The following is a 43495-nucleotide window of genomic DNA, read 5'->3' on the forward strand; positions in this document are numbered from 1 at the left end:
ATCTCAACATCTTGGCATCGACCAGACCGCCCGGGTGTGCCTATCGACCGCGAACCCAGGCGTGTCGGTCAGACGGGTATAGTCCGCGATGATCTGCGCTTCGGAGCGGGCTATCTTAGCGTCCGTCTCCCCCTGGTGCCAGATGATGACGCGCGGCGTGAAGCCCGCAGCCGTGGCGTCGGCCACCCTGTCTCGCAGCGCAGCGTAGTAGACGGAGCGGTCGTTCATCCAGTCGGCGGCCTGCGTGCCCCCGACGGCCCCGTGGATGAACAGCACATCACGGTCCAGGGTGTCGGTCAGCCGCGCGCCGAAGGCCGTCCACAGGCTGTTCAGACCCAGACCCTTGGAGGCCCCGAGGACGGGAGCCTCGGCCTGGAAACACTGGCCGTCGAAGAAGGTATAGACCCGTCCCAGGCGCTCGGCCGGGGTGGCCTCGCCGGAGATGTTGTTGGCCGCGTTCGACTGGCCCCCGGTCACGGTGGTCACGGTCCCGGCCGGATCGGGGCAGGCCACCGCCGAGCAGGCCAGCCACTAGACCGACCGCGCCGAGAACGGCGCCGACGCGCAGGCAGGACAGGATACGGCCGCTCATGGCATCACCTCGTGGAGACTGGGTGGGCGGATCGGGCGGGAGGCTTCCGCTGGGTTTCCCTTGGGGGCTTCCCCTGGGGACGGACGCCCAGCCCTATCACAAGGGCTGCACGTATTCGATCATGATGCCGCGTGTCGCCACGGGATGCACGAAATTGCACAGGAAGGTCCCGGCGCCTTTGACCGGCTCGTCCTCCAGCATGCGCACGCCTTGCTCGGCCAGGGTAGCCTGCACCGCCCGGATATCCGGGGTCTCGTAGGCGTAGTGATGTACGCCGCCGGAGCCCTTGTTGAAGCGGGCCAGAGAACCCCCGGTAGGCACGACCAACTCAACCTGAGCCGAGCCCTCCGGCGCGGCGCAGAACACGCACCAGCACTGAAACCGATCGACGTAGCCCCGGTAGTCTTCCGTATGGCCCATCATGGTCAGGAATCCCGCGACGTCGTCCATGTCGGGCAGGATGATCCCGACGTGATGCAGTCGCAGGGCGGATCCGAGAGCGGTGGTCATGAGTCGGTTCCCAGGGTGGCCAGGATGCGGTCGACAAGCCAGTCCGTCAGCAGTTCGGCGCCCCGGTACGAGGCATGGCCCGAATCAATGAAGTTCTCGGGATCGCCCTGGTAAACGGTGCCGAGCCAGAGATCGCCGAGCCCGCGCAGATAGTCTGCATCCAGTGGGGCGTCAAAGCCCTTGTAAAACGGCAGATACAGAAACACCAAGCGGACCCCGTGGCGGTCGGCGAGGTCGGCCAGCCGCTCGATGTAGGTGCGCGGCACCCCGAACTCGATCCAGGCCAGGGATTCCGGAAGGATGGCCTTGGTCAGTTCGCGATACCGGCGCGCGCTCTGCCGGTCCAGCATCGCAGCGTGTTCCGGGTCCGCCAGTTCGGCGTCCTCACCCGCGCGGCTCCAGTCCGGATCGTTGAATGTCCGCAGGTCGGGCGTGGAGCCGAGATAGGCGGCCGGGTCGAACGCGGCCCGGCGGCCGAACGCCTCCGGCACCACACTTGCCAGCCCAAGCGACGCCTGCCGGAAGGGCAGCCGGGTCAGGTTCGCCGGCAGGTTCCGGTTCAACAGCCACGGACTCGTCAGAACCTCGCGCGCGGTGGCGATCTCGACGAACGCTTGGTGCCCGTCACGCGGCATCTGCTCCGTGACGCCGAACACGATCAGTTTGATCTCGGGCCGGGCTTTCAGCGCCTCGCGGATGGTGGTCAGGCGGATGTCGAAGCCGGTGGCCGGCATGGAGATGTTGGCGACCCCCAGAGGCTGACCGCGCGCAGCCAGCTTGTCCTCCAGAATGGAGGCGGTCACGCCGCGCCCGACCCGCGAGGAGCCCACGAACAGCACGTCGATCGGGGCCGGATCGTCGTGGATCCGCTCGAAGATCCAGGTCGCGCGGCCGAAAATCGTATCGTTCAGCGACTGATAGCGGACGTAGGGGCTGTTCGGAATCGCCAGCGTCGCCGCGGTGAGACCGCAGAACAGAACCACCACAAGCCCGAGCCACAGTTTCAGGGACAGGGGTCGCGCCATCGGGACCTCCTAGAAATTGAAATAGATGAACTCGGACTGGCGATTGCCGATGGCCATGATCCCCAGATACAGCACGGTGCCGGTGAACAGCGCGCCCGCCACGGTCGGCCGCCACTGGAACGACACCAGGGGCCGCGCCTCATGCTTCCAGCGGTCCCAGTCGATGGCCGGGCGGTAGCGGCCCATGATCTGCTGGGTGTTCGGGAACACGAAGATCAGCAGGCAGGCCAGCAGGGCGAACACCAGCGGCTTTGCGATCACATCGGCCGCGCTCACCGGGATCAGGGCGGCGAGGCTGCCCAGGGTGGAAACGTCCACCATTCCGGCCCAGATCGCCACGGCGTCCCCTACGCTCTCCGCGCGGAACATGACGTTGGCCAGGATGACGCACAGCAGGGTCAGGCCGTGGTAGGCCGCGATCGACCCCACGCCGGGCGGGTCCTTTCGCCGCGCCTTGCGCCGATAGGTGCGCCAGAACTCGTTGACGGCCAGATAGGTGCCATGCATCAGGCCGAACACGACGAAGGTCCAGCCGGCGCCGTGCCACAAGCCGATGACGACGAAGATCGTCACCGTCGGCAACCCCGTAACCACCCAGAACGTGGACCACTTGCCCATCTCCATCTCCGCGACCCGGCGGGTCAGGGCGACGGCGAGCGGCTGGTACATGTAGGCGACGATGAACTGCTGCAGGGTCATATGCCAGCGGCGCCAGTACTCGATGATGCTGACGGCGCGCAGCGGGGAATGGAAGTTCAACGGCAGCCGGATCCCGAACATGCGGGCGAGGCCGATGGCCATGTCCGAATAGCCCGAGAAGTCGAAATAGAGCTGGATGGTGTAGCAGATCGCCGCCGTCCAGGCCTGGGCGAAGCCGATCTCGTTGCCGGCTGCCGCGCTGTCGAACACCGGCGAGGCATACAGGGCGGCGCTGTCCGCGATGACCGTCTTCTTGAACAGGCCGATGGCGAAGATGGTCAGCCCGACCGACAGATGGGCCAGACCGAAGCGCCCGAGATGCCGGCCGAAGAACTGCGGCACCATGTCCTTGTAGTGGACGATCGGGCCGGCGATGAGCTGCGGAAAGAAGATGACGAACGTGGTGTAGCGCCAGAGGCTGGCGCGTTCGACCCGGTCGCGGCTGACGTCGATCAGGTAGGCGATCTGCTGGAACGTGTAGAACGAGATCGCCAGCGGCAGGATGATATGGGGCAGGTCCAGCGTCTGGCCCGACAGCGCCTCATAATTCTCGGCGAAGAAGTTCGCGTACTTGTAGTAGCCGAGCAGTCCCAGATTGAACACCACCCCCGCTGTCAGCGGTAGCCATGCCGAACGCTCCCGCGATCGGGCCGCCCGTATGAGGCGGCCGAACCCGAAATTGACGAGCACCGAGGCGATCAGAAGCAGCACATAGATCGGGTTCCAGGCCCCGTAAAACACCAGCGATGTGCAGACAAGGTAGATGAACAGGAACCGCCGTTGCTTCAGATAGATGAGAAGGTAGTAACCAATTAAGACGATTGGCAGATACAGGCCAACGAACTGATATGAATTGAACAGCATGGGATCAATCCCCAGCGACCGCGATGACGCAGACCGAGACCGATATCTTTTGCCGCAGGGCGCGTTTCAATTCCTTGCCCTGGCTGGCGAAGGCGCCGTGCGATACGACGCGGAAACCGGCCGTTTCGACCAGGGCCAGCACGTCCTCGACCGTTTCCAGCAGGTAGATGTGGTCCGGCGACGGGCTGTTGATGGGCACGTTGACGAACAGATACGCCCCAACGGCCATCACGTTCCGGATGCTGGTCAGGGCCCGCCGCGGGTCCTCCAGATGCTCCAGCACCTCGCTCATCACCACCAGATCGAAGGCCGCCGCCCCTGGAGCCAACTGCATGATGTCCTGGACGGCGAAGGTCGCGCCGGATGCCCCCAGCCGCTCCAACGCCCGCCGGCTCTGGTCCACCGAAACGGGCGAAATATCCCAGGCCGTCGCCCCCGCCAGACCGAACGTCTTCAGGGACAGATACAGCATCAGGCCGTGGCCGGGTCCGATCTCCAGCAGGCGAGCGGAGTCCTTCAGGACCTTCGGGACCTCGCGGAAATAGAAATTGCAGGACTCCACATGGTTCGACCAGAACACCTGACTGAGCAGCAGGCCGTCGATATAGCGTTCCATGTAGGCGTCGTCGGAATAGACCTCGGCGTTTGCGGCCTCGAAGGTCGTCAGCCGATAGGACCCATGCCGGTGGAAGTGCAGTTCTTCCTCTCGCAGGCGGTCGCAGGTCCATCGGTAGTTTTCGGCGATGGTGTGCAGGCGATCCCCGCCCAGGATCACGGCCGCCTCGGCCAGCCACTCCGTCATCTCCAGCACCGGCGCATCGCGCACGGACAGGCTCTTGGTCAGATAGGCCTCATGCTCCGGCCAGACCTTCAGAACGGCGTCCGCCAGCGTGGTCGTGGCCGGACGGCCGGTAAGGAGTTCGCTCAAGGTGGGGGTCATGCGGCCTCTCGCCATGCCGACTGAAGGGACGGTGCCAGGGTCAGGGTCATCGGCAGATCCGGCCGGACGTGGCGGTCCAGATCCAGCACATAGCGGGTGCCGTCGTCCTCGATCGGCCCGACCGGCGCGAAACCGAGGGACGGCAGCAACTCCCGGACCAGGCCGTTCTTGGCGGTCGGGCGATAGTCCGCGTACAGGCGCGCGACACCCTTTTCCTTCAGGGCGGCGACCGCCACCGCCAGAACCGCCTGCTCAACCCGCCGTTCCAGCACCCGGCAGCTCATCAGCCACGTATCGCACAGATACGCATCCTCGAACGGGCGCAGGATCAGGACGGCGATCATGCCGTTGTCGCCGAAGGTGTCCTTCAGCCGCACCTGGAAGGTCAGGGTGTCCGGGTCCTGCTCCATCCGCGTGACCTCGGCCTCGGTGTAGCGCCGGGTCGTCAGATTGAACTGGTTGGTCTTGTTGATGAGCTGGGTGATGCGCGCCCGCCCGGTCTCGTCGAACGGGGCCACCGCGCACTCCATCGCGAGGGAGCGCAGATAGGCGTCGTAGTCCCCGATGGTCTCCAGGGCCGCCGCCCGCGCCGCGTTGGCGCGGTACTGGTCGGCGCGCTGCATGTCGTCGGCGGTCAGGGTGAGCGTCTCGAAATAGCCCGACCCAGCCAGCAGCGGCACATAGTCCGCCGGGTCGTCCGCCAGTTCGACGACATTGACCGCGGGCAGCATCTGGCGCACCCGCGCCCGTTCGGCCGGGTTGTCGTCGACGAAGACCAGCGCATCGACCCCAATGTTCAAGGTGGTCGCGATGCGTTGCAGGTTGGTGGCCTTGTCGGTCCAGTTGGCGACGAACACCGCGATGTCGTCCAGTCGCAGCGCCATGTCGGGCAGGTGTTCGAACGGCTGGCGGGCGATGGCCTCGTCGTTCTTGGAGCACACGGCCAGAACGATGCCGCGCTGCTTCAGGTGCAGGGCGTAGGTCTGCAGGGCGAGATGGGCCTCTCCCTCCGCGCTGCCCTGGCCGATGCGGATGCCGTTCAGGCCGTCGTCGCCGACGACGCCGCCCCAGCAGGTGTTGTCCAGGTCCAGCACCAGACACTTCGCAGACAGCCCGCGCACGGCCCGCAGCAGACGGGCGACGTGATCGGCGTAGAGCGGCAGATAGGTCAGGTTGAACGGCACCTTGGCGCGGTAGGTCAGCCTGGGATCGTACCAGCGGTCCAGGCCGACCCGCCCCGCCAGCGCCGCCACGTCGAACAGCACCGCCTGATGCGAGGCCGCCAAGTCCGCCAGCCGGCCGTTGAGCCGCTGGATCATCGCCGCCGGCGCCCCCGGCAAGCGGGCGTCCGCATGACCGGACCAGCCGGCCAAGGGTGGCGGCAGGGTTTGCAGCAAAACCGTGCCCACGCCCGCCGCCTGCAGCCGCTCCACCAGCGCGGCAACCGACTGGGCGGCGCGCTCCACCGCGGCATCGGCCTCGCCCGGATCCACGATGGGCGCGGCCAGACCCAGGCCGGCGGCGGTCTCTGCCAGCAATACGCCATCGGCCTGGAAGGCATGCAGACCGCTGTTGGGATTGAGCACTTCGGCGGCGGTCTGCCCGTACCCCGGCAGATAGGTCTCCAACCGCACCCCGTGGCGGAACGCGGCTACACGCAGGGCTGGAACCGTAAAGTCAAAAGTTCCTGTGGCCAGGATAGCCAGACGAAAGCGTGCAAGTGGCCTTGCGGCGTCCTGCAGGGCCCTTAGCCGGGTATCGACCTTCGCGATATGGTTGCTGTCCAGGTCTGTTCGCGTCAAGGCCGCTAGCGCGTCGAGTTGACCATCAGCTGACAGATCTGACAAGCCGCGAATTATGGCTCGCACTGTTTCTGGCTGAGGAGGAAGCCATGGTAAATAGCCTTCTGATATCGTGCGCATCATCACTACCCTAAGGGAGGGGGCCAAATTTGATGCAGATCGCCCATCAAGTCTCCAAAACATAAAATCAACATAACTCTCCCGTCAGGCATTAGTTTTTCTGGCAACAGCAGTCACCAGATCGCCAAACTTCCTCAGGCTTTCGATTTCAGCATCTGAAAACTTTATGGCGTACTTTTTTTCTACAGCCACTATAAGGCGCACGTGGCTAAGGCTGTCCCACTCTTCAACATCGTCGGCCGTAGTCTCATTCGTGATCTCAATATCTTCCACATCCATCACATCTTTGAAGATTTTAACTATAGCAACATGCAATTCTGAAGTGCTCTTAGCCATCAAAACAACCCTTCCCATTAGCATGTCGAAGATTTAGGGCAGTGCGGCATGATTAACACAATGTGGGAACCTCGAACAACCGCCTGTTTGGCCGGGTCGGCGGTGTCGGCGGAAGCCTGAAAGCCGCTTTGGGCGTGTTTCACGCCATCGTGATCGCCATGTCCGCTATGTTTCTCATTTTGCCCTCCGTTTGGACACACGCCTGCCCTAACCAGCCATCACGCCGGTCAGTTAACCCGCCCGATTCATGTTGTAGGCACAGCCGTCGAACTGCGCAAACAGATCCTCCACCTGCTCGTCGGACAATTGTCAATCGGCGTCCAAAATTGCCCCGGGATCGGCTTGCAAAACAGCCCCACACTGGCGGTTGAGTAGGGCTGTCCAGGCAGTCCACGGGAAGGACCCGGCCGGGCGCCGCCGCGCCCGTCAGGGGGCCGGCGGCGGGGCCCGGCGGGGAGGGGCCTGTGGACCCGCCTGGGCAGCGCTTACGAGCGATTGCGGAACCGCCAGCTCTCGTTGCCGGTCTCGAGGATGTCGCAGTGGTGGGTGAGCCGGTCGAGCAGCGCGGTGGTCATCTTGGCGTCGCCGAAGACGGACGCCCACTCGGCGAAGCCAAGGTTCGTCGTCACGATCACCGACGTGGTCTCGTACAGGCGGCTGATCAGGTGGAACAGCAGCTGACCACCGGTCTGGGCGAAGGGCAGATAGCCCAGTTCGTCCAGCACCACCAGGTCGACCCGGCGCAGCTGGTCGGCCAGGCGGCCGGCCTTTCCGGCCCGGGCCTCCGCCTCCAGCCGGTTGACCAGGTCGATGGCCGTGAAGAACCGACCGCGCGCCCCCTGGCGGATGCAGTGGGCGGCGATGGCCGTCGCCAGATGGGTTTTGCCCGTGCCGGTGCCACCCACCAGCACCACGTTGCGCTGGGTGGCCAGGAAGTCTCCGTCGTGCAGGGTCCGGACCACCGCTTCGTTGACCGCGCTGGCCGCCGAGAAGTCGAACTCCTCCAACGTCTTGGTCACCGGGAACCGGGCGGCGGCGAGCTGATAGCGGATCGATCGGGCCCGTTTCTCCGCGATCTCGGCACGCAGCAGGTCGCCGAGAATCTCCTGGGGTCGGCGGTTCCGGTTCAGACCGTCGCGCAACACCTCGTCCGGGCGCGGCTCGCACCACGTCGGGTCCCCCAGGGAACGCGATGTGGTGCGTGAATCCGCGCCCAGGTCATGACTCTGCAGCCGATTCACGCATGAAGCTGGACCGCGAACGGTCCAGCTTCATGCGATCGGCTGCGAGCGGCCCGCATGCCCGCCAGCTTCAACGCGCGCATCATCTCCAGGATCTCAGGACGCTCCATCATACCAGTCCTGTCAGGCTTGCCCTCCCGCTCCCCCACCCGGCCACCCAACGATAGGATACTTGTGTGGGTGGCCGGGTGGGGGAGCGGGGCGGTCAGGTCACAGCGAAGCTGATCAGCCGCCATCGTTGGCCGCGCGCAGGGCATCGTAGCGGGCACAGTCCGCCCGCGGCGGCACCGCCAGGGTCAGGTGGGTGGGGATGGCGATGGGCGGCGCCGGCGATCCGTCCCGTCGTCGGTGCAGGATGTTCAGAACGACGTCGGGACGGCAGGTGTTCTGCGCCAGCGCCTCCCGGCAGGCCGCGTCCACGGCCTCGACACCATGCTCCGGGATGGCCGCCAGGATGCGGACGAACTGCCGATCCGCCTCGTCGGACCGCCCCAGGCGGCGCTGAACCTGGGCCAGGCCGGCCGGCATCTGCCAGTCCCGGAACGGCGCGCCGTTCCTCAGCGCGCCCGGCTTGCGCGCCAGGATCGGGATGTAATGGACCGGATCGTAGGACACCTCGCCGCGCCCGAAGCGCCGCGCGTGGGCGCCGATCACCACACCGTCCTTCATGATGACGATCCGATCGGCGTACACCCGAACCTGGACCGGGCCATTGGCCGCGTGAGCCGCCACGCTGTACTGGTTCCGCTCATGGCGAACCAGGCAGGTCCGCGAGGCGGTCGTCTCCACCTCCCGGTATCCGTCGAACGCTACCGGGGCCGCGCGCAACGCCGCCCGCTCGGCCTCGAAGACCTCCCAGACCGTCCGTTCCGGCTGCTCGGGATGCCGTGCCCCTTGCGCCCACGACCGGCAGGACTCCTCAAGCCAGCGATTCAGCTCCTCCAGGCTGGAGACCCGGGGCCGGGGCCGGAAGAACCGACCGCGCATCGTCCCCACCTGGTTCTCCACCTGACCCTTCTCCCACCCCGCCGCCGGCGTGCACGCCACGGGCTCGACCAGATAGTGCGAGCACATCACCTCGAAGCGCCGGTTGAAGCGCCGCTCCTTGCCGGAGAGCACCACGTCCACCGCCGTCTTCATGTTGTCGTAAATGCCGCGTGCGCAGGCTCCGCCGAAGACTGCAAACGCCCGCACATGGGCATCCAGCACCATCTCCAGCGTCTGGCGCAGGTACACCCAGACGAACGGCATCCGGCTGTGGCACAGACGCATGTGCGCCACCTGCACCTTCGTCGTCGTCCCGTTCAGGACGATCCACTCCTCCGACCAGTCGAACTGGGTGGCCTCGCCCGGCGCGAACGCCAGGGGAACGAAAGCACCCGTCACCCCATCGCCCGCCCGGCGGCGTCCCTCCCGCCAGCGCGCCGCATACCGACGCACCGCGTCGTAGCTGCCGGCGTACCCCTGGACCACCAGGGCCTCGTAAATCTGACGACGGTTCAACCGATCCCGGACCGGCCGCGTTTCGTTCTCCTCCAGATGTCCTTCGAGGACTGCGATGTACGGCCCAAGCTGGGGCAGCGGCTGGCGGGTCCGCTCGTAAACCGCCTCCGTCTGCCCTGATCGCAGGTACTTCCGCACCGTGTGATGCGACATCCGATGATCCCGGGCAATCGCCCGGATGCTCTTCCCGCCCGCATGTGCCCGCCGTATCCGCGCATTCGTCTCCACCCGCAGCATCCCTCTCCACTCCACCCCGGTCGCGACCTCAGGTGGAAGATAGGCAGAACGGGGTGGGGCACTTTTCGGCGCCGATCACCCCTCAAGGTGGGGCACTTTTGCACGCCGATGCACAGCCGGATTCTCGCCTTCTCGCCATCCTCTGGCCTTCGCGCAATCCAGGATCGCTTTGATCCGCCCGCGCACGCGAGAAGCGGTCTCGGTCTTCTCATTCCAAATGGGTGTCAGCACCGACAGGACATGCTCTGTCGTCACTGCGTCAACGGGCAGATCGCCAATGACCGGATCAGCGTAGGTCTTCAAGGTTGCGCCCCATTGTGCCGCGTGTTTGTCGTTCTTCCATTCGGCCCGCTTCGCCTCGATGAATTGCCGCGCCGCCTCGCTGAACGTCACCACTTGCCGCTCGCTGGCGTTGGCCTTGCGCTTTTCTGTCCCAGGATCAATCCCTTTGGCGAGCAAGCGCCGGGCATCAATGGCTTTGTCGCGAGCCTCTGCCAGCGTGACCGCAGAGCCCCATCATGGTGCGCTTGCCTGCCAGTTGATACCGGAAGACCCAGTTCTTGGCGCCCGAAGGCAGCACCCGGAGATAAACCCCATCCCCGGCGGCATGGAGGCCAGGTTCCTTGATGGTCTGAACTTCTCTGGCCGTCAGACCGCGTGTTGTCTTCGGCATCGCAGCGTCCCCATTGTGGGCGACCGGGCGATGGTATACGCGACCAAACCGCCCCCGCCCTGTCTACCACTGCGTATACCATTGCGCAGCGGTTTGGGGCGATCAAGGGCGAACAGATACGAAAAATCCGGAGCCCGAAAGCCCCGGATTTCCTTGATTTTCTGGTCGTTCACGAACAGCGGTGAACAGGCATCTGGCGGAGGGAGAGGGATTCGAACCCTCGATACCCGGTTAGGGTATACACACTTTCCAGGCGTGCGCCTTCGACCGCTCGGCCATCCCTCCACCGGCCCGGCGATGCCCCGCCGGGAGCGCCGGACCATATCGGACCGGCCGGCCGGATGCAACGCCCTTACCGCCTCCGGCAGCAGGTCTCAGGATGGCATGGCCCGGCCGCGCTTGACCATGCGCACCCTGTGTCGATCGTGTCCCCATGCCAGGGACACGAAGGCATCGCCAGCGGAACCCGCCGCCCTCAGGCGGTGCCGCCGTCGCCGCCGCTGTTGCCGCCGCCGGCCGGGGCGCCCTGTTGCGCCTGCTGAGCGGCTTGCACGCGCTGGCGGAACAGGGCCACGAAGTCGATGGGTTGCAGGACCACGGGCGGAAACCCGCCATCGCGCGTCAGGTCCGCCAGGATGTTGCGCGCGAACGGGAACATGTGGCGCGGCGCCTCGACCAGCAGCAGCGGGTAGGTGTGGTCCTCGGGCGCGTTGACGGTCACCGCCGCGCCGTAGTCCAGTTCGGCGATGAAGGCGACCTTGTCGCCGACCTTGCCCTCGGCGCCCAGCTTCAGGCGCACCTCGTAAAGATTCCGCGACTCGTCGAGCTTGTGGGCCTGCACGTCGACGTTGACCGAAATCTCCGGCGACGAGCGCATCTCGCCGAAAATGGCGGGCGCGTTCGGCGCCTCGAAGGAGACATCGCGGGCGTACTGGAAATTGATGAGCAGGGGCGGGCGTTCCTGGCCGCTGCCGGTTGGGGTGTCTTGTTCGGTCATCGGGGCTGTCTCCACTGCGACGGGTCAGGATGGGGAGGCGCGCCAGCGCCGGGGCCTCGGTTGGCGGTGGCGTAGCATGAAGCGATCACACCTGACAACCGAGCGGCTGGCGCCGCAGCCGCCCCTTCTCGCCGCCGGTGACCACGCCGCGACGGAACCTAGTCAAGGGTCTTGACCGTTTCCCGGTAGTCACCAACGGCGTCCCAGATATCCCAGGCCGCGAAGAGCACGGGAATCGCCTTGGCCGCGCGGGCCGCGTTCGCGGCGGTGCGCCCATAGCCGGCGATGGCGGCCTTTTCCGACGCCACCCGCGCGGTCCTGGTGGTCACGATGTTCGAAGCCTTGCGTTGCGCGCTCTTTTTCAGGCCCTCCTGCGCAAGGCGCTGGGAATACTTGCGGATCTCGCCCTCGCAGGACTTGATGATCTGCCGCGACCGGGCCGTTCCCTGCAGGGCGTTTTGGAGCGTCCTGTCGGCGATCGCGCCGCCGATTTCGCTCGCGGTCGCCTTGCCGCCCTCCGTGGCGATGCCCGCCACCTGGGCGGTGGTCCCGGCTTCCCAGGTCTTGATCACCGAGTGCGTCACCGAGTGCGCAGTGCCGGCGACGGCGAACGCGGTGCCGCTGGCGCCCGCTTCAAGCCCGAGGATGGTCAGACTGGCCCCGGCCGTCCCGCCCCCGGCGGCGGCGGCGACGAAGCCGACCCCGGCGACGGCGCCAATGACGGCCACGCCGATTTGCGCCCCCAGTTTGACCTGGGCCAGCCGCTTGATCGCCTCGTTGGTCTGGCCGACCACCTCCATGTTGATGTTGGTGGCACTCCGGAAGGTGTCCTGAACCGCTGCGTAGGATGTTGCGCGCACCTTCTGCATTCGCGTCACATAGGCATGGGCGGCCGGGGGACCCTGGACATGCAGGGTATGCAGCCAGTGCATCAGAAAATCCTGATGCAGCTTATCGGTCAGGCGTTCGATCTCCGCCCGCGTGGCTGTCTTGACCGTGGCGAACCCGGGCGGCTCCTTCCAGAACATCACGGTATATACCGCGTTGAGGACGGAATCGTCCTTGTAGGTTTCCCAATGGAGATGGGTGGTCTGTTGCGTGGCGATCGCCAGGGCACAGGATCGGAAAAACCGGCTGATTGCAGGAAGATCATAACATACGACCTGGACTCGTTTCGGGTTCGCCATCGGACCCTCCTTCTCCGGCCTGACTGTTATTTGAAGGGCCATCGTCCGGACCGCGCCGCGTGCGCGCCAGCCACGTCCCCGGCAAAAGCCCGGCCCGCGCGCCGAGCACACTGGCACCGCCCCTGCCCCCGCTCGCACGCGGCGGCAGGCTTCGTTGCGTGACGCGGCGTTTCCGCCGTGATGTTGGCGAGACCCGACATGCCCCGAACGCGCCCCAATCCCCGACCGATGGTACGCCAAAAGCCCCCGACCCGGAACCGGGAACCGCGCCGCTGCCCACCCTGATATGCCGGATATCATGTCTCGGCCGCCCCTTGGTCCCAGGACCGGTCGTCACGAGCGGGCGGCTCCCTCTGCGGGGCGCCGCCCCGATTGACGGGCCTCGGCCCGCGCCTTTCCCTTGCCTTCCCCGACCGTCCTGATAAGGTCGCGCCGTCCGTCGAGCGCGCGGAACGGGCGACGCGGGGCCTGCGCCGCGTACGTCGGGTGGCCCGGTATTGGGCCTGACGCCAAGGGCGCGCCACCGGGGCAGTTCGGCGCGGACGTGCGCGACGGCCAGTGGCTGGTGATGGAGGCCGACCCCGATCCGGTGTTCGCGCCCGTTTCGGTCCCCCCCGAATTCAGACACCAAGGCTGATCTGGTCCGCCTGGACATCGACCCGCCGCGGCTGTCCGGCGAGGGCGGGCACGCGTGAGGGGCGTGAGATGGAGGGCCTTCTCGGTGCTGCCGCGACGGTCCCAAGCGGCCGGAGAACAGATCCTGGAGCGGCCGTTGCTGCCGGCCGCATGGCTGAATGCTATGGATGTGGGAATGCCGACTGTATTGCGTGAGGGCGGGTACCGCTTCTTCTTCTACAGCGATGAAGGGCATCCGCGAGAGCCACCTCATGTTCACGTCGTGTCCGCTGAGAAGACCGCGAAATTCTGGCTGAACCCGGTTGAGTTGGCCACGAGCCGAAGAATGCACGCTGTAGAACTTGGGGCGCTTCATGCTATCGTAAGGCGGAACAACACAAGATTTCTGGAGCAGTGGTATGCGCACTTTGACCCTTGAGACCGAACCACGGGCCGTCGACGTCAGCGTCTCCGGGAGCGCGCTCCATGTCGTGCTGGAGGACGGCCGTGAGCTGTCCGTCCCTCTGGCTTGGTTTCCGCGCCTGCTTGAGGCAACACCGGCCGGCCGCGAGCGCTGGGAGTTGATTGGCGGCGGCGAAGGGATCCATTGGCCCGATGTGGACGAGGACATCTCCGTTGCCGGCCTGCTCGCCGGACACCGCGACCGCACCCGCCGGCCCGCCGCCTGACCCGCCAAGACTCCCCGACTCGGACTTATCCCTTGCGATCCGGAGCCGTCCTGATAAGGTCGCGCCGTCCGTCGCCGGGTCGGCGTCGCGCCTGTGCGCGCCCCGAACCGGCACACCGCCCGGACCCCGTCCATGGCCCTGGGGGCGCACCCCCACGGACACGCGCCGTTCCGCAGCCGGGAGTGACTCCCGCCGCTGCCGGCGCCCTTCGGTTCAATCCGTGAGCGGCCCGACCGCGCGACCGGCCTGTGTGTCGGCGGTGCCAGCATCGGCTCGGGCCGGCCAGCCAAGGGGACCCCACCATGACGAAGATCAAGGTCAAGAACCCGATCGTCGAACTCGACGGCGACGAGATGACGCGCATCATCTGGGCCTTCATCAAGGACAAGCTGATCCGGCCCTACCTGGATGTCGACCTGCTGTATTACGACCTCTCGATCCAGAAGCGCGACGAGACCGACGACCAGATCACCGTCGACGCCGCCCACGCCATCCAGACGCACCGCGTCGGCGTCAAGTGCGCCACCATCACCCCGGACGAGGCGCGGGTCGAGGAGTTCGGCCTGAAGAAGATGTGGCGCTCGCCCAACGGCACCATCCGCAACATCCTGGGCGGCACCGTCTTTCGCGAGCCGATCATCTGCGACAACGTGCCGCGCTATGTGCCGACCTGGACCCAGCCCATCGTCATCGGCCGTCACGCCTTCGGCGACCAGTACCGGGCGACCGACTTCCTGGTGCCGGGCAAGGGCAAGCTGACCGTCACCTTCACCCCCGACGACGGCGGCGCCCCGATCACGCATGAGGTGTTCGACTTCCCCGGGTCCGGCATCGCCATGACCATGTACAACCTGGACGAGTCGATTCGCGGCTTCGCCCGGGCCTGCATGAACTACGGCCTGACGCGCGGCTATCCGGTCTACATGTCGACCAAGAACACGATCCTGAAAGCCTACGACGGCCGCTTCAAGGACCTGTTCCAGGAGGTGTTCGACACCGAGTTCAAGGACAAGTTCGACGCCGCCGGCCTGACCTACGAACACCGCCTGATCGACGACATGGTCGCCTGCGCCATGAAGTGGGAGGGCGGCTATGTCTGGGCCTGCAAGAACTACGACGGCGACGTGCAGTCCGACACCGTGGCCCAGGGCTTCGGCTCGCTGGGGCTGATGACCTCGGTGCTGATGACCCCGGACGGCGACGTGGTCGAGGCCGAGGCCGCCCACGGCACCGTCACCCGCCACTTCCGCCAGCATCAGAAGGGGCAGGAGACCTCGACCAACCCGATCGCGTCCATCTTCGCCTGGACCCGGGGCCTGAAGTTCAGGGGCGAGTTCGACGGCACGCCGGAGGTGGTGCGCTTCGCCGAAACGCTGGAACGCGTGTGCATCGAAACCGTCGAGGCCGGCCAGATGACCAAGGACCTCGCCCTGCTGATCGGCAAGGACCAGCCGTTCCTGACCACCACCCAGTTCCTGGATGCCCTGGACGCGGGGCTGAAGAAGGCGATGGGGTGAGGGGGATGCCGCCGCATCGTCTTGCCGGGGATGATCCCGGCGCGTAGATCTAAGGGGTCCGTCGGGTGCATCCGGCGGACCCTTTTGCGTTCGGCCCCGGGATCGCCCCCATGTTCATCACGCACGTCAAGGTCAAGAACTGGCGCAATTTCCGCAAGGCCGAGTTCGACCTGACGCAGCCGGTATCCTACCTCATAGGCCCCAACGCCTCGGGCAAATCCAACCTGATCGACGTGTTCCGGTTTCTTCGAGACATCGCGAAACCGAGGGGTGGTGGTCTGCAACAGGCTGTGGCCGAGCGAGGGGGCTTGGCGTCTTTGCGGTGTGGGTATGTCAAGCAAGACTCCGACGTCCGGATTGAAATCACCTTATCTGATGCCCTCCATGGACCGCACGAAATCTGGCGCTACGGGCTCGGATTCCGGGCTGTTGGTGGCGCGGCCATCGATAGGGTCTTGGTCACGTTCGAATTGGTCCAGCAAGGTGACAACCCTCCGTTCGTTTCACGACCAGACCAAGAAGACGAAAATGATCCACCGCTGCTGACGGAAACGCATCTCGAACAGACGCGAGCAAACGCAAAATTCCGTTCGATTGCAGATACGTTTGCCAATGTCGGCTACCTCCATGTTGTCCCGCAATTGATCAAGCATGGGGAGGACATTGGCGGGAATCGACTGGAGGGAGATCCATTTGGGCAAGGTTTGGTGGATCGAATCGCGAATACGCCCCGTGAGAGACGAGAAATTTACTTGGGCAGCATCAGTGACGCCCTGAGGATTGCGGCCCCTGGCCTTGGGCGCTTGACATTCCGCTTCGATCCTGCCGGTCGGCAGCACATTTATGCCGTTGGAGAGAACGGACGAGTTCGAAAGACATGGCAGTCGGAGGAGGGGTTCTCTGACGGAACTTTGCGGCTCATTGGCATTCTCTGGTCTCTTCTCGAAGGCAAAGGCCTTCTCTTGATCGAGGAACCCGAACTCTCCCTGCACAACGCCGTCGTCGAGCAGTTGCCCGCCCTCATCGCCCGCGCCCAGCGGGATGCCAAGCACAAACGACAGGTCATCATCAGCACCCACAGCGAAGCGATGTTGAGCAACCCCGGCATTGATGCCGGCGCGGTCATCCGGCTGGTGCCGAGCAAGGAGGGGTCAGAGCTCGTGCCCCCCACCGACGCCGAGGTCGCTGCCCTAAAGGCTGGATTTTCAGTGGCCGAGGCGGTCTTGCCGAACACGCGCCCCAAAGGGGTCGAGCAACTGAGTCTGTGGCAATGACCAGCGTATGGCTGGCCACCGAGGATTCGTTAAGTGAGGCTGTCGCGGAACGCTTGTTAACCGAGGCCACTCCGGGTGTTGAAATTGCTCTTCGGTTCGGTGGCCGGGGGTGTGGATATTTGAAGACATCCCTTCCCAAGTTCATCAACATGGCACACCGAGTGCCTGGCCTCGTGCTCACCGATCTGGACCAAACGGATTGCCCACACACATTGATCGCCGCTTGGTTCAAGGGGCGCCCGATCCCCGAGGGCATCCTGTTTCGCATCGCTGTTCGGGAAGTCGAAGCATGGTTGATGGCGGACAAAGACGGCTTCGCGGCCTTCAGTGGGATTCCGAAAGTGAAACTGCCGCAGGATGTCGAGGGCGTTCGGGATCCGAAAGAACATCTTCTTGGTTTGGTCCGGCGGCATGCGCCGAAGAACGTGAAGATGGACCTGTTGCCCCTCGACCCGAGTCAAACAGCCCGCACAGGCATGAATTATAATGATCGCCTGATCGACTTCGTGCGCCGTTCTGATGGCTGGAACCCCGCTCGCGCCGCCGCAAACGCCGACAGCCTGCGCCGCGCCCGAGAGCGGCTGGCGGCCCTGCGGGTCCCTTAGAGCAGATCGTTGGGGCGGATTCACGCGTCCCGTTTGCCCTGCCGAGCGGGACAAATGGGACGCGATCCGCCCTAGGCGCCGGCAAGCCTCCTCTTGGCGCGCGCGCCCGCTGCCCTTATGGCCCGGTCGCGGCTTATAGGGGGCATCGCGTGATGACAAGAAAAAGGTGCGTGGCGCCCGGCCGCTCGATTATTCCATAGGCGCATCGACCGGCAAGCCGGTGACCCGCACCATCACCACGTCGCCCTCGACCGTGCCGAACACCAGTCGGTCGGGATCGGCGGTCGGAGTGACGAACGGACGCGCCCGGAACGGCAGCTTCGGTGCCCCCACCTCGCGGCCGTTGGCGCGATCCAGCACATGCACCCGGTGGCCCATGTCCAGCACCCACAGCCAGGGACCGGAGGCCCGCACCTCGGCCATGATCGGGTCCCAGTCGGTGCCGCCGTCGGAGCCGAAGCGGTGCGTGCGGGTGCGCCAGCGGCGCTCACCTGTGCGGGCGTCCAGGCCGATCACCCACCCCGTGGGGGACCAGAAATAGACGCCGCCGTCATGGACAAGCTGGCTGTTGATGAAGTTGCCGGCCTCGAAGCGCCACAGAATGGCGCCGTCGCCCGGATCCAGGCCATAGACGGCGTCGTCGTAGCCGCCGGCGACCAGCACGCCGCCGTCGCCCGTGAACGCCAGTTGTCGCAGGTACTGCCATCGCCCGGATCGGTCGACGGACCACAGCACCGCGCCGCTGTCGGCATCCAGCGCCGTCAGGTGACCGTCGCCGGCGCCCAGGAACACCGTGTTGTCGCGCGCGGCGGGGGCATAGAAGATTCCGGCGGTGCCGTGGACGGTGTAGCGCCACAGGGGTGCGCCGTCCGCCATGGCGAAGGCGGCCAGATCGGAGCCATCGCCGACCAGCAGGCGGTCCCCATGCACCAGCGGCGCGCCGAAGGCCTCGGTCGGGGTCGCCCGCCATGCGATGCGTCCGTCGGCCACATCCAGCACGGACAGCCCCTTGCGCCCGGCGATCACGACGCGCTCCGACGCCGGACGCGGCGCGAAGTTCGCGGCCGTGGCCAGGGGCGATGTCCAGACCCGGGCGCCATCCAGGGTCCAGGCCTCGGCCGTCGCCTCACCCGCGACAATGATCCGATCCCCCTGGATCGCAGCCGGCGCCAACGTCCTGTTTCCGGTGCTTCCACGCCACGCCACCGTGATCGCGGGCGCCGCGCCGGCCGCCCACGCGGCGGCACGACAGGCAAGGCCGGTTCCCCCGAGGGCCACGAGGCCCCCGAGCACGGCACGGCGAGAGGGGCGGCTCGCGCCGCCCCTCTGCACGCACATCCCGGCGGGGGTCACTCGCACTTCGCCCCCTGGTCGATCCACTGCATCAGGATCTGGATGTTCGGGTGATCGCGGTTCTCGCTGGGTTCGATGCCGGCCGGCATCCGGTTTTCGACCAAACGCTGGTACAGGGCCGAGCCCTCGGCGTCGCCCGGATGAACGATGATTTCCGGCTCCTTGCCCTCGGCGGCGTTGGCGATCGGATCGGCGCCCAGCATGATCCCCTCGTAGGTGGTCAGGTCCAGTTCATGGAAGCTGGGCGGCTCCTGGTTCGACATGTGGCAGTCCGTACAGGCCTGGAAGCCGCCGAAGGCCCTTGGGTTGTTCATCAGGGGCAGAACCTCGGTGCGGAACACCTCGTCGTTCTTGGCCCCGTCGTTGATCCAGGCCTTGATGGTGCGGATGTTCTCGGTGTCGCGCGGCGCGTCGAACGGCACGCCGTACGGCATCCTGTTGTTGCGCAGATAGCGCCGCAGGACGCTTTCCTCGGCGTGACCGGGCTCGAACAGCGCCCGCGCCGGTTCCTCCGTGGCGCCGGTCTTGATGCCCTCGCAGGTCGTCAGGTCGAGACCCCGATAGCTGTGCTCCGGATCGGTGGACGAATGGCACAGCACGCAGGCCGCGCCCTCGCCGAAGGCGTTGGGGATGCGCATCAGCGTGGCGATGTAGTCGTAGGGAACGTTGATTTCGCGGCCCCGGACCAGCTTGGCCACCGCCTCCTCGTGGCTGCTGGCGTAGCCGGGCTCGGTCTCCAGCCGCTCGTAGTATTCCCGCAGGCCGTCGTGGATCTCGCCATGATCGTCGTCGTCATCGTCGGCGAGGGCGGGCGAGACGCCGGCCGCGCCGAACCCCAGGGCGCCGGCCATCGCCAGCGCCAGCAGGACGCGCCTTAGCGGGGACTGATCCGTGTCAGGAAAGAGGTGCGTCATTGATCGTGTCCTCCCGGTTCGTGTTTGTCGTCGTCACGGCCAGGGAGAACCGATCACCCGCGCCGCGTGCGGCGGGATGCCCAATCGTCCGTCCTGCAAAACGGTGGAAGGCCGAAGCCCCCATCCCCCCTGGACTCGTTACGCGCGTATATCACGCTTTTATTATGAACCCCTCCGTTGCGAGGGGACTATGTACCCTGACACACCAATCCGGACGGCACAAAGGGAAATTCGTTTCGATCAGGGAAAAGCGGTGGTTTCACTCCGGCCGGCGTTTCCTCAGGCCGATCCGGTCCTCGGGGGATGCTGATGTCGGATGTCACGCCGGAAGGATGGCACAGGATCGACAGCCTGTTGGGGCATTGCTGAAGAAAAATGCGGCCGGCATTCGCATGGCCTTCCATCGCGAATACGTGTAGGCTAGAAACGACAGACACCATGCGGCGCACCCCGGGCCTGCCACGGCGGGGATTTGCGCCTGTCGCGTGCAGACAAACCCTGGGAGCATGACGGTTACGTGTTGATCCTTTTTGTGCGGGCCAGATACACCGGACCCGGTGGGGTCCGGCCGCCCGGCGACGCGGCCACCCATTCGGTCGGGCGGTTTTACAACGACCCGCCTAGAACCCCTTTCGTCGACGGCACCATGTCGGCCTTGCGCGGGTCGATCTCCACCGCGCGGCGCAGGGCGCGGGCCAGGGCCTTGAAGCAGCTTTCGGCCACATGATGGCTGTTCGTGCCATAGTGCGTTTCAATATGCAGCGTCACCCCGGCGGTCTGCGAAAACGCCTGGAACCATTCGCGGAACAACTCGGTGTCGAAGTCGCCAAGCTTGGCGGTCGGAAAGTCGACCCGCCAGACCAGATAGGGTCTGTTGGACAGGTCCAGGGCCACGCGGGTCAGGGTTTCGTCCATCGGAACAAGCGCTTCTCCATAGCGCTGAATGCCCGTGCGGTCGCCAAGGGCACGCGTGATCGCCTCGCCCAAGGCGAGCGCGCTGTCCTCGGTGGTATGATGAAAGTCGATATGCGTATCCCCTTCGGCCTGCAAGTCGACGTCAATCAAACTGTGGCGCGAGAGTTGCTCCAGCATGTGGTCGAGAAATCCGACGCCGGTCGCGATTCGGTACTGACCCGAACCATCGAGGTTGACCGCCACCGCGATCCGGGTTTCTTTCGTCGTGCGGTCTACGTTTGCTTGGCGCATCCTGATAACCCACCCACCTGTCCGCTTGATGGCTAAATGTGTAGCAGAGACAGACACCGCTCACCAGCCACATCCCGGCGCGAATGGGTAGCGCGCCACCCTTGGTCAGACTAATATACCCCAAGATCAGGCGCAGGCGACTGCCTCTCATGGAAGCAAGGCGAAAGTAATGCGATCTCAACGGGTCCGGCGTGTCGATGCTCCTGTTGAGGACTCTCGAAACCAGAGGACAAAGCCGTGAACACGCAAAGTTTTGATGACCAGGGTAGCCGCCGGTCGCATCCGGATCCCGTCGACGTCTATGTCGGCAAGCGTTTGCGCAAGCAGCGTCTCCTGATGCGGTTGAGTCAGGAACAGTTGGCCCGTGCCGTTGGCGTCACATTCCAGCAGATCCAGAAGTATGAGCGTGGGACCAACCGGATCAGCGCCAGCCGCCTGTTCGATATCGCCAAGGTGATGGGCGTGCCCATCAACTTCTTCTTTGAGCATATCGATGCCGAAATCGAGGGCCGCGACGGACCCGGGATGCTCGGCGAGGGACCCGCGCTGCCGCCCACGCCGCCCGATGCCCTCGTCAACACGGTTCTTGAATCGCTTCCGCCCCAGGTTCGTCATCTGCTGACGCACAATGACACGATCGACCTGATCACCTCGTACTGGCGTTTGCCCAGCGACGACATCCGCCGCAAGTCGCTGACCCTGCTGCGATCGATGTCGGGCCTGAAGGAGAAAAAGGGCGAACCCATTCCGGACGAGGACTGATCCCACACCCCCCTTTACCCTAACCCGTCACCTGCGACCACCGACGCGATCCCGCCCCCAGGACCAAGGCGCGGGCAGGGCGTGACGCGGGTGCGGTTGGGGCGTGCGTGCCATAGGACTTCGCCACGGCCTTGCCGATGGTCATAGAATAGTGTCAGGACATTTTTCGTATAATAGTTGGCGCCACCATTTATTTTGACGCCAAACTGCCCCCGGGTCACAGAACACTTGCGTCCGGCAAACCGCCTCGCCGATACTTGTGATGGGCGTTATCAGACCGCGTATGCCTGAGTGTCCTGGCCGGATCGGCCTCTGTTTGGACGGCACAGGGTGTCGAGACATCCCCACCAATTCCCGCGTGACCGCCCGCAGGTAAGGCCGACCCGGGACAAAAAAAGGCCCTGTCAGGCAGACATACGCACAAACGACAGCGGCCGCGTCACGAGAGGGAGGTTATGTCCCTGATTGAAAGCTCGCTGCTCAGGCGGCTCCCGATTCCGGCGTTCGTGATCGACGCGACGCATCGCGTGCGCCACTGGAACGACGCCTGCGCGGCGCTGACCGGCCAGCCGGCGGAGGCCATGGTCGGCACGCGCGATCAGTGGAAGCCCTTCTACCCGCAGGCGCGGCCGCTGGTCGCCGACCTGGTCATCTCCGGGGCCTCGGACGAGCACATCACCTCCCTGTTTGGCGACGACTGGACCCGCTGCCGGGCCGACGGCGCCATCCGGGTCACGGCCTTCTGCGCCGCGTTGCCGGGCGGCGGCCGCTGGCTGTTGGCCATGGCCACGCCGCTTCTGGGAGACGACGGGGCCATCCTCGGCGCCATCCAGATTTGTCTCGACGTCACCGAACGCAAGCGGGCGGACACCGACCGCCTGTCTGTTCAACGCCTGCTGACGGAGATCATCCAGGGCAACCCGGTGCCCACCTTCGTCATCGACGCCGATCATCGCGTCACCCACTGGAACCGCGCGTGCGAGGTCATCCTGGGCGTGCCGGCCGAGTCGATGATCGGCACGCGAGACCAATGGACGGCGTTCTATCCGGAAAAGCGGCCCGTCATGGCCGACCTGATCCTCGATCAGGCCAAGCTCAGCGAGTACGAACGATACTATGGCGTCTACAAACCATCGGCGTTCATCGACGGAGCCTATGAGGCGGAATCCTTCTTCCCCCATTTCCCCGGCGGCGGCCGGTGGCTGTTCTTCACGGCCGCGCCGCTGCACGGGCTGGACGGCGAGATCATCGGCGCCATCGAAACGCTTCAGGACACCACCGAGCGCAAGCGGGCGGAGATGGCGTATGCCGAAAGCCAGCGCCAGGTCGCGGAGGAAAAGTACAAGACCCTGTTCAATGAAATGGTCAACGCGTTGGCGTTGAGCGAGGTCGTCGTGAACGAGGCCGGGGATCCGGTCGATTTCCGGTACCTGACCGTCAATCCGGCCTTCGAACAGATGACGCGTCTCAAGGCCAGCGACATCGTCGGCGAATTGTTCACGCAGGTGAACCCACCCTACATTGTCTCGCGTCTGCTCAACCGGATGGTACGGGTGGCCACGACTGGCGAGCCGGATTCATTCGAGGTCGACATTCCCGAAATCGGCCGCCACTTCGACATCCGCGCGTTCCGTCCCGCCGCCGGGCAACTGGCGGTCACGTTCCAGGATGTCACCGACCGCAAACAGGCCGAGGTCCGCCTGCAGATGCTGGCCAGTGTGTTCGAGAACACCCAGGAAGGCATCGTCATCACTGACCCGCACAGTACGATCCTCGAAGTCAACGATTCCTTCGTCCGCATCACCGGCTATTCCCGCGAGGAGCTGATCGGCGACACGCCCCGTATCCTGCAATCCGGTCAGCACGGGCCGGAGTTCTATGACGCCATGTGGATGGCCCTGCTGGAAGAGGGTCTGTGGCGCGGCGAGATCTGGAACCGCCGCAAGAACGGCGAACTCTACCCGGAACACCTCACCATCTCGGCGGTTCTCGACAAGCACGGGCACCCCTCGCACTACGTCGGCGTCGTGGTGGATATCACCGCCATCAAGCGGCACGAGGCGGAACTCGACCGCATCGCGCACTACGATTCCCTGACCGGCCTGCCGAACCGCGTGCTGCTGAACGACCGCCTCAAGCTGGCCATCGCCAAGGCCCGGCGGGAACACACCCTGCTGGCCGTGTGTTTCCTCGACGTCGACGGGTTCAAGCCGGTGAACGACACGCACGGCCACGGCGCCGGCGATCACCTGCTGATCGAGTTGGCGGAACGGTTCCAGGTCGAACTGCGCGGCAACGATACCGTCGCACGGCTCGGCGGCGACGAGTTCATCATCCTGCTGGCCGATCTGGAGGACCAGACGGCCTGCATCCACACCCTGCAACGCATCCTGGCCACGGTCAGCCGGCCCTTCTCGATCAGCGGGCAGATGGTTTCGGTGACGGCCAGCATCGGCGTGACCCTGTACCCGACGCAGGCACACGACACCGACACCCTGATGCGCCAGGCGGATCAGGCGATGTACAAGTCGAAACAGCTGGGCAAGAACACCTACTACTTCTACGACGACGACCAGGACGTGGTCGAAATCCAGCACCAGAAACTGATCAAGCGCATCCGGCAGGCGCTGTCAGACCACGAACTGGTGCTGCACTACCAGCCAAAGGTGAACATGCGCACGGGCCAGGTCGTCGGCGCCGAGGCCCTGGTCCGCTGGCACCACCCTGAGCGTGGCCTGCTACCGCCGGGCGATTTCCTGCCGGCGATCGAGCACAACGAATTGATCGTGGCGCTGGGCGACTGGGTGCTTCAAGAGGCGTTGCGGCAGGTGCGGGTCTGGTGGGACGCGGGCCTGGACGTTTCGGTCAGCGTCAACATTTCGGCGCGCCACCTGCAGGCCCCGAACTTCGCCAACCGCCTGGAAGAGCTGTTGCGACAGAGCGGGTGCCTGAACCGCGAATGCCTGGAGATAGAAATCACCGAGACGGCCGCCATCAACGACCTGAAGCGCATCACCAAGCTGATCGAATCCTGCCGCGCGCTGGGCGTGCATTCGGCGCTGGATGACTTCGGCACCGGCTATTCGTCGCTGACCTACCTCAAGCTGCTGCCGGTGCACACGTTGAAGATCGACAAGTCGTTCATCCTCGACATGGCGCGGGACGCCGAGGATCACGCCATCGTGTCGGGCGTCGTCGGGCTGGCCAAGGCCTTTGACCTGACGGTGATCGCCGAAGGGGTGGAGACGACCCAGCACGGCCTGCTGCTGCTGGGGCTCGGCTGCGACCTTGCGCAGGGCTACGGCATCGCCCCGCCCATGCCGCCGGAACGGTTCCTGGACTGGGCGCGGCACTGGGTGCCGGAACCGGCCTGGACGGACGCCCCGGTGATCCATCGTGGGCCTACCGTCGGTCCGGACTCCCTTCTCAACCTGGATGAACCGTTGCGGACATCGTGACGCCTACAGGTACGCGTCCCGCAGTGATGCCAGCCGTTCGGCCGAGTCCGCGAAGTCCTCGGTGGCGGCGCGGGCGGCGGCCGGCACGCCGCCGATCTCGATGGTGTCCAAAACGACGGTGTCCGAGGCGTTCAGGTAGCGCACCGTCCACACCCGGCGGAGGGCGGTGGCATCGATCTCGCAGGCGCCGTACTCCTGGCCGCGCAGGCCGAGCCCGCCCCGGCCGAGCGTCTGCCGCACATGCTCCCGATCGCAAGGCGACAGCGGCAGCAGGGTCAGGTTGATCACGTGGTTGGGCCGGTCCGGGGCGCCATGCGCGGCGTGCCAGGCGATTTCCGTCAGCACCGGCATCACCAGGGGCGAGGCGTCGGCCGGGACGGCGCACTCCAGGCTGGCGGCGTCCTTCGGTGCCGTGTACGCCGCGACGACGGTCGGGATGGCGGCGACCTCGATCCAGCGGGCCACGGTTTCGCCCGCCGCGTTCTGGCGGTGCAGGCGCCAGACCCCGGTGAGCACGGATTCCTGGACCGTCACGGTCGTCCCGTCCGGGCCGTCGAGCCGCCCGGCGATCTCCCCGCGCCCGAGAACCTGATCCAGCAGACGCAGTCCGTCCGGCGTGATGTCGTCCAGGGCGAACACTTGCGCGGGGGTCTCGGCGGTCTGGGTCCGCAGCGCCGCCAGCATGGCCTCGATCAGGGTCAGCGCCTCCGGGGCGCGGGCGGCCAGCGCCTCGGCCTCGATCAGCGCGGCGGCCGGGGAAAGGCGGTCTCGGGTCATGGGTGTCTCACGGGTCCGGGCGCAGGTGTGGCGGCAATTCGGGCGCGCGCTCGATCAGGTCGGCGAACAGGTGGTCGACCGAGCCACCGGCCAGCGCCGTGTCGATGGCGTCCAGCGCCCGGTCGATGGCGCGGGCCTCGTCCTCGGTCAGGACTTGGCGAGCGGTGTCCAGGTGCACCAGCACCCAGGCGCCCACCGGCGGCGGATCGATCAGCACCAGCGAAACCGTTCGGGCCTCGCCGCGCCCCTCGCAGCGCGCCGACAGGCCGTCCACCTCCAGAACCTGCATGGGAATGCCCAGGCACATGCCAGCGTCGCCCTTTCTCAGAACCCGGCGGCCGAACAGCCGTCCGTCCGTTCATAGGCGGCGCGGTCGAGGCCGTGGCGCAGCAGGCCGTCCTCGCCCGCCTCCAGCGGCACGGGCCGGGGCGTGGCGGTAATCCCCCACGCCGCCAGTTCCGCGACGGCCAGGGCGACGGCCTCGTCAAGGCACGCCGCCACCTCCGGCGTCAGCGGCCCGCCCCAGGTCTCCAGGTCGCCCGCCTGAACGCCGATCAGCGTCAGCCGGGTCGGGTAGCCGCCCAGCAGGTCGGCGGCCGACAGCACCTCTTGGAAGCCGGTCTGGTGCAGGCTCATCTTCTTGGCGCCGGTGAAGCGGGGCACCTCGTCGCCGCGCACCACCATCAGGTCGCCCGGCGTCCGGCCATAGTCCACGGCGTCGAACACCAGCAGATTGTCGGCGGCCTGAACGTGCTGCACCAGGTACAAGCCCTGCGTCCCGCCGTCCATCACCTCGACCGTCTCCGGCAGGGCATGGCGGCGGTACAGCGCCTCGGCCGCGCGCACGCCGAACGCCTCGTCCGCCCACAGCAGGTTGCCGATGCCCAGGACCAGGGTGCGGCCGCCCGGATCGCCCGCGCCCTCAATCATCCCGGTTGTCCTTGAACATGCGCTCGCCGGAAATCATGGTCGAGATCATCGACTGGCGCGACATGATGTCCTCGCGCACGGCGGCGTAGATGTGGAGGATGATGTAGCAGACGAACGCCCACATCCCCAGGTGGTGCCACGTATGCACCGACTGGCTGTTGGGGAAGATGTCGAACACCCAGCCGAACAGCGCGTACTGCCAGCTATCCAGGCCGGCGCCCTCGGCATAGAGCGCGAAGCCGGTGATGATCATGAAGAACATGCCCAGCGTGAACACAATGAACATCACGAACTGGGCCAATGGGTTGTGGCCGACGTACTTCTTCGGCCAGCGGCGGTAGAAGAAGTACCAGCTCGCCTCCCACACCACGCCGTCCCAGTAGTCCTTGCGCCAGAACGGAAACGTGAACAACTGGCGGCTATGGTGGTTGCCGACGAAGGCCCAGTAGATGCGCACCAGCCAGCCGATGGCCAGCACGTACCCGGCCGTGAAGTGGATGAAGCGGATGTAGCCCATCACGTACCAGTCGCTGGCCTCGCCGCCAACGCTCGGCAGGGGGCTGGCGATCAGATAGCCGGTCACCGCCAGGGTGGTGATGGCCAAGGCGGTGACCCAGTGCCAGACGCGCACGGGGCCTTCGTAGACGCGGATGGAGGTGCGCTCGGTCGAGGCCGAGGCGTCCTCGGCGGTGGCGTCCGCCGCGTGGACATCGCTTCCGGGGGGAGGAGGGGTCATGGTGGTCACTCCGTCATATCGGGGCCGTTGCGGCGAGAGACGATCGTCGCGCGCCGCTCAGCGCACCACGACGGCGCTCTTTTCCTGGCCGTCCGGGCTCATGACGTGGGTCGAGCACGCCAGGCATGGATCGAAGGAGTGGATCGTCCGCAGAATCTCCAGCGGCTTTTCCGGATCGTGCAGCGGGGTGTCCAGCAGCGCCGCCTCGTAGGCCCCGATGTTGCCGGCCGGATCACGCGGCGAGCCGTTCCAGGTGGTCGGCACCACGCACTGGTAGCTCTTGATCTTGCCGGCCTCGATCTCCACCCAGTGACCCAGGGCGCCGCGCGGGGCCTCGGTAAACCCGGCGCCGCGCGAGCTGTGCGCCCACTGCCGGGGCTCCCACTTGTCGGTGTTGGCGGTGCTCAGGTCGCCGGCCTTCAGGTTGGCCATCAGGGCGTCGAAGCTTTCCTTCAGGCGGTGCGCCGCCCATTGGCATTCCAGCCCGCGCGCCGCCGTGCGGCCCAGGGTGGAGAACAGGGCGGTGATGGGCACATCCAGCTTGCGCAGGGTGGCGTCCACCGGCTCCTTGAAGTCCGGCCGGCCCATGGCGTAGCCGATGACGAAGCGGGCCAGCGGTCCTACCTCCATTGCGTGGCCGCGCCAGCGCGGCGCCTTCAGGTAGGAGTACTTGGCGGCCTCGTCCAGCGCCTCGATGCGGGTCGACGGATCGCCCTTGGTGTTCGGCCCCAGCACGAAGTTGGGGTCGGTCACACCGTCGAACGGGTGCAGGCCCTGGCTCTCGTCGTCGTACGTGTACCAGGAGTGGGACACGAACTCCTGGATCTGCTCGGGGTCCTTCAGGTCCACCTCGTGCACCGTCGACAGGTCGCCGCCGATGATGGCGCCGCGCGGCAACATCAGGCTGTCGTTGGTGTGAGTGTTGGCCAGCGCCGGCATGTCGCCATAGGACAGCAGGTTGGTGGACGACAGCCCGCCGCCGTGCATCCAGTCCTTGTAGAACGAGGCGATGGCCAGCAGGTCCGGGATATAAACCTGTTCGATGAAGGCCAGCGACTGGTCGATGATGGAGCTGACCATATTCAGCCGCTCCATGTTGACCGCGCCGACCGATCCGGTGCCGTCCAGGTTGATGGCGCACGGCACGCCGCCCACCAGCCAGTTGGGGTGCGGGTTCTTGCCGCCGAAGATGGTGTGGATCTTGACGATCTCCTTCTGGAAGTCGAGCGCCTCCAGATAGTGCGCCACGGCCATCAGGTTGGCTTCGGGCGGCAGACGGTAGGCCGGATGCCCCCAGTAGGCGTTGCGGAACGGTCCGAGTTGGCCGGACTCGACGAACCGCTTCAGGCGGGTCTGCACGTCGCGGAAGTAGCCGGGCGAGGACATCGGCCAGCTTGAGATCGACTGCGCCAGCGACGAGGTGGCCTTGGGGTCGGCGTTCAAGGCGGAAACCACGTCCACCCAGTCCAGGGCGTGCAGGTGATAGAAGTGAACCAGATGGTCCTGCACATACAGCGTCTGCTGCATGATGTTGCGGATATGGTTGGCGTTCTTGGGGATCTCGATGCCCAGCGAGTCCTCGACCGCGCGCACCGAGGTCAGCGCGTGGGTGCCGGTGCACACCCCGCAGATGCGCTGGGTGAAGGCCCAGGCGTCGCGCGGGTCGCGGCCCTTGAGGATCAGTTCCAGGCCGCGCCACATGGTGCCGGTGGAGACCGCGTTGCGGATCACGTTGTCGTCGTCGACATTCACTTCCAGGCGCAGGTGACCCTCGATGCGGGTCACCGGATCGACCACCACGCGGCGGCCGGAGTTGTCCAGGGAAAAGCCGTTGGGCGTGCTCATCGTCGTCATCAGTCAGGTATCCTTCCTTCCATTCCCTGGACTCAGCCGTTGGTCTTGTCGGCCTGGGCCTGCCGTTCGTTCTTCATGTCGCGTTTGTCGGCGGCGTGCTTGACCACGCTGGCGGCCGCGTGGGCCACAACGGCGCCGCCCGCCACGGCGGCCACGGTGCCGCCGATGGCGTCGGCGTTGCCCTCGATCGGGAAGGGCTGCACCGTCGACAGGCGCGAATAGAACGGTCCGTTGTCCCAGAAGTCCTTTTCGGAACAGCCGATGCAGCCGTGTCCGGACTGGATGGGGAAGGACACGCCCTCGTTCCAGCGCACGGTGGAACAGGCGTTGTAGGTGGTCGGGCCCTTGCAGCCGACCTTGTAGAGGCAATAGCCCTTGCGCGCGCCCTCGTCGTCCCACTCTTCCACGAACTGGCCGGCGTCGAAGTGCGGCCGGCGGTAGCACTTGTCGTGGATGCGCTGGGAATAGAACATCTTCGGCCGGCCGTGGCGGTCCAGCTCCGGCAGGCGCTCGAAGGTGAGGATGTAGGTGACCACGGCGGTCATCACCTCGGCGATGGGCGGGCAGCCCGGCACCTTGATGACCGGCTTGTCGGTGACGACCTTGTCGACCGGCGTGGCCTGGGTGGGGTTGGGCTTGGCCGCCTGGACGCAGCCCCACGAGGCGCAGGAGCCCCAGGCGATCACCGCCTGCGAGTCGGACGCCATCTCCTTCAGGCGGTCGACGAACGGCCGGCCGCCGGGCAGGCAGTGGATGCCGCCGTCCTTGAGCGGCGGATTGCCCTCGACGGCCAGGATGTAGTTGCCCTTATGGGTCTGGCGGATCTCGTCGAGGATTTCTTCCGCCTGGTGACCGGCGGCGGCCATGATGGTGTCGTCGTAGTCCAGCGAGATCATCGACAGCACCACATCCTTCACCAGCGGATGCGCCGAGCGGATGAAGCTTTCGGTGCAGCAGGTGCATTCCAGGCCGTGCAGCCAGATCACGGGAATGCGCGGCTTGGTCTCCATGGCCTGGGCGATGCGCGGCGCGAAGGCCGGCCCCAGGCCCAGCGACGTGGCGGTCAGGCCGCAGAAGGCCAGGAAGCTGCGCCGTGAAATGCCGTGGCGGCGGATCACGTCATAGAACGTTTCGGAACCGGTCGACATGGTGTTTCCCCCTGGAGAAGCGTCTTGTTCTGCTTGCGCCGCGCGGGGCGGCGAAGAAGCCTGAACCGGGGCGGTGCGGGCGGCCGGTGCCACACGAGGCGGCGTCACATGCGCGCGGAACGTTGGTCAACACCCTGGAACAGAAGCCCGTTTTCGAATGCGGGACAGCCCCCAACACCAGTGCCGCCGTCCCCGCTTTCGGATTCGCATTGACAATTCTCAATCCAGAAGAGAAAACCATATTTCGCGTCGGGTCTGCAAGCGGTTTGATTCTTTCTTGCAAGACTCGGGGCGGGGCGGCGGCGCCATGCTGCACGTGCGAAACGCCTGTGGAGGCAACATGGATCACGACCCGGGGTCACAGGCGCGCGCGGGCAGGGCGGGACAGGACCGCCTGTCGATCGCCCTGACCGTCGACCAGGGCCGGGTCGCGCATGTCGCCCTGGACTCGACGCGGCGACTCGATGCGGTCCGGGCGCTGGTGGGGCAGCCCATTGGGGTAGCGGTGGGCCTGATCGGCAGGGTGTTCACGCTGTGCGCCAAGGCCCAGACGGTGGCGGCGGTCCAGGCGGCGGAGGCGGCCACGGGCCAAGCGGTCTCCGGCGCGACGGCGGCGGCGCGCCGGGCGCAGGTGCTGTGCGAGGCGGTCGAGCAGAGTGTGCTGCGCATGGCGCTGGACTGGCCGGCCGTGGCGGGGACGGCGCCGGATATCGCGGCGGTGCGCCATCTGCGGCGCGGGCTGGAGGCGGTTCGGGGGGCGGCGGCGGTGCCGGGCTGGAACCAGATCAGCGGCGTTGCCGAAGGCAGCGTATGGCCGCCGCCGGATCTGGCCGAGGCGCTGGAGCCGGTCACTCTCGGCATCCGGGCCGTTGTGTTCGGCGACGCGCCGGTCCCGGAGACCAGGGCCTCTCTAGCGCGGCTGGCCGACTCTCCTGGCGCGGCCGTGGCCGGCGCCCTGGCCCTTGCCCTGGACGTCACGCCGGACGGGGCGCCGGGTGAACCCGTGGCGCCGTTGCGCGGCTGGACCCTGGCGGAGATCGCGCGGCGGCTCAGCGGGCCGGGCGCCGCGGCCTTCGCCGCCCGCCCGGACTGGCACGGGGCGCCGGCGGAAACGGGGGCATTGGCCCATTTCATCGGCCACCCGTTGGTGCGAGGATTGCTGGACGACGGTGCCGGGCTGGCCGCCCGACTGGCCGCGCGGCTGCTGGACCTGGACCGGATGCTGGCCGAACTGGCGGACCTTGCCCAAGGCCCGGGCGCGGCCGACCCAACGGTGTTCGCCGACGGGCCGGGCTGTGGCCTGTCGGCGGTGGAGACGGCGCGGGGCCTGCTGGTGCATCGGGTGGTGGTCGCCGGCGGGCGTGTCGCCGACTGGCGCATCGTCGCGCCGACCGAGTGGACCTTCCACCCGGACGGTGCCCTGGCCCGCGCGCCGCTCGGCTGGCCGACCGGCGACCGGGCGGTGCTGACCCGGCGCGTGCAGCTTCTGGTCGCGGCCATGGACCCGTGCGTGGGCCATGACGTGACGATCCGCGAGACCGCCCCCGAGGTCGCTCATGCATGAAATGGCCCTGACCGAGAGCATCCGGCGGATCCTGGAGGGCGAGGCCGAACGCCACGGCTTTTCGGCGGTGCGGGTGGTGCGGCTGGAACTGGGGGCCTTGTCACACGCTGACCCGGAGGCCCTGCGCTTCTGCTTCGACGCCGTCATGCGCGGATCGCTGGCCGAGGGGGCGCGGCTGGAGATCGAACGCCCGCCCGGCACCGGCTGGTGCATGGTCTGCGCGCGGGAGATCGCGGTGGGGCAACGGTTCGACCCGTGCCCCTATTGCGGCGGTCACCAGATTCAGGTGACGGCCGGCGACGACATGCGAGTCCTGGACCTGGAGGTGGTGTGATGTGCGGCATATGCGGATGCGGGCAGGCGACGGTGGACGGGCGCCCCGGACAGGGCGCGGTCCCTCACCACCATCACCATCATGACCATGCCCATGACCACCACCATCATCATGATCATCATCACCATCACGACAGCGGGGCCGAGGCGGCGCGGGTGGTCAAGGTCGAGCAAGCCTTGCTGGCCGAGAACGACCGCCTCGCCGCCGCCAACCGGGCGTGGTTCGCCCGGCGCGACGCGCTGGTGCTGAACCTCGTGTCCTCGCCCGGCTCGGGGAAGACCACCCTGCTCGTGCGCACCATCGACGCGTTGAAGGGCACGCTTCCCATGGCGGTGATCGAGGGCGATCAGCAGACCGACCTGGACGCCGACCGCATCCGTGCAACCGGGGCACCGGCGGTGCAGGTCAACACCGGCAAGGGCTGCCACCTCGACGCCGCCATGGTGGCGCGCGCGGCCGCGTCGCTGGATCCGGCCGACGGGACGCTGCTGTTCATCGAGAACGTCGGCAACCTGGTTTGCCCGGCCGCCTTCGACCTGGGCGAGGCGCACAAGGTGGTCATCCTGTCGGTCACCGAGGGCGAGGACAAGCCGTTGAAGTACCCCGACATGTTCCACGCCGCCGACTTGATGATCCTGAACAAGTTCGACCTGCTGCCGCATGTGGCATTCGACGTCGACCGCTGCGTCGACTATGCGCGGCGGATCAATCCCGGTCTGTCGGTGCTGCCCGTGTCGGCCACCAGCGGCCAGGGACTGGAGGCGTGGTACCTGTGGATCCTGGCGCGGCGCTCTGCCCGGGCGCGCACCGAGGCGATGGCCGGGGATATGGCGGCACCGGCGTGATGCGTTTGTCGAAGGGTACGGACCATGTTTGACTCGGAAAGCGTCGCCTGGGAAGGCACCATCGCCGGCGTGCCGCCGGCTCCGGTGGTGGGCATGGGCGCGTTCCTGAAGGCGTCGGTGGCGGTGCTGGGCGACGGCCGCGCGGCGCTGTCACAGCCGGCGGGGGACCTGGGCGCGGCCGAGACGCGCGCGGCCTATGACGCCCTGGTGCCGGCCATGCTGGAGCGGCTGGGGGCGGCGCCGGTGGTGGTGGCGCACGACCTGCACCCGGACTTTCACTCGACCCACGCGGCGCGGGCGTTGGCGGACCGGACCGGCGCGGTCGCGCTGCCGGTGCAGCATCACCACGCCCACATCGCCGCCGTGGCGGCCGAGCACGGCCACACCGGGCCGCTGCTGGGGCTGGCCCTGGACGGCTTCGGGCTGGGGCCGGGTCATGAATCCTGGGGCGGGGAACTGCTGAGCGTGTCCGGCGCGACGTACGAGCGTCTGGCGTTCCTGCGCCGGCTGCCGCAGCCGGGCGGTGACGTGGCCGCCCGCGAGCCCTGGCGCATGGCGGCGGCGGTGCTGCACCTGTTGCGGCGCACCGACGACATCGCCGCCCGCTTCGCCGACCAGAAGCACGCCGCCATGCTCGGCCAGATCCTGACCCGGCGGGTGAACTGCCCGGAGACCAGCTCGGCCGGGCGCCTGTTCGACGCCGCGTGCGGTCTGCTGGGCGTGCACCCTGTGGCCGAGTTCGAGGGGCAGGCGCCCATGGCCCTGGAACGCATGGTGACCAAGCCCAGGGTGATGGACGACGGCTGGGCGATCCGATCGGACGGCTCGCTCGACCTGTTGCCGTTGATGGCCGTGTTGGCCGAGAATAAGGAGCCGGAGCCGGGCGCCGACCTGTTCCACGGCACCCTGGCCGCCGCCCTGGTGGACTGGACCGACCGTGCCGCCGAGGCCGGCGGCGTGCGCACGGTTGGCCTGTCGGGCGGCTGCTTCTTCAACAAGGTTCTGACCGCCGGTGTGCGCGATGGCCTGATGGCGCGCGGCCTGCGCGTGCTGACGCACCGGGGCGTGTCTCCCGGTGACCCGGGCCTCAGCCTGGGCCAGGCCTGGATCGCCGCGCATCATGCGGCGGCGTTGGTGTGACGCGAATGCGGAGAAAAATGACGGTCCCGGCGCAAGACCCCACCCCAACCCTCCCCGTAAACGGCTATCATATTCACCCTTCTTTTCCCGCCAAGCCACAGGTCGCGGCCCTGGCGGAAACGTGATACCGTCCGACGAAGCTGCGGAGCCGCGCGCCCCGAAGGGGCGCTGCGGCGAAAAAACAAGGACTCGGCATCACCGGCGCCCAGAAGCGACCAGCCGGACGAGTCAATCCAATCGTCGGGCAGTATGACTCGTCATTGCGAATCCTCGTCGCAAGACGAGGTTGAAGCAATACAGGGCGTAGGGCACCAGTATTCGCGCTGGATTGCTTCGTCGCTGCGCTCCTCCCAATGACAAGCGCAAGTGAAGATGTGTAAATCGGATCGCATTTATGGGGGAGGTCGGGAGGGGGTTCAGGCGACCGGACGCACGCTTGGTTACAGGACGCGTCCCCTCGGTCACCGGATCATGGGGGCAACGGCCCGGCCGTCACCCCCGACCCAGGGCCTTGCGCAGGGCCTCGCCGAGCGTGGTTCTGGGCGCATCGCTTGACGAACCGGTACCTGGCGGTGCGGGCGTGTCCTTGGCGGGCGCTGTGTCGGTCTTGGGGGGCTTCGCCTTGGGCGGCGGCCGGGTCGCCTGGGCCACCTTGCTCATGAAGTCCGAGTCCCGGCCCTGGAGCAGCAGCGGCACATGGTCCGCCAGGGCGTCCAGCAGGGGCTCCAACCAATCCTTGTCCGCCTTGGCGAAGTCCGACAGCACGTAGCCGTGCACCCGCGCCTTGTCGCCGGGATGGCCGATGCCCAGGCGCACGCGGCGGTAGGCGTTGCCCAGGTGGGCGTCGATGGACCGCAGGCCGTTGTGCCCGGCCGCGCCGCCGCCAGTCTTCATCTTCACCTTGCCCGGCGCGAGGTCGAGGTCGTCGTGGAACACCACGACGTCGGCCGGTTCCAGCTTGTGGAAGCGGGCCGCCTGGCCGACCGCCTGACCGGACAGGTTCATGTAGGTCTGCGGCTTGAGCAGAAGGACCTTGTCGCCGCCCAGTGTGCCCGAGGCCAGCGCGCCCTGGAACTTGGAGCGGAACGGCCCCAGGCCGTGGCGCGCGGCGATGGCGTCCACGGCCATGAAGCCGATGTTGTGGCGGTTGCCGGCGTATTCGGCGCCCGGATTGCCCAGGCCGACGATCAACAGCACGGGGGCCTCCGTCCCTCGGTCAACGCTTCCTCCGGGCTAGGTGCGTGAGCATACAAGGGGGCCCGGGCAGCGTCCACCGATGACACGGCTGTCGCCAGGGCAATCGGGTCAAGCGGCAACGCATCGCTGAGACGGGCCTCGGGGCCAGAGCCCTCACAAAACCCGTCAAAGGCTTATTCCCTTGGCTCCAGTAGAGGCGCGGTCTGGTACCCCGAGACAGCTCTCTGGCACACCATGTTGATTTTGCCGGAGCCAATTGAATAAGCCGGAGCGGCTATTGCGAGCCGCCGTCATTGGACGCCGGCGACATAATCCAGGGCTTGGTCATCGTGCATTCGCCCCGGAGTGCTTCAGTTTTGGTTTTTTTGAGGCGCAACGCGCAATGAAGGGTGGTGTGCTTTCCTCGCGAAGAAGCCGCCCATGCGGGTTTTCGCTCACGCTGGCGTCGGTCATCCGATTGCCCTGTATCGGGTCCCGATTTCACTTGCGCGTGCCGACGAATCACGTAAGGTACGCCCTCATTACGGACGCACTTGGCCCTGGGAACGGGCTGCCCGGTGCGTCTTGTTTTTTTTGGCACCAACCACAGATGAGGCTTGTTCGACGAAACAAGACCCTTCGGGTTCAACGCTGGTTAGAGGGAGCTGGAACGATGCGCTATGCGTCCCCCCAATTGGCGGTGAATACTGAAGCGGAGGCCCAAGCAGCCCGAGCAGAGGTAAGATCCGTTCCGTCCGTCCACCTCAAGGCCGTCCCCAACGAGCCCCCCATGAGTGAGGACAGACTTGACCACTTCATTACCGAGAATGGGCTGACATTCGCGGGCCGGCACTTGATCCTCGACCTTTGGCAGGCCAAGGGCATCGACGATCTGGAGCGTGTCGAACAGGCCATGCGGGAGGCCGTCCGGGTCGCCGGCGCCACCCTGCTGCACATCCATCTGCACCACTTCTCGCCCAACGGCGGGGTTTCGGGCGTGGCGGTGCTGGCCGAATCCCACATCAGCATCCATACGTGGCCGGAATGCGGCTATGCGGCCCTGGATATCTTCATGTGCGGCGACGCCGAGCCCATGAAGACCATTCCGGTGTTCCGCGCCGCTTTCGAAACCAGCCAGAGCCAGATCGCCGAGCACAAGCGCGGCGTGGTCTGAGCCGGGGTCCGGTCCCTGACGTGAGTGTGAGTGGTCCGGCCGCGGGGCGACCCGTGGCCGCGTCCCCTGCTGGAGATGGCCCATGTCCTCCATTGCCCTGCGCGCGGATGCCGCGTGCGCGCCGCCGCCGGCCTGCCGGCTGGAGCCGGCGCCCGGCGGCCGTGCGCTCAGCGTTGTGCGACGATCCCCCGAGTGGATCGCGCCCGGCCTGACGCGCAAGATCGCCGCTTTTCTCGACCAACACCCCGCCACCCCCTGTCTGGTGGTCGACCTGGACGTGGTCGAGGCGAACTACCATGCCCTGCGGGCCGCGTTGCCCGAGGCCGAGGTGTTCTACGCGGTCAAGGCCAACCCGGCGCCGCCCCTGGTGGCGCGGCTGGTCGGCCTGGGCGCGTGTTTCGACACCGCCAGCGTGCCGGAAATCGACCTGTGCCTGGCGCTGGGCGCCGATCCGGCCGACCTGTCCTATGGCAACACCATCAAGAAGGCGGCCGACATCGCCGCCGCGCACGCGCGCGGAGTGAGCCTGTTCGCTTTCGACGCCGAGGAAGAGCTGCGCAAGATCGCCGCCCACGCGCCGGGCGCGCGGGTGTTCTGCCGCCTGCTGACCGACAACGCCGGCGCCGAGTGGCCGCTGTCGCGCAAGTTCGGCTGTTCGCCGGCCATGGCCCACGACCTGATGCGTCTGGCCGCGCGCCTGGGGCTGGAGCCGGTGGGGCTGTCGTTCCATGTGGGCTCGCAGCAGACCGACCCGAGCCAGTGGGACCACGCTTTGGAGCCTGTGGCGCGGCTGTTCAACGACCTGCGGGCGGACGGTCTGGCGCCGTCCATGGTCAACCTCGGCGGCGGCCTGCCGACCCGCTACACCCGGCCGGTGCCGGAGGTGGCGGCCTACGGCGCCCGGATTCGCGACGCCGTGGCGCGCCTGTTCGACACGCCGCCCCGGTTGATCGTCGAGCCCGGGCGGGGCCTGGTTGGCGACGCCGGTGTCCTGGAAACCGAGGTGGTGCTGGTGGCCCGCAAGGACGCCAGCGAGGAGCGCCGCTGGGTCTATCTGGACGCCGGTCGCTTCAACGGGCTGGCGGAGACCGAGGGCGAGGCCATCCGCTACCCGATCGCCACCGCTCACGCGACCGATGACGAGCCGGACGGCCCGGTGGTTCTGGCCGGCCCCACCTGCGACAGTGTCGACGTGCTGTACGACCGCGCCGGCGTTCGGCTGCCGTTGTCGCTGAAGGCGGGGGACCGGCTGCGGCTGTTGTCCACCGGGGCCTACACGACCACGTATTCGACCGTCGGCTTCAACGGCTTCGCGCCGCTGGCGGCGCATTACGTGTGACGGCGCTGGCCGCCGCGCCCCCTCAATGGAAAAACCCGCCCTGGATCGTCCGGGGCGGGCTTCGTCTTGACTGCGTCGGGAACGGGTGGGATCAGGCTGCGGTTGCTGGCGCCTTCCTCAGCCAGCGGGTGCCGACCAGGCCGCCCAGCGCCGTCAGCAGAAACCACGCGGCCGCCGGCAGCGGCGTGACCGTCAGACCGGCGACGGCGTAGTCGCCGACGCCCGCCTCGTCATTGGTGTCGCCGATGTAGGTCCACTTGATGGCCTTGACCTTTTGGTTGAGCGCGACGGCCAAGTAGCCGACATCGCTGGTGTCGACGACCTCCGTGTCATCGGCCTCGAAAGTGCCGCTGGTCGTCGCCCCGCCATCAAACGTCAGCGTGTACGCGCCAACCTCGTAAGGGTCGGCGGGTTCGTCCTGGCCGTCATTCGCCCAGAACAGGTCCAGGACGTAGAACTCCCCGACCAAGACCGCCGTGTCGAACACGATCTCGATCCACTCAGCGGTACTGGAGGCACTGATCTCATCATCCCCGACGCCCAGGCCATCGCGACCGCACGCCAGCGACGGATTGTGACTCTGGCAGACCGATTGAGAGACACCGTCCGTGCCGAAGTCGTCCGACGCCGTGACGGTGTAGCCGACCCCGAGGACCGAACCGGAAAAGGGATTCGTGATGGAATCGTTGGGGGTTCCGGCGGTGAAATCGATCAGGGCGGCGTGGGCAGGCGCGGCCGCGCCCATGGCCACCGCGAGGGCCAGGCCGGTCGCGGTCAGAACCGACAACGTCTTGTTGGCGAGCGTGTTCATCGTTCGAGCCTCCTAATGCATCCTGCTTCGGGGCGCGTCGGGGCGACCCACGATCTGAAAACGCTTTCGCGCTCGGCCGGACCGTCCGACCTGCATCTGAGGCTAGTTTTCACGGCTTTTTATCGAAAAGCCAGTCGGCCAGAAGTTGATCCACCATCCGGTGGAGCGTGGGCGCGGCCGGCAGTGCCCGCCACTTGACACACTCCACCAAATGGGGGAGGCGGCGAAACATCAGCAAACGCCTATTTGGTGGATGCATATACCCATAACTTTCGTATACCTTGAAGACATAGGCCTTCATTTCAGGCACCGTCACATCGTCGGCGAGAGGCGCTTGAAAATGCACGCGGGCGTGCGGATGACCCCGCCGTGCCCGACCCAGCAACGGTTCGGCGCCTCAGTCGAAAAATCGGCAAGCTGGGCATCCCGTTCTGGGACTATATCGGAACCCGACTGGGCGCCGCCGTCAGAAACCCCGTGCCGCACTTGCCTGACCTGGTCGCGGCGCGCTGCCAGGCCTGACCGCCCGGACTTTTGCCCCGGTTACAAAAATCGTTGGTAAGCAAAGGAAATTGCGGCGTTCGCGCCCTTTACGCGGCCCCGGAGGGGGCGCCGCGACCCTCCGGCGCGTTGAATCGCCACCCGGGACCCGGGCCGCGTTCCGGCGCCGGACTGACCACGCCAAAGGGCATATACCTCGTCTCGCGGTGCCCCGAGGGCTAGAGCAGATCGTTAGGGCGGACGCGATCCGCCCTATCCCCCGGGTCGTTCCCGAGGCCTGGACGGGCGCCTGGGCGGTATGCGCCCGGTCTCGCCGGAACGGCAACCCCTGTGCCAGCGGGGTGGGTGCGTCGGTTTCGATTGGGCGGTCCAAGGTGCTGTCGGCACCCGACTCGGCCCCGGCACCCGTCCCATTCAGGGTTATCCGATTCACACAGCCGTGAAGGCGGCGCCTTCCGATTGAACCCCCTCCCGGCCTCTCCCATGAATGGGTGAGGAGTCAGGCAGGCACCTTCCGGTGGGCTGGAGAGCCGACCGCAAGATCGGTGATGGCCGGACTCCCTCCGCGTTTACCTATCGTATTCACACCTCTATCGCCGCCAAGCCGGGACTTGCAGCCGCTACGGAAAAGTGTCCCGTCATTGCGAACCCTCGTCGCAAAACGAGGGTGAAGCAATCCAGAGCGTAAAGTGCAAATATCCGCCCTGGATTGCTTCGTCGCTTCGCTCCTCGCAATGAGGATATGAAGAAAAAGTGTGTAAATCAGATAGCCGTTTACGGGGAGGGTTGGGGTGGGATTCATCGCTTTTCTCGTCGCGCGGGCCATTCGCATGGTGGCGTTGCCCCCCATCCCGACGCCTTGGTCCCGCCGACGCTCGCCCCTATACTGCCGCGCCAGACACATCCGCGCTGAGACCGGCCGCAGAAAAGGCTGACCCTTTTCGAAGGCCGGCCGGCGCGACCGCGCCGGCGCCGCGACAGGGCGTCGGAGAAGAAGGAGGGGGACACGGCATGGAGGCGGGCCAGGGGCTGCTGGGGATCATCGCCATCGTGGCGCTGTGCTGGGGGGTGAGCGAGCGACGCGGGGCCATTCCGTGGCGGCCGGTGCTGATCGGGTTGGCGTTGCAGCCGGTGCTGGCGCTGATCCTGCTGAAGACGCCGGGGGCGGCCACCGTCTTCGTGTGGCTCAACCAGGCGGTGCTGGCGTTGCAGGAGGCCACGCGGGCCGGCACGTCGTTCGTGTTCGGCTACGTCGGCGGCGGCGATCTGCCCTTCGACGAGCCCTACCCCGGCGCCGCCTTCGTGCTGGCCTTCCAGGCGCTGCCGCTGATCCTGGTGGTCAGCGCCATCACCTCTGTCCTGTTCTACTGGCGCGTCTTGCCGGTGATCGTCGGCGCCGTCGCCTGGGGGCTACGCCGGGCCATGGGGGTGGGGGGCGCCGTCGGCTTGTCCTCCGCCGCCAACATCTTCGTCGGCATGATCGAGGCGCCGCTGTTCGTGCGCCCCTACATCACCGCCATGACCCGGTCAGAGCTGTTCATGATGATGACCGTCGGCATGTCCACCATCGCCGGTACGGTCATGGTCATCTACGCCGGGTTCCTGCAGGGCCTTCTCGACACGCCGCTGGCGCACATCCTGATCGCCTCGATCATCAGCGCGCCGGCGGCGCTGGCGCTGGCCATGATGCTGGTGCCGGGCGAAGACGACGAGACGCCCACCGAGGCGCGCCTTGCTCTGCCCCCGCCCGAGGCGCGCAGCACCATGGAGGCCGTGCTGCTGGGCACGCGCGACGGTGTGTCGCTGCTGATCAACGTCATCGCCATGCTGCTGGTCATGGTGGCGCTGGTCAGTCTGGTGAACATGGGCCTGGCCCTGCTGCCGGCGGTGGCCGGCGAGGCGCTGACGCTGGAACGCGTGCTCGGCTGGGTGATGGCGCCGGTGGTCTGGCTGATCGGGATTCCGTGGGACGAGGCGGCGGCGGCCGGCTCGCTGATGGGGATCAAGACCATCCTCAACGAGCTGCTGGCCTACGCCGGCATGGCGGGCCTGCCCGAGGACGCGCTGTCGCCGCGCAGCGAGCTGATCATGACCTATGCCCTGTGCGGATTCGCCAACTTCGGCAGCCTGGGCATCATGCTGGGCGGCCTGACCGCCATGGCACCGGAGCGGCGCGGCGATATCGTCGCCCTGGGCACCAAGTCCATCGTCTCGGGCACCCTGGCCACGCTGATGACCGGGGCGGTCGTGGGGCTGGTGTCGTGGTGACGGAAGAGCATTCGCGCAAGCCCGACGACCTCCATGACCTGATCGAGGCGTGCTCGCCGGGACCGCGCCTGGAGTTGTTCGCGCGCGGCACCCGCCCGGGCTGGACCGGCTGGGGCGATCAGGCCGACGACGGCTACCGGCCGACCTGGGCCACGGACGCCAATCACAGCGGCCGCGACCGACCGGCTGTTCCGGATGGTCAGTGAGCGCGATCTCCCCTAAAGCCGCGCCCGCAGCCGATCCAGCCGTTCCATGGCGGCGATGGCGCCGAGCGAGGCCAGGGTCGGCGGCGTCGTGAACAGGCGGTTGGCCACGCGGGTCACGGCCGCCTCGTCCACCGCGTCGAGTTCCGCCAGAACCTCGTCGTTGGAGATGGGCCGCCCGTACACCAGGATCTGGCGCGCGAGTTGCTCGCAGCGGCCGCTGGTGCTCTCCTGCCCCATCAGGATGCCGGCGCGCAGTTGCGCCCGGGCGCGCGCCACCTCGTCGGCGCAGACCGAGGCGCGCACCTTGTTGATTTCGTCGCACAGCACGGGGACCAGCGCGGCCACGTCGTCCGGCCCGGTGCCGGCATAGAGCGTGAACAGGCCCCCGTCCGTGTACGAATTGGCAAACGCGTTGATGGTGTAGGCTAGGCCGCGCTTCTCCCGCACCTCCTGGAACAGGCGTGAGGACATGCCGCCGCCCAGCAGCGTCGCCAGGACAACGCTCGCGTAGTAGTCGGGGTCGTCGTAAGACACACCGTCAAACCCAAGCACCACCTGCGCCTGCTCGACGTCGCGCGGCTCGCGGTACTCGCCGCCGGTGTAGCGGGCCGGTGAACCGGTCTCCGGCGGCGTCGGGTTGAGCGCGGTGAAGTGCCGCTCCACCAGGGCCAGCAGGGCGTCGTGGTCGACCCGCCCGGCGGCGGCGATCACCAGCCGCGACGGGCAGTAGTGGGCACGCTGGAAGCCGCCGACGAGGTCCGAACTCAGCCGGCCGACCGTCTCCACCGTGCCCAGCACCGGCCGGCCGAGCGGCTGGTCGCCGTAGGCCGTTGCCTGGAAGTGGTCGAAGACGATGTCGTCCGGCGTGTCGATGGACTGGAAAATCTCCTGCACCACCACGCCCTGCTCGCGCGCCAACTCGTCCGGGTCGTAGACCGAGTGTTGCAGGATGTCGGCCAGGATGTCGACGGCCAGCGGCAGGTCCTCGCGCAGCATCTTGGCGTAAAAGGCGGTATGCTCGCGCGAGGTGTAGGCGTTCATGTGGCCGCCCACGTCCTCCATCTCGACGGCGATGTCCAGGGCCGAGCGCCGGCGCGTGCCCTTGAACGCCATGTGCTCCAGCATGTGGCAGACGCCGTTGATCTCGGCCGGCTCGTGGCGGGCGCCAACGTCCGCCCAGACACCGACGGACACCGTCTCGACCGTGTCCATGGGATCGGTCACCACCCGCAGACCGTTGGGCAGGCGGGTTTCCCGAATCTCCGACGCTGTCATGATCCCTCCATGCCATCCGACCGCACGATCAGGACCCTTGGCACGGCGCGGCCCAGGGCGTCAATGCGAACCCGTCGCGCCGCCAGGGCAATCGGGTGAACGACGCCTGTGGGAGCGAAAACCCGCATGAGTGGTTTGCCTGCGGCCAAAGACACCGGCTAGCAATGACGGGTTTAGTGCGGGCCTCTCGCCCGGAGGTCCATCTTGGCGAAGATGCACCCCTTCACCCGATTGCACTGGTCGCGCCGTGCGGGCGGTCAGGCCCCATGCCGGTACCCTCATTGGGCCGGCGGCCGGG

Annotated in this window: 39 protein-coding genes, 1 tRNA gene and 1 pseudogene; 15 read left to right on the forward strand and 26 right to left on the reverse strand. The window is 66.8% G+C overall.

Going from position 1 to position 43495, the window contains the following annotated elements; all coding sequences use genetic code 11:
- Positions 1-3: 3 nt before the first annotated feature.
- From Q0309_RS18345 to Q0309_RS18405, 14 genes and pseudogenes are all read right to left on the reverse strand, one after another.
- Entirely contained in the window at positions 4-486 is a 483-nt protein-coding gene (locus tag Q0309_RS18345; RefSeq protein WP_299444714.1) for a sialate O-acetylesterase, read from the reverse strand.
- 202 nt (positions 487-688) lie between these two features.
- Positions 689-1102, reverse strand: a complete 414-nt coding sequence (locus Q0309_RS18350; protein ID WP_299444716.1) for a VOC family protein — start codon at positions 1100-1102, stop codon at positions 689-691.
- Entirely contained in the window at positions 1099-2127 is a 1029-nt protein-coding gene (locus Q0309_RS18355) for a hypothetical protein (protein WP_299444718.1), read from the reverse strand. Before Q0309_RS18355 ends, Q0309_RS18350 begins: the two co-directional genes overlap by 4 nt.
- Before the next feature lie 9 nt (positions 2128-2136).
- A complete protein-coding gene (locus tag Q0309_RS18360) occupies positions 2137-3690 on the reverse strand; it encodes an MBOAT family O-acyltransferase (RefSeq protein ID WP_299444721.1) in 1554 nt (517 codons plus the stop codon).
- 4 nt (positions 3691-3694) lie between these two features.
- Complete coding sequence (locus Q0309_RS18365; protein ID WP_299444723.1) at positions 3695-4630, reverse strand: class I SAM-dependent methyltransferase; 936 nt, start codon at positions 4628-4630, stop codon at positions 3695-3697.
- Positions 4627-6615 carry an HAD-IIIC family phosphatase gene (locus Q0309_RS18370; RefSeq protein WP_366940666.1) on the reverse strand — a complete coding sequence of 663 codons (1989 nt, stop codon included), beginning with the start codon at positions 6613-6615 and terminating at the stop codon, positions 4627-4629. The genes Q0309_RS18365 and Q0309_RS18370 overlap by 4 nt, the downstream gene beginning before the upstream one ends.
- Positions 6616-6636: 21 nt before the next feature.
- On the reverse strand, positions 6637-6888 hold the full coding sequence (locus Q0309_RS18375; protein WP_299444727.1) for an acyl carrier protein: 252 nt from the start codon (positions 6886-6888) through the stop codon (positions 6637-6639).
- 485 nt (positions 6889-7373) lie between these two features.
- Positions 7374-8033 (reverse strand): IS21-like element helper ATPase IstB, encoded by a 660-nt coding sequence (gene istB / locus Q0309_RS18380; protein WP_299444783.1) that lies wholly within the window; start codon positions 8031-8033, stop codon positions 7374-7376.
- Between the two features lie 321 nt (positions 8034-8354).
- On the reverse strand, positions 8355-9869 hold the full coding sequence (gene istA, locus Q0309_RS18385) for an IS21 family transposase (protein ID WP_299444729.1): 1515 nt from the start codon (positions 9867-9869) through the stop codon (positions 8355-8357).
- Between the two features lie 75 nt (positions 9870-9944).
- Positions 9945-10328 (reverse strand): hypothetical protein, encoded by a 384-nt coding sequence (locus Q0309_RS18390; RefSeq protein WP_366940668.1) that lies wholly within the window; start codon positions 10326-10328, stop codon positions 9945-9947.
- Between the two features lie 15 nt (positions 10329-10343).
- A pseudogene (locus Q0309_RS18675) lies at positions 10344-10542 on the reverse strand (Arm DNA-binding domain-containing protein); the annotation flags it as partial.
- Between the two features lie 194 nt (positions 10543-10736).
- Positions 10737-10827 (reverse strand) — tRNA-Ser (locus Q0309_RS18395).
- Between the two features lie 190 nt (positions 10828-11017).
- The gene (gene secB / locus Q0309_RS18400) at positions 11018-11539 is read right to left on the reverse strand and encodes a protein-export chaperone SecB (protein WP_299444730.1); all 522 of its coding nucleotides are present in this window, start codon (positions 11537-11539) and stop codon (positions 11018-11020) included.
- A 158-nt stretch (positions 11540-11697) separates the two neighbouring features.
- Complete coding sequence (locus tag Q0309_RS18405) at positions 11698-12726, reverse strand: hypothetical protein (protein ID WP_299444732.1); 1029 nt, start codon at positions 12724-12726, stop codon at positions 11698-11700.
- Between the two features lie 811 nt (positions 12727-13537).
- On the opposite strand from Q0309_RS18405, the gene Q0309_RS18410 reads away from it, so the two are divergent.
- The 5 genes from Q0309_RS18410 (at position 13538) to Q0309_RS18430 (ending at position 17426) form a co-directional block, all read left to right on the forward strand.
- Entirely contained in the window at positions 13538-13780 is a 243-nt protein-coding gene (locus Q0309_RS18410; RefSeq protein WP_299444787.1) for a DUF4160 domain-containing protein, read from the forward strand.
- Positions 13761-14030 carry a DUF2442 domain-containing protein gene (locus tag Q0309_RS18415; RefSeq protein WP_299444734.1) on the forward strand — a complete coding sequence of 90 codons (270 nt, stop codon included), beginning with the start codon at positions 13761-13763 and terminating at the stop codon, positions 14028-14030. The genes Q0309_RS18410 and Q0309_RS18415 overlap by 20 nt, the downstream gene beginning before the upstream one ends.
- A gap of 302 nt (positions 14031-14332) precedes the next feature.
- Entirely contained in the window at positions 14333-15547 is a 1215-nt protein-coding gene (locus tag Q0309_RS18420; RefSeq protein WP_299444736.1) for an NADP-dependent isocitrate dehydrogenase, read from the forward strand.
- 110 nt (positions 15548-15657) lie between these two features.
- Entirely contained in the window at positions 15658-16821 is a 1164-nt protein-coding gene (locus tag Q0309_RS18425; RefSeq protein ID WP_299444738.1) for an AAA family ATPase, read from the forward strand.
- Positions 16818-17426 carry a hypothetical protein gene (locus tag Q0309_RS18430; protein WP_299444739.1) on the forward strand — a complete coding sequence of 203 codons (609 nt, stop codon included), beginning with the start codon at positions 16818-16820 and terminating at the stop codon, positions 17424-17426. Before Q0309_RS18425 ends, Q0309_RS18430 begins: the two co-directional genes overlap by 4 nt.
- 189 nt (positions 17427-17615) lie before the next feature.
- On the opposite strand, the gene Q0309_RS18435 is transcribed toward Q0309_RS18430, so the two are convergent.
- From Q0309_RS18435 to hisB, 3 genes are all read right to left on the reverse strand, one after another.
- On the reverse strand, positions 17616-18764 hold the full coding sequence (locus Q0309_RS18435) for a PQQ-binding-like beta-propeller repeat protein (RefSeq protein ID WP_299444741.1): 1149 nt from the start codon (positions 18762-18764) through the stop codon (positions 17616-17618).
- Positions 18765-18775: 11 nt separating this feature from the next.
- Positions 18776-19693 carry a hypothetical protein gene (locus Q0309_RS18440; RefSeq protein WP_299444743.1) on the reverse strand — a complete coding sequence of 306 codons (918 nt, stop codon included), beginning with the start codon at positions 19691-19693 and terminating at the stop codon, positions 18776-18778.
- A 606-nt stretch (positions 19694-20299) separates the two neighbouring features.
- On the reverse strand, positions 20300-20899 hold the full coding sequence (hisB, locus tag Q0309_RS18445) for an imidazoleglycerol-phosphate dehydratase HisB (protein WP_299444789.1): 600 nt from the start codon (positions 20897-20899) through the stop codon (positions 20300-20302).
- 237 nt (positions 20900-21136) lie between these two features.
- Between hisB and Q0309_RS18450 the strand changes: the two genes are divergently transcribed.
- Positions 21137-21661: a helix-turn-helix transcriptional regulator gene (locus tag Q0309_RS18450; RefSeq protein ID WP_299444745.1), complete on the forward strand. Its 525-nt coding sequence runs from the start codon at positions 21137-21139 to the stop codon at positions 21659-21661.
- 455 nt (positions 21662-22116) lie between these two features.
- Positions 22117-25119, forward strand: coding sequence for an EAL domain-containing protein (locus tag Q0309_RS18455; protein WP_299444748.1), 3003 nt, complete (start codon positions 22117-22119; stop codon positions 25117-25119).
- A 3-nt stretch (positions 25120-25122) separates the two neighbouring features.
- Here the strand turns inward: Q0309_RS18455 and Q0309_RS18460 are convergent, their stop codons facing one another.
- The 6 genes from Q0309_RS18460 to Q0309_RS18485 are packed head-to-tail and all read right to left on the reverse strand — an operon-like array spanning position 25123 to position 30564.
- Positions 25123-25896, reverse strand: a complete 774-nt coding sequence (locus Q0309_RS18460) for a hydrogenase expression/formation C-terminal domain-containing protein (RefSeq protein ID WP_299444750.1) — start codon at positions 25894-25896, stop codon at positions 25123-25125.
- A 7-nt stretch (positions 25897-25903) separates the two neighbouring features.
- Positions 25904-26203 (reverse strand): HypC/HybG/HupF family hydrogenase formation chaperone, encoded by a 300-nt coding sequence (locus Q0309_RS18465; protein ID WP_299444752.1) that lies wholly within the window; start codon positions 26201-26203, stop codon positions 25904-25906.
- Between the two features lie 17 nt (positions 26204-26220).
- A complete protein-coding gene (locus tag Q0309_RS18470) occupies positions 26221-26826 on the reverse strand; it encodes a HyaD/HybD family hydrogenase maturation endopeptidase (protein WP_299444754.1) in 606 nt (201 codons plus the stop codon).
- The gene (gene cybH, locus Q0309_RS18475) at positions 26819-27562 is read right to left on the reverse strand and encodes a Ni/Fe-hydrogenase, b-type cytochrome subunit (RefSeq protein WP_299444756.1); all 744 of its coding nucleotides are present in this window, start codon (positions 27560-27562) and stop codon (positions 26819-26821) included. The genes Q0309_RS18470 and cybH overlap by 8 nt, the downstream gene beginning before the upstream one ends.
- A gap of 57 nt (positions 27563-27619) precedes the next feature.
- Positions 27620-29416 carry a nickel-dependent hydrogenase large subunit gene (locus Q0309_RS18480; protein ID WP_299444758.1) on the reverse strand — a complete coding sequence of 599 codons (1797 nt, stop codon included), beginning with the start codon at positions 29414-29416 and terminating at the stop codon, positions 27620-27622.
- Positions 29417-29448: 32 nt separating this feature from the next.
- The gene (locus Q0309_RS18485) at positions 29449-30564 is read right to left on the reverse strand and encodes a hydrogenase small subunit (protein WP_299444760.1); all 1116 of its coding nucleotides are present in this window, start codon (positions 30562-30564) and stop codon (positions 29449-29451) included.
- Between the two features lie 340 nt (positions 30565-30904).
- On the opposite strand from Q0309_RS18485, the gene Q0309_RS18490 reads away from it, so the two are divergent.
- From Q0309_RS18490 to Q0309_RS18505, 4 genes are read left to right on the forward strand one after another with little or no spacing between them, the layout of a single operon-like run.
- Entirely contained in the window at positions 30905-32128 is a 1224-nt protein-coding gene (locus Q0309_RS18490) for a hypothetical protein (protein WP_299444762.1), read from the forward strand.
- The gene (hypA, locus tag Q0309_RS18495) at positions 32121-32462 is read left to right on the forward strand and encodes a hydrogenase maturation nickel metallochaperone HypA (RefSeq protein WP_299444764.1); all 342 of its coding nucleotides are present in this window, start codon (positions 32121-32123) and stop codon (positions 32460-32462) included. The genes Q0309_RS18490 and hypA overlap by 8 nt, the downstream gene beginning before the upstream one ends.
- Positions 32462-33307: a hydrogenase nickel incorporation protein HypB gene (gene hypB, locus Q0309_RS18500; protein ID WP_299444766.1), complete on the forward strand. Its 846-nt coding sequence runs from the start codon at positions 32462-32464 to the stop codon at positions 33305-33307. The genes hypA and hypB overlap by 1 nt, the downstream gene beginning before the upstream one ends.
- A 24-nt stretch (positions 33308-33331) precedes the next feature.
- The gene (locus tag Q0309_RS18505; RefSeq protein WP_299444768.1) at positions 33332-34447 is read left to right on the forward strand and encodes a hydrogenase maturation protein HypF; all 1116 of its coding nucleotides are present in this window, start codon (positions 33332-33334) and stop codon (positions 34445-34447) included.
- A 492-nt stretch (positions 34448-34939) separates the two neighbouring features.
- On the opposite strand, the gene pth is transcribed toward Q0309_RS18505, so the two are convergent.
- On the reverse strand, positions 34940-35644 hold the full coding sequence (gene pth, locus Q0309_RS18510) for an aminoacyl-tRNA hydrolase (protein ID WP_299444770.1): 705 nt from the start codon (positions 35642-35644) through the stop codon (positions 34940-34942).
- Positions 35645-36413: 769 nt separating this feature from the next.
- Between pth and speD the strand changes: the two genes are divergently transcribed.
- Positions 36414-36797 (forward strand): adenosylmethionine decarboxylase, encoded by a 384-nt coding sequence (gene speD, locus Q0309_RS18515; protein ID WP_299444772.1) that lies wholly within the window; start codon positions 36414-36416, stop codon positions 36795-36797.
- Positions 36798-36879: 82 nt separating this feature from the next.
- The gene (locus tag Q0309_RS18520; RefSeq protein WP_366940667.1) at positions 36880-38136 is read left to right on the forward strand and encodes a type III PLP-dependent enzyme; all 1257 of its coding nucleotides are present in this window, start codon (positions 36880-36882) and stop codon (positions 38134-38136) included.
- A gap of 91 nt (positions 38137-38227) precedes the next feature.
- On the opposite strand, the gene Q0309_RS18525 is transcribed toward Q0309_RS18520, so the two are convergent.
- Positions 38228-38947 (reverse strand): VPLPA-CTERM sorting domain-containing protein, encoded by a 720-nt coding sequence (locus Q0309_RS18525; protein ID WP_299444775.1) that lies wholly within the window; start codon positions 38945-38947, stop codon positions 38228-38230.
- Between the two features lie 1512 nt (positions 38948-40459).
- Here Q0309_RS18525 and Q0309_RS18530 point away from each other — a divergent pair.
- Together Q0309_RS18530 and Q0309_RS18535 are read left to right on the forward strand one after the other, a co-directional pair.
- Complete coding sequence (locus Q0309_RS18530; protein WP_299444777.1) at positions 40460-41716, forward strand: nucleoside transporter C-terminal domain-containing protein; 1257 nt, start codon at positions 40460-40462, stop codon at positions 41714-41716.
- Positions 41710-41922 (forward strand): MT-A70 family methyltransferase, encoded by a 213-nt coding sequence (locus Q0309_RS18535; protein WP_299444779.1) that lies wholly within the window; start codon positions 41710-41712, stop codon positions 41920-41922. Before Q0309_RS18530 ends, Q0309_RS18535 begins: the two co-directional genes overlap by 7 nt.
- Positions 41923-41934: 12 nt before the next feature.
- On the opposite strand, the gene Q0309_RS18540 is transcribed toward Q0309_RS18535, so the two are convergent.
- Positions 41935-43197 carry a pitrilysin family protein gene (locus tag Q0309_RS18540; RefSeq protein WP_299444781.1) on the reverse strand — a complete coding sequence of 421 codons (1263 nt, stop codon included), beginning with the start codon at positions 43195-43197 and terminating at the stop codon, positions 41935-41937.
- Positions 43198-43495: the final 298 nt, after the last annotated feature.

Origin of the sequence: uncultured Rhodospira sp. (assembly GCF_937138205.1) — a bacterium.
Taxonomy (GTDB): Bacteria; Pseudomonadota; Alphaproteobacteria; order Rhodospirillales; family Rhodospirillaceae; genus Rhodospira.

Excerpts from the sequence above, each read along its gene's own strand:
- Q0309_RS18355 (WP_299444718.1), bottom strand. The coding sequence starts at position 2,127 with ATGGCGCGACCCCTGTCCCTGAAACTGTGGCTCGGGCTTGTGGTGGTT.
- Q0309_RS18485 (WP_299444760.1), bottom strand. The coding sequence starts at position 30,564 with ATGTCGACCGGTTCCGAAACGTTCTATGACGTGATCCGCCGCCACGGC.
- Q0309_RS18525 (WP_299444775.1), bottom strand. The coding sequence starts at position 38,947 with ATGAACACGCTCGCCAACAAGACGTTGTCGGTTCTGACCGCGACCGGC.
- Q0309_RS18405 (WP_299444732.1), bottom strand. The coding sequence starts at position 12,726 with ATGGCGAACCCGAAACGAGTCCAGGTCGTATGTTATGATCTTCCTGCA.
- Q0309_RS18425 (WP_299444738.1), top strand. The coding sequence starts at position 15,658 with ATGTTCATCACGCACGTCAAGGTCAAGAACTGGCGCAATTTCCGCAAG.
- Q0309_RS18440 (WP_299444743.1), bottom strand. The coding sequence starts at position 19,693 with ATGACGCACCTCTTTCCTGACACGGATCAGTCCCCGCTAAGGCGCGTC.
- Q0309_RS18465 (WP_299444752.1), bottom strand. The coding sequence starts at position 26,203 with ATGTGCCTGGGCATTCCCATGCAGGTTCTGGAGGTGGACGGCCTGTCG.
- Q0309_RS18460 (WP_299444750.1), bottom strand. The coding sequence starts at position 25,896 with ATGACCCGAGACCGCCTTTCCCCGGCCGCCGCGCTGATCGAGGCCGAG.
- Q0309_RS18360 (WP_299444721.1), bottom strand. The coding sequence starts at position 3,690 with ATGCTGTTCAATTCATATCAGTTCGTTGGCCTGTATCTGCCAATCGTC.
- Q0309_RS18470 (WP_299444754.1), bottom strand. The coding sequence starts at position 26,826 with ATGATTGAGGGCGCGGGCGATCCGGGCGGCCGCACCCTGGTCCTGGGC.
- Q0309_RS18530 (WP_299444777.1), top strand. The coding sequence starts at position 40,460 with ATGGAGGCGGGCCAGGGGCTGCTGGGGATCATCGCCATCGTGGCGCTG.
- Q0309_RS18420 (WP_299444736.1), top strand. The coding sequence starts at position 14,333 with ATGACGAAGATCAAGGTCAAGAACCCGATCGTCGAACTCGACGGCGAC.
- secB (WP_299444730.1), bottom strand. The coding sequence starts at position 11,539 with ATGACCGAACAAGACACCCCAACCGGCAGCGGCCAGGAACGCCCGCCC.
- Q0309_RS18520 (WP_366940667.1), top strand. The coding sequence starts at position 36,880 with ATGTCCTCCATTGCCCTGCGCGCGGATGCCGCGTGCGCGCCGCCGCCG.
- Q0309_RS18410 (WP_299444787.1), top strand. The coding sequence starts at position 13,538 with ATGCCGACTGTATTGCGTGAGGGCGGGTACCGCTTCTTCTTCTACAGC.
- speD (WP_299444772.1), top strand. The coding sequence starts at position 36,414 with ATGAGTGAGGACAGACTTGACCACTTCATTACCGAGAATGGGCTGACA.
- Q0309_RS18480 (WP_299444758.1), bottom strand. The coding sequence starts at position 29,416 with ATGACGACGATGAGCACGCCCAACGGCTTTTCCCTGGACAACTCCGGC.
- Q0309_RS18375 (WP_299444727.1), bottom strand. The coding sequence starts at position 6,888 with ATGGCTAAGAGCACTTCAGAATTGCATGTTGCTATAGTTAAAATCTTC.
- Q0309_RS18365 (WP_299444723.1), bottom strand. The coding sequence starts at position 4,630 with ATGACCCCCACCTTGAGCGAACTCCTTACCGGCCGTCCGGCCACGACC.
- hisB (WP_299444789.1), bottom strand. The coding sequence starts at position 20,899 with ATGCGCCAAGCAAACGTAGACCGCACGACGAAAGAAACCCGGATCGCG.
- Q0309_RS18370 (WP_366940666.1), bottom strand. The coding sequence starts at position 6,615 with ATGTTTTGGAGACTTGATGGGCGATCTGCATCAAATTTGGCCCCCTCC.
- istA (WP_299444729.1), bottom strand. The coding sequence starts at position 9,869 with ATGCTGCGGGTGGAGACGAATGCGCGGATACGGCGGGCACATGCGGGC.
- cybH (WP_299444756.1), bottom strand. The coding sequence starts at position 27,562 with ATGACCCCTCCTCCCCCCGGAAGCGATGTCCACGCGGCGGACGCCACC.
- Q0309_RS18455 (WP_299444748.1), top strand. The coding sequence starts at position 22,117 with ATGTCCCTGATTGAAAGCTCGCTGCTCAGGCGGCTCCCGATTCCGGCG.
- Q0309_RS18430 (WP_299444739.1), top strand. The coding sequence starts at position 16,818 with ATGACCAGCGTATGGCTGGCCACCGAGGATTCGTTAAGTGAGGCTGTC.
- Q0309_RS18435 (WP_299444741.1), bottom strand. The coding sequence starts at position 18,764 with ATGTGCGTGCAGAGGGGCGGCGCGAGCCGCCCCTCTCGCCGTGCCGTG.
- hypA (WP_299444764.1), top strand. The coding sequence starts at position 32,121 with ATGCATGAAATGGCCCTGACCGAGAGCATCCGGCGGATCCTGGAGGGC.
- Q0309_RS18505 (WP_299444768.1), top strand. The coding sequence starts at position 33,332 with ATGTTTGACTCGGAAAGCGTCGCCTGGGAAGGCACCATCGCCGGCGTG.
- Q0309_RS18540 (WP_299444781.1), bottom strand. The coding sequence starts at position 43,197 with ATGACAGCGTCGGAGATTCGGGAAACCCGCCTGCCCAACGGTCTGCGG.
- hypB (WP_299444766.1), top strand. The coding sequence starts at position 32,462 with ATGTGCGGCATATGCGGATGCGGGCAGGCGACGGTGGACGGGCGCCCC.
- Q0309_RS18415 (WP_299444734.1), top strand. The coding sequence starts at position 13,761 with ATGCGCACTTTGACCCTTGAGACCGAACCACGGGCCGTCGACGTCAGC.
- Q0309_RS18350 (WP_299444716.1), bottom strand. The coding sequence starts at position 1,102 with ATGACCACCGCTCTCGGATCCGCCCTGCGACTGCATCACGTCGGGATC.
- Q0309_RS18490 (WP_299444762.1), top strand. The coding sequence starts at position 30,905 with ATGGATCACGACCCGGGGTCACAGGCGCGCGCGGGCAGGGCGGGACAG.